This is a genomic window from Giesbergeria anulus (assembly GCF_900111115.1).
In the GTDB taxonomy this organism is placed as follows: domain Bacteria; phylum Pseudomonadota; class Gammaproteobacteria; order Burkholderiales; family Burkholderiaceae_C; genus Simplicispira; species Simplicispira anulus.
Map to the genome: position 1 here is coordinate 513,961 of NZ_FOGD01000002.1, position 56,784 is coordinate 570,744.

At 58.1% G+C, this 56,784-nt stretch carries 53 protein-coding genes (2 of these 53 cut by a window edge); 19 read left to right on the plus strand and 34 right to left on the minus strand.

What is annotated here, in order from left to right; translation table 11 throughout:
• From aroB to BMX55_RS06365, 8 genes are all read right to left on the minus strand, one after another.
• Positions 1-104: the 5' portion of a 3-dehydroquinate synthase gene (aroB, locus tag BMX55_RS06330; RefSeq protein ID WP_091454460.1), read on the minus strand. The gene continues 1,045 nt to the left of window position 1, outside the view; only the first 104 of its 1,149 coding nucleotides appear in the window; it begins with the start codon at positions 102-104; its stop codon lies off the left edge, out of view.
• 68 nt (positions 105-172) lie between these two features.
• Positions 173-745: a shikimate kinase gene (locus tag BMX55_RS06335; protein WP_091454462.1), complete on the minus strand. Its 573-nt coding sequence runs from the start codon at positions 743-745 to the stop codon at positions 173-175.
• A gap of 45 nt (positions 746-790) precedes the next feature.
• Complete coding sequence (locus BMX55_RS06340; RefSeq protein WP_143059583.1) at positions 791-3,739, minus strand: beta strand repeat-containing protein; 2,949 nt, start codon at positions 3,737-3,739, stop codon at positions 791-793.
• A 25-nt stretch (positions 3,740-3,764) separates the two neighbouring features.
• Positions 3,765-5,906: a type IV pilus secretin PilQ gene (locus BMX55_RS06345; protein ID WP_091454467.1), complete on the minus strand. Its 2,142-nt coding sequence runs from the start codon at positions 5,904-5,906 to the stop codon at positions 3,765-3,767.
• Positions 5,903-6,442: a pilus assembly protein PilP gene (locus BMX55_RS06350; RefSeq protein WP_091454471.1), complete on the minus strand. Its 540-nt coding sequence runs from the start codon at positions 6,440-6,442 to the stop codon at positions 5,903-5,905. The genes BMX55_RS06345 and BMX55_RS06350 overlap by 4 nt, the downstream gene beginning before the upstream one ends.
• Positions 6,439-7,113, minus strand: a complete 675-nt coding sequence (locus tag BMX55_RS06355; protein WP_091454474.1) for a type IV pilus inner membrane component PilO — start codon at positions 7,111-7,113, stop codon at positions 6,439-6,441. Before BMX55_RS06355 ends, BMX55_RS06350 begins: the two co-directional genes overlap by 4 nt.
• A 3-nt stretch (positions 7,114-7,116) precedes the next feature.
• Entirely contained in the window at positions 7,117-7,734 is a 618-nt protein-coding gene (locus tag BMX55_RS06360) for a PilN domain-containing protein (RefSeq protein ID WP_091454477.1), read from the minus strand.
• Positions 7,731-8,810, minus strand: coding sequence for a pilus assembly protein PilM (locus tag BMX55_RS06365; protein WP_091454479.1), 1,080 nt, complete (start codon positions 8,808-8,810; stop codon positions 7,731-7,733). Before BMX55_RS06365 ends, BMX55_RS06360 begins: the two co-directional genes overlap by 4 nt.
• A gap of 256 nt (positions 8,811-9,066) precedes the next feature.
• Here BMX55_RS06365 and BMX55_RS06370 point away from each other — a divergent pair, with 256 nt between their 5' ends.
• Positions 9,067-11,505: a penicillin-binding protein 1A gene (locus tag BMX55_RS06370; RefSeq protein ID WP_091454482.1), complete on the plus strand. Its 2,439-nt coding sequence runs from the start codon at positions 9,067-9,069 to the stop codon at positions 11,503-11,505.
• Here BMX55_RS06370 and cyaY read toward each other — a convergent pair.
• Positions 11,502-11,831 carry an iron donor protein CyaY gene (gene cyaY / locus BMX55_RS06375; RefSeq protein WP_091454485.1) on the minus strand — a complete coding sequence of 110 codons (330 nt, stop codon included), beginning with the start codon at positions 11,829-11,831 and terminating at the stop codon, positions 11,502-11,504. The two genes, BMX55_RS06370 and cyaY, sit on opposite strands and share 4 nt — an antisense overlap.
• An 11-nt stretch (positions 11,832-11,842) precedes the next feature.
• Between cyaY and lptM the strand changes: the two genes are divergently transcribed.
• The 3 genes from lptM (at position 11,843) to BMX55_RS06390 (ending at position 14,204) form a co-directional block, all read left to right on the plus strand.
• A complete protein-coding gene (lptM, locus tag BMX55_RS06380; protein WP_091454487.1) occupies positions 11,843-12,001 on the plus strand; it encodes an LPS translocon maturation chaperone LptM in 159 nt (52 codons plus the stop codon).
• The gene (lysA, locus tag BMX55_RS06385; protein WP_091454489.1) at positions 11,998-13,281 is read left to right on the plus strand and encodes a diaminopimelate decarboxylase; all 1,284 of its coding nucleotides are present in this window, start codon (positions 11,998-12,000) and stop codon (positions 13,279-13,281) included. The genes lptM and lysA overlap by 4 nt, the downstream gene beginning before the upstream one ends.
• Before the next feature lie 89 nt (positions 13,282-13,370).
• Positions 13,371-14,204, plus strand: a complete 834-nt coding sequence (locus tag BMX55_RS06390; RefSeq protein WP_091454492.1) for an oxygen-binding di-iron domain-containing protein — start codon at positions 13,371-13,373, stop codon at positions 14,202-14,204.
• Between the two features lie 72 nt (positions 14,205-14,276).
• Here BMX55_RS06390 and BMX55_RS06395 read toward each other — a convergent pair whose 3' ends face one another.
• The 4 genes from BMX55_RS06395 to BMX55_RS06410 all read right to left on the minus strand — a co-directional run bounded on the left by BMX55_RS06395 (position 14,277) and on the right by BMX55_RS06410 (position 18,949).
• A complete protein-coding gene (locus BMX55_RS06395; RefSeq protein WP_091454494.1) occupies positions 14,277-15,788 on the minus strand; it encodes a tripartite tricarboxylate transporter permease in 1,512 nt (503 codons plus the stop codon).
• 15 nt (positions 15,789-15,803) lie between these two features.
• Positions 15,804-16,292: a tripartite tricarboxylate transporter TctB family protein gene (locus tag BMX55_RS06400; RefSeq protein WP_091454497.1), complete on the minus strand. Its 489-nt coding sequence runs from the start codon at positions 16,290-16,292 to the stop codon at positions 15,804-15,806.
• A gap of 112 nt (positions 16,293-16,404) precedes the next feature.
• Positions 16,405-18,174 (minus strand): type IV pilus assembly ATPase TfpB, encoded by a 1,770-nt coding sequence (gene tfpB, locus BMX55_RS06405; protein ID WP_091454500.1) that lies wholly within the window; start codon positions 18,172-18,174, stop codon positions 16,405-16,407.
• A gap of 4 nt (positions 18,175-18,178) precedes the next feature.
• Positions 18,179-18,949: a class I SAM-dependent methyltransferase gene (locus BMX55_RS06410; protein ID WP_091454934.1), complete on the minus strand. Its 771-nt coding sequence runs from the start codon at positions 18,947-18,949 to the stop codon at positions 18,179-18,181.
• A 216-nt stretch (positions 18,950-19,165) separates the two neighbouring features.
• On the opposite strand from BMX55_RS06410, the gene BMX55_RS06415 reads away from it, so the two are divergent.
• On the plus strand, positions 19,166-19,675 hold the full coding sequence (locus BMX55_RS06415) for a GAF domain-containing protein (RefSeq protein ID WP_177172831.1): 510 nt from the start codon (positions 19,166-19,168) through the stop codon (positions 19,673-19,675).
• Here the strand turns inward: BMX55_RS06415 and BMX55_RS06420 are convergent.
• Genes BMX55_RS06420 through BMX55_RS06430 form a run of 3 tightly spaced genes read right to left on the minus strand, consistent with a single transcriptional unit; the run spans position 19,659 to position 22,460 of the window.
• Positions 19,659-20,498 carry a TatD family hydrolase gene (locus BMX55_RS06420; protein WP_091454507.1) on the minus strand — a complete coding sequence of 280 codons (840 nt, stop codon included), beginning with the start codon at positions 20,496-20,498 and terminating at the stop codon, positions 19,659-19,661. The two genes, BMX55_RS06415 and BMX55_RS06420, sit on opposite strands and share 17 nt — an antisense overlap.
• A 17-nt stretch (positions 20,499-20,515) precedes the next feature.
• The gene (gene lolD, locus BMX55_RS06425; protein ID WP_091454510.1) at positions 20,516-21,214 is read right to left on the minus strand and encodes a lipoprotein-releasing ABC transporter ATP-binding protein LolD; all 699 of its coding nucleotides are present in this window, start codon (positions 21,212-21,214) and stop codon (positions 20,516-20,518) included.
• Positions 21,207-22,460, minus strand: coding sequence for a lipoprotein-releasing ABC transporter permease subunit (locus tag BMX55_RS06430; protein WP_091454513.1), 1,254 nt, complete (start codon positions 22,458-22,460; stop codon positions 21,207-21,209). The genes lolD and BMX55_RS06430 overlap by 8 nt, the downstream gene beginning before the upstream one ends.
• A gap of 58 nt (positions 22,461-22,518) precedes the next feature.
• Here BMX55_RS06430 and BMX55_RS06435 point away from each other — a divergent pair, with 58 nt between their 5' ends.
• From BMX55_RS06435 to recJ, 3 genes are read left to right on the plus strand one after another with little or no spacing between them, the layout of a single operon-like run.
• On the plus strand, positions 22,519-24,204 hold the full coding sequence (locus tag BMX55_RS06435) for a SulP family inorganic anion transporter (protein WP_091454516.1): 1,686 nt from the start codon (positions 22,519-22,521) through the stop codon (positions 24,202-24,204).
• A 56-nt stretch (positions 24,205-24,260) separates the two neighbouring features.
• A complete protein-coding gene (locus tag BMX55_RS06440; protein WP_177172832.1) occupies positions 24,261-25,262 on the plus strand; it encodes a phosphoglycerate mutase in 1,002 nt (333 codons plus the stop codon).
• Positions 25,259-26,974 (plus strand): single-stranded-DNA-specific exonuclease RecJ, encoded by a 1,716-nt coding sequence (gene recJ / locus BMX55_RS06445; protein ID WP_091454521.1) that lies wholly within the window; start codon positions 25,259-25,261, stop codon positions 26,972-26,974. The genes BMX55_RS06440 and recJ overlap by 4 nt, the downstream gene beginning before the upstream one ends.
• A gap of 5 nt (positions 26,975-26,979) precedes the next feature.
• On the opposite strand, the gene BMX55_RS06450 is transcribed toward recJ, so the two are convergent.
• Together BMX55_RS06450 and BMX55_RS06455 are read right to left on the minus strand one after the other, a co-directional pair.
• Positions 26,980-27,585: a TIGR00645 family protein gene (locus tag BMX55_RS06450; protein ID WP_091454525.1), complete on the minus strand. Its 606-nt coding sequence runs from the start codon at positions 27,583-27,585 to the stop codon at positions 26,980-26,982.
• Positions 27,586-27,672: 87 nt separating this feature from the next.
• Positions 27,673-29,442: a methyl-accepting chemotaxis protein gene (locus BMX55_RS06455; RefSeq protein WP_091454528.1), complete on the minus strand. Its 1,770-nt coding sequence runs from the start codon at positions 29,440-29,442 to the stop codon at positions 27,673-27,675.
• A 144-nt stretch (positions 29,443-29,586) separates the two neighbouring features.
• Between BMX55_RS06455 and BMX55_RS06460 the strand changes: the two genes are divergently transcribed.
• Genes BMX55_RS06460 through BMX55_RS06475 form a run of 4 tightly spaced genes read left to right on the plus strand, consistent with a single transcriptional unit; the run spans position 29,587 to position 33,132 of the window.
• Complete coding sequence (locus tag BMX55_RS06460) at positions 29,587-30,450, plus strand: 3',5'-nucleoside bisphosphate phosphatase (protein WP_091454531.1); 864 nt, start codon at positions 29,587-29,589, stop codon at positions 30,448-30,450.
• A 12-nt stretch (positions 30,451-30,462) separates the two neighbouring features.
• Positions 30,463-31,098, plus strand: coding sequence for an L-threonylcarbamoyladenylate synthase (locus tag BMX55_RS06465; protein ID WP_091454536.1), 636 nt, complete (start codon positions 30,463-30,465; stop codon positions 31,096-31,098).
• A gap of 30 nt (positions 31,099-31,128) precedes the next feature.
• Positions 31,129-31,800 (plus strand): site-2 protease family protein, encoded by a 672-nt coding sequence (locus BMX55_RS06470; RefSeq protein WP_091454539.1) that lies wholly within the window; start codon positions 31,129-31,131, stop codon positions 31,798-31,800.
• A 36-nt stretch (positions 31,801-31,836) separates the two neighbouring features.
• Positions 31,837-33,132 carry a tryptophan--tRNA ligase gene (locus BMX55_RS06475; protein WP_091454543.1) on the plus strand — a complete coding sequence of 432 codons (1,296 nt, stop codon included), beginning with the start codon at positions 31,837-31,839 and terminating at the stop codon, positions 33,130-33,132.
• A gap of 25 nt (positions 33,133-33,157) precedes the next feature.
• Here BMX55_RS06475 and BMX55_RS06480 read toward each other — a convergent pair whose 3' ends face one another.
• The 4 genes from BMX55_RS06480 to BMX55_RS06495 all read right to left on the minus strand — a co-directional run bounded on the left by BMX55_RS06480 (position 33,158) and on the right by BMX55_RS06495 (position 39,263).
• Complete coding sequence (locus BMX55_RS06480) at positions 33,158-34,996, minus strand: sensor domain-containing diguanylate cyclase (protein WP_177172833.1); 1,839 nt, start codon at positions 34,994-34,996, stop codon at positions 33,158-33,160.
• A 17-nt stretch (positions 34,997-35,013) separates the two neighbouring features.
• Positions 35,014-36,357 carry a c-type cytochrome biogenesis protein CcsB gene (ccsB, locus tag BMX55_RS06485; RefSeq protein ID WP_091454552.1) on the minus strand — a complete coding sequence of 448 codons (1,344 nt, stop codon included), beginning with the start codon at positions 36,355-36,357 and terminating at the stop codon, positions 35,014-35,016.
• Entirely contained in the window at positions 36,354-38,504 is a 2,151-nt protein-coding gene (locus BMX55_RS06490; RefSeq protein WP_091454554.1) for a cytochrome c biogenesis protein ResB, read from the minus strand. Before BMX55_RS06490 ends, ccsB begins: the two co-directional genes overlap by 4 nt.
• Positions 38,505-38,645: 141 nt before the next feature.
• The gene (locus BMX55_RS06495; protein WP_091454557.1) at positions 38,646-39,263 is read right to left on the minus strand and encodes a c-type cytochrome; all 618 of its coding nucleotides are present in this window, start codon (positions 39,261-39,263) and stop codon (positions 38,646-38,648) included.
• A 77-nt stretch (positions 39,264-39,340) separates the two neighbouring features.
• On the opposite strand from BMX55_RS06495, the gene yihA reads away from it, so the two are divergent.
• Complete coding sequence (gene yihA, locus BMX55_RS06500; protein ID WP_091454559.1) at positions 39,341-40,084, plus strand: ribosome biogenesis GTP-binding protein YihA/YsxC; 744 nt, start codon at positions 39,341-39,343, stop codon at positions 40,082-40,084.
• Between the two features lie 5 nt (positions 40,085-40,089).
• On the opposite strand, the gene BMX55_RS06505 is transcribed toward yihA, so the two are convergent.
• The gene (locus BMX55_RS06505; protein WP_091454561.1) at positions 40,090-40,665 is read right to left on the minus strand and encodes a peroxidase-related enzyme; all 576 of its coding nucleotides are present in this window, start codon (positions 40,663-40,665) and stop codon (positions 40,090-40,092) included.
• 57 nt (positions 40,666-40,722) lie between these two features.
• Entirely contained in the window at positions 40,723-41,265 is a 543-nt protein-coding gene (locus BMX55_RS06510; protein WP_091454564.1) for a PAS and helix-turn-helix domain-containing protein, read from the minus strand.
• Positions 41,266-41,353: 88 nt separating this feature from the next.
• Here BMX55_RS06510 and BMX55_RS06515 point away from each other — a divergent pair, with 88 nt between their 5' ends.
• From BMX55_RS06515 to BMX55_RS06535, 5 genes are all read left to right on the plus strand, one after another.
• On the plus strand, positions 41,354-42,058 hold the full coding sequence (locus BMX55_RS06515; RefSeq protein WP_091454567.1) for a CoA transferase subunit A: 705 nt from the start codon (positions 41,354-41,356) through the stop codon (positions 42,056-42,058).
• A gap of 12 nt (positions 42,059-42,070) precedes the next feature.
• Complete coding sequence (locus BMX55_RS06520) at positions 42,071-42,712, plus strand: CoA transferase subunit B (protein WP_091454571.1); 642 nt, start codon at positions 42,071-42,073, stop codon at positions 42,710-42,712.
• Between the two features lie 108 nt (positions 42,713-42,820).
• On the plus strand, positions 42,821-44,161 hold the full coding sequence (locus tag BMX55_RS06525; RefSeq protein WP_245751301.1) for an HD-GYP domain-containing protein: 1,341 nt from the start codon (positions 42,821-42,823) through the stop codon (positions 44,159-44,161).
• A 5-nt stretch (positions 44,162-44,166) separates the two neighbouring features.
• Entirely contained in the window at positions 44,167-45,087 is a 921-nt protein-coding gene (locus BMX55_RS06530) for a pseudouridine synthase (protein WP_245751303.1), read from the plus strand.
• A gap of 153 nt (positions 45,088-45,240) precedes the next feature.
• Positions 45,241-48,612, plus strand: coding sequence for a PAS domain-containing protein (locus BMX55_RS06535; RefSeq protein WP_143059584.1), 3,372 nt, complete (start codon positions 45,241-45,243; stop codon positions 48,610-48,612).
• A 6-nt stretch (positions 48,613-48,618) separates the two neighbouring features.
• Here BMX55_RS06535 and BMX55_RS06540 read toward each other — a convergent pair whose 3' ends face one another.
• The 9 genes from BMX55_RS06540 to BMX55_RS06580 form a co-directional block, all read right to left on the minus strand.
• Positions 48,619-49,344, minus strand: coding sequence for an LrgB family protein (locus BMX55_RS06540; protein ID WP_091454578.1), 726 nt, complete (start codon positions 49,342-49,344; stop codon positions 48,619-48,621).
• Positions 49,341-49,712, minus strand: coding sequence for a CidA/LrgA family protein (locus tag BMX55_RS06545; protein ID WP_091454944.1), 372 nt, complete (start codon positions 49,710-49,712; stop codon positions 49,341-49,343). Before BMX55_RS06545 ends, BMX55_RS06540 begins: the two co-directional genes overlap by 4 nt.
• Positions 49,713-49,770: 58 nt before the next feature.
• Positions 49,771-51,147 carry an ATP-binding protein gene (locus tag BMX55_RS06550; RefSeq protein WP_091454581.1) on the minus strand — a complete coding sequence of 459 codons (1,377 nt, stop codon included), beginning with the start codon at positions 51,145-51,147 and terminating at the stop codon, positions 49,771-49,773.
• A complete protein-coding gene (locus BMX55_RS06555; RefSeq protein WP_091454583.1) occupies positions 51,144-51,809 on the minus strand; it encodes a response regulator in 666 nt (221 codons plus the stop codon). Before BMX55_RS06555 ends, BMX55_RS06550 begins: the two co-directional genes overlap by 4 nt.
• A 17-nt stretch (positions 51,810-51,826) precedes the next feature.
• Positions 51,827-52,579: a cytochrome b/b6 domain-containing protein gene (locus BMX55_RS06560; protein WP_091454586.1), complete on the minus strand. Its 753-nt coding sequence runs from the start codon at positions 52,577-52,579 to the stop codon at positions 51,827-51,829.
• A gap of 10 nt (positions 52,580-52,589) precedes the next feature.
• Positions 52,590-53,084 (minus strand): diheme cytochrome c, encoded by a 495-nt coding sequence (locus BMX55_RS06565; RefSeq protein WP_177172834.1) that lies wholly within the window; start codon positions 53,082-53,084, stop codon positions 52,590-52,592.
• A 19-nt stretch (positions 53,085-53,103) separates the two neighbouring features.
• Positions 53,104-53,517: a DUF1924 domain-containing protein gene (locus BMX55_RS06570; RefSeq protein ID WP_091454589.1), complete on the minus strand. Its 414-nt coding sequence runs from the start codon at positions 53,515-53,517 to the stop codon at positions 53,104-53,106.
• Positions 53,518-53,578: 61 nt separating this feature from the next.
• On the minus strand, positions 53,579-55,273 hold the full coding sequence (locus BMX55_RS06575; protein ID WP_245751304.1) for a hybrid sensor histidine kinase/response regulator: 1,695 nt from the start codon (positions 55,271-55,273) through the stop codon (positions 53,579-53,581).
• Positions 55,274-55,394: 121 nt separating this feature from the next.
• Positions 55,395-56,039, minus strand: a complete 645-nt coding sequence (locus BMX55_RS06580; RefSeq protein WP_091454593.1) for a response regulator — start codon at positions 56,037-56,039, stop codon at positions 55,395-55,397.
• Between the two features lie 150 nt (positions 56,040-56,189).
• Here BMX55_RS06580 and BMX55_RS06585 point away from each other — a divergent pair, with 150 nt between their 5' ends.
• Complete coding sequence (locus BMX55_RS06585; RefSeq protein ID WP_091454597.1) at positions 56,190-56,699, plus strand: hypothetical protein; 510 nt, start codon at positions 56,190-56,192, stop codon at positions 56,697-56,699.
• A gap of 14 nt (positions 56,700-56,713) precedes the next feature.
• On the opposite strand, the gene bfr is transcribed toward BMX55_RS06585, so the two are convergent.
• Positions 56,714-56,784, minus strand: partial view of a bacterioferritin gene (bfr, locus tag BMX55_RS06590; protein ID WP_091454601.1) — the final stretch only. It continues 406 nt past the right edge of the window; 71 of the gene's 477 nt are visible here — the last part of the coding sequence; its start codon lies off the right edge, out of view — the gene reads right to left on this strand; its stop codon occupies positions 56,714-56,716.

Genomic DNA, 56,784 nt, shown 5'->3' on the forward strand with positions numbered 1-56,784 from the left:
GCAATGGCGTAGCTGCGCTCGTCCAGTGCAATAGACACCTGCTGCACCGCAGCGCTGGCATGGGAAGAAGAAAAGGAGGGAGTGGGGTTGACGGCTTCTTGCATGGTCTGCAAGTGTAGGCCAGAGTGGCCTCAATGGCACCCCACCACCCCTGCCATATTGGCCTTGGGCCTCAGTCTGCCGTGGAAACGTGAGGGGCTTCTTCAAGCAGACAAGGAGCATCGGGCACCTGGTGGCCCGCCAACTCTAGCTGCATGGTAATCATGTTCACCAGCGTGGTAACAGAAGGCCGACCTGTTTCGACAACGTAATGCGCCGTCTCACGGTACAGCGGGTCACGCTGCACATAGAGGCTACGCAATTGTTCCAGCGGGTTAGCCACTTGCAACAAAGGCCGGGTTTTGTCGTAGCGGATACGGCGGAAGATCTCTTCAGGCGATGAGCGCAAATAGATCACCGTACCCCGCTGGTGCAGATGTTGCCGGTTGGCAGGGCGCAAGACAGCACCACCACCGGTAGAGAGCACTGCTGCCTCAGGTGCGGCAGACAGCTCATTGAGCACCGACTCCTCTAAGTCACGGAAACTTGCCTCGCCCTCGCGGTCAAAGAAAGCCCGAATCGAGCAGCCAATACGCTGCTCAATCACCTGATCGGAGTCGATGAATACCACCCCCAACCGCCGGGCGAGTTGTCGCCCAACGGTGGATTTGCCGGAGCCGGGCAAGCCGATCAAAGTGATCCGCATGACAAGCCTGAAGCCAGAGCTAGGAACATTCCAAGGCTCCAAGCATCACGGGGTAACCGTGACTGTAATGGTGTTGGTGGCACCTGCTGCATCACGCACTGTCACTGTGGCATTACCAGCCACTAAACCTGTGATGCTCAAGCCAGCCTGACTAGACAATACTGCTGTGGCAACCGCCGTATTGGACGATGTTACCGTGTAAGGCAACGCCCCCCCCCGGATGGAGAAAGTGCGTGAACTACCCACCAAAATGGAAGTGGCTGCACCAGCAGTAGTAGACAAATCTAAGCCTTGTGGGCAGGTTCCAGGCATACCCGAACCGTTATCACGGATGGTCATGGTACTGGTAGCAAACGCGCCGCCAGAATCTACGACCGTCAGGATAACATCAAAAGAGCCGCGAGGAATATATTTTGGAGGATCGCTATTGTCAACGGGGTTAATACAGCGATTACCTCGCGTTCCCAAACCCACAGTAAAGGTGTCAGCATTTACTGATACGCTAGAGAGCGTCAAATCACTGGTCAAAGCCCGATAAGGCCCTGTGCCACCAAATACTGTTAAGGTGATAGGGGCTAAAGAGTCCTCGCCCACCTCAAATGCACTGGGAGCAAAACGCAGTGAAGCCGATTGTGCCTGATTGGCGGTAACAACAATATTCAACGTTTGACCACGTGCATCCGTCACTACCAAAGTGGCCTGCCCGGCACCGCGCAATGCAGCTGCCACCGTATTAGCGTTCACTGTAGCTGTGGCAATACTGGGGTTAGAAACCACCACTGTATAAGGAGCTGTACCATTTTGCAACACAAAGAGCAAAGTTTCTTGCACTGATCCAGTCGCAGAGGCTGGTGATGCCGTCATTGGACTCACAGGGGCTGTTGCTGCAGTGACTGTGACGTTAATGCTAACTGTGCGACTTGCATCAGCTTGGTCACGCACCGTAATGGTCGTAGCGCCAGCGGTGGCGCCTGCAGTGATAGTCAACTTGTTGCCTGTGAGGGCAGCGGTTGCCACTGCCGAATTATTGGTGGCAAAGTCAAACCGGCCAGAGCCACCACTGAGCAATACATCGGACGAAGCGCCAGTCTGAATTGACAGGCTACTTGGTGATGCATCCAAGACCCCAACAGTTCCAGTTGACACAGTGATATTAATCGCAACAACACGAGTTGCATCGATCTTATCCCGCACAGTCACTGTTGCTGTACCTACGGTATTACCCCCTGTGACACGCAAAGTCCGACCCGTCAGAACAGCAGTGGCTACTTGGGTATTGCTGACAGCTAGCTCAAAATCTCCAGAGCCACCACTGATGAACACATCAGCTGCTGCACCCGATGGAACCGTCAATGCTGCTGGCGATGCACTTAACACAGATACACCACTAGCCGTTACGGTAACGGTCAAGTTGGTAGTGCGGGTTGGATCAGCCTGATCGCGAATCGTCACAGTAGCCGTACCCAAGGTGGTACCACCAGTAACACGTAAAGTTCGGCCACTCAAGACAGCTGTGACCATCTGGTTATTACTCACAGCCAGATCAAAATTACCAGAACCACCACTGATCAGCACATCAGCTGCTGCACCAGAGTTGAGGTTCAAAGTCTGGGGCGACGTAGTGATATTAGCAACAGCATCTGCCAGCACTTTTACAGGTAAGCTCAATACCTTAGAGATGTCTGATTGATCACGAATCGTAATAACTGCATTACCCGCAGTCGTACCACCGGTGACGATAACCACACCACCAGACGCAATAGCCGTGGCAACACGGGCGTTGTCAGAAGCCACAACATAATTGCCTGAACCACCGCTCAGAGTCAGTTGCTTGGTTTCACCAATACGCAGTTCAGTACTTGATGGCAACACAGAGAAATTGCTGCAACTGCCGTTATCTTGAATAGTTACAGTGGCGGTAGCAGTAGAGCGTTCTGCATCCACGACTGTTAACGTGACAGGTGTATTACCATTGACACAACGGCTACCACGGGTACCAGTATCTAGAGTGATGGTGCTGCGATTCATGCAGCCTGACGATGTGGGCTGCAAGAAAGTTGGGTCAGAGGTGAACACACAAGTGGCACCTTTAGCACCAAAGATGGTGAACTGAATTGGCTGATTGTCATTTTCTGACACTGTTACTATGCTAGGTGACAGGCGAATCGATGTGGTTACGGTGTTGATCGTTACTTTCACCTTGACAGTTTTTCCCGCAGCATCTATCACTGAAATATCTAGCTCAGAAGCCAGCGATCCTTGGATATGCAGTTCATCTCCTTGAATAGTGGCAGTAATAGCGGCTGGAATACCACCAGCAACCCGATAAGGGGGTTGACCACCAGATATTTTGGCAATAGCCTCCATGCCCACAGGCATAACCAAATCGGTAGGAGAAATTCGCAACTCGGGTGAACCCACAGTCAAGCTCACAGAAAGTTCTTGACCATCCGCATCACGAATTTTGACGGTGGTAGCGCCAATGGCCACACCAGTGACTTTCCACTGGGTAATGTCAAGCATTTGAACCAAAGCCACGTTGTTATCGCTACCTTCAATGACGTAAGGAGCCCTCCCACCACCAATCGTGAATATTCGGGCTGCGTTGGCACCGACACCGATAGTCAAACTTCCGGGGGCAGTGGTATACAAAGGAACGCTAGAGCCTACTTGGACACCCACTGTTACAGAAGCACCACTGTAATCCAAAACACTGATATTGGTGCTGCCAGCAACTACTGCACCGATGGTCAGCGTATTGCCATTGACTTGACCTATAGCAATCGCCTGATTACCATTGCTAACACGGTAGGGAGGCATACCTCCGCTAATTTGATAGTCGCGAGCCACACCAACTGGGAGAGTCAATGCGGTTCCCGCGGTGGTCACCAACCTAGCTTGGTTAGGATTGACGCCAGTGGCTTCGCCCCCGCCGCCACAAGCAGCTAATGCTGCAACCAGCATCAGCATCAAAATTCTGAATATATATTGCATTTTTTATCCTATCAATGATAAATTTTTAACGCTGCGCCGGACGCTCAGTGATAATTTTTGGTGTAATAAAAACCAGCATTTCCCGCTTTTCCGATGTTTTTGTTTTGTTTTTAAACAAATTTCCGACCACAGGCACATCACCCAAGAACGGAACTTTGTTTTCTTGGTTAGCCTCTTCCATTTCAAAGATGCCGCCAATCACAATTGTGCCGCCATTTTCAATTAATACTTGAGTTTTAATATGTTTGGTATCGATGGCTACGCCTTGAACGGTGGTTTCACCACGGGTATCTTTATTGACATCCAGATCCAGGATAATGTTGCCTTCGGGGGTTATTTGGGGTGTAACTTCTAGTTTGAGCACTGCCTTTTTGAAGGCAATAGTGGTAGCTCCATTAGGAGCCGTGACCGAGTAGGGGTATTCAGTACCTTGCTCAATCCATGCCTTCACCTGATCTGCAGTAATTAAGCGCGGACTAGAGATCACTTTACCTTGATTGTCTGCCTCCATGGCAGATATCTCCAAATCCAAAAACCGATTGGCAGCAGGATTAAAAATAGATAAGGCAAAACTCGCTACTGAACTCACATTCGACAGACTTGCTGGCAAGTTGATAAATGGTGTGTTGGTAACCCCACTGGCAGAACCATTGCTGCCGCTAAGATTAGCATAAGAAGATCCAAAAACAATCCGATTATCACCGCCAATACTGTAACCGCCCAAACCACCCCGGGTAGCACGCATATCTGAGCCACCTAACTTCACACCCAGTGAGCGACCAAAGCTATCACGAGCCTCCACAATACGGGCCTCAATCAACACTTGGCGCACCGCCACATCCAAGCTGGCAATCAGTTTGCGTACTTCTTCTAACTTACCTGAGGTGTCCGAGACAAAAATTTGGTTAGTGCGTGGCTCAGAAATTGCACTGCCGCGCTCAGACAAAAATCGCGTGGAATTGCCACCAGCACCACCTCCAGTGCCCGCTTTGGTCAACTGCTCAACGATAGCATCGGCTTTAGCATAGTTGAGCTGAAAGGCTTGGGTGCGCAGCGGCTCTAGTTTTTGAATTGCGAGAGCGGCCTCGTAATCTTTTTTCGTGCGGTCATCAATTTCATCTTTGGGAGCAATCCACAGCACATTGCCATTTTTACGCTGACCCAAGCCCTTGGCCTCCATAATGATTTGCAAGGCTTGATCCCAAGGCACATCCTTGAGCCGTAGAGTCATGGAACCATTGACCGTATCGGAGGTAACAATGTTGATATTAGTAAAATCGGCAAATACCCCTAGCAGGGCGCGCAGGTCGATATTCTGGAAATTGAGTGACAGTTTCTCGTTGCTGTAGCCCGGCCCTGGTGAGAGCTTACTCAAATCAATCTTTTTCTGCCGCACCTCTACGACAAATTGGTTGTCACTTTGGTAAGCACTGTGCTCCCACTCACCATTGGACTCAATGGTTATACGTACGCGGTCACCTTGCTGGGTAGCATTTATCAGTTGTACCGGTGTAGCAAAGTCAGCCACATCCAAGCGGCGACGCAAACCTTCGGGCAAGGATGAGTGCAAAAAATCGATACTCAGGCCCTTACCTTGCTGACGCAAATCAACGCCCACTTGGTTATTGGGCAAACTAACAATAATCCGCCCTGCACCATCGGGGCCGCGTCGAAAATCTACATCTTTGATCGGCAGAGTGCTAGTATTTTGATCCTCAGCAAAGGTGGTTTTTTGTATCGCCGGGGCCACACTAGCGGCATTAGCGGCAGGCTCCAGAATAAGCAACAACGATTTGCCTTGCAACTCTGTGCGGTAGGCAGTGGCTTGCTTAAGATTGAGCACCACCCGTGAACGCCCTTGCGCCTGCACCACATTAACCGATTTGAGGTTACCTTGGTTGATGTTGATCAGATTGTTGCCCAAGCCATTCATGGTTTCTGGAAAATCTAAGGCAATGCGTGCTGGCGACTGTGTGGCAAAACCATGAGGTAAGGCAGATAGCGGTTCGGTTAGGTCAATGCGCAGTACCTCGGTGCCCCCTTGGATAGAACCGGTGACTCCCTGAATAACTCCTTGTGCCAAAGCTACGGTCGAAACCAAGGCTGCAACAGCAACAGCCATGGTGCGGCGGAATGTCCCTATCATGGCCAGATTCTTCTGTTTCATTTTTTTGCTCCCTCTTGCAATTCCAGCGATGCAGCGCGCTCTACCCAGTCTCCAGTAGCATCCTGGACAATTTCTCGCAGTTGAATGGCCGTTTCAGTGATAGCGGTAATACGTCCGTAGTTTTGCCCTAAGTATTGGCCCACCTGCACTTGGTACAAGAGGTTGTCCACCCGCAGCAACGCAGTGGGTTTTCCCACCTTGTTGAGGCTGCCCACCATGGCCATAGTGTCTAACGGAAAAGCTTCTAGCGGCTCTTTGCGCCGTGCCAGTTCAGGGGCAATCAACCCAGCATTAGCTGTAACTTGCGCCGAATCGCGCCGCAGGGCCTGCACCAGTTTGAGCTTATCAAATGGCTCAATGCTAGCCTCAGCAGTGTAGGGCATGGGCTGGAACTGCTTAGGCTCGGACAGGGGGATGACTTTGGGTTTGGTTTGGGCGCGCTCTTGGGCCATCCAGTCACGCAGCTCTTGTTCCCCTGACGATTCACAACCAAGCAGCGGCAAGGCACAGCAGACCAACATCAGCACGCGCTTCATTTCTTCTTCCCTTCGGTGGCCTTGCGCTGTGCCTGCACTTCTTCAGGATCGAGGTAGCGGTAGGTGCGGGCTGTAGCATCCATGCTCAGGTTGGCACCATCTTTGGCATTGGGGGCAATGGCAATACTATCCATAGTGACGATACGCGAAAGGTGGGCCACATCAGCAGCAAAGGCACCCATATCGTGGTATTTACCCGTAACGCGCACGGCAATGGGCAGTTCGGCATAGTAGTCGCGTGCCACCACTTGGCCGGGGCGAAACAGCTCAAACTGCAAACTGCGACCTAGACCTGCTTGGTTGATGTCAGACAGCAGCGCGGCCATCTCAGCCTTGCTGGGCAATTGCTTTTCTAACTGAATCACGTATTGTTGAATTTGCTCGCGTTGCTTCTTTAGGGCATCTAAGCTCACAGCCTTGAGCAGCTTTTTTTGGTAATCTTGGCGCAGGGTTTCTTCTTGGTTGCGGGCCGTTTGCAACTCGGTTTCATAGTCCACCAGTACGGTCAACCACAAGGCGGCCGCCACACCCACAGCAATCAAGATACACAGCAAGATGCGCGGCAGCACCGGCCACAGCGACGGGTCTTTAGTATCGAGATTGGTAAACTGGCGCTGTACCTTTTGTTGCAACGCAACAAAGTCGATTTTAGGAATCTGCTTTTTGGGCATGTTCTACTTTCCGGCCTTGGCGGCATCTACGCCTTGGCTTGCGGCCGCTTTCTCGACTTCACTGGCACGCATCAACTGAAAGTTCATCTTAAAAGCAGCCACACGGCGCTGGTCACGGGCACTCATGGCCACATTGCCTGCCACAATTTCTACCAAATCGGGCTTGGTCAGCCAAGGGGTGTTGTTGCTGAGGTTGCGCAACATCTCCGAGATGCGCTCATTGGACTGCGCCATACCCTGCATAGTAACGGTGCGGTCTTGTTGCTTGAGGCTAGTAATATAGACACCATCGGGCAGTTGCTTGACCAGCTCACTGAGCAGATGCACAGGCAGATTGCGGTCGGCCTGCAAATCTTCTACAGCTTTTTGCCGAGCCGCCAAGGACGCAATTTCTTCTTCGATGGTGGCAATTTCTTTGATCTGGTTTTCTAATACCTTGATTTCGCCTTGCAGAAAGGTATTTTTGGCCTGTTGTTCACTGATTTGCATCTGGAACCACCAATAGACGCCAGCAGCAATCAACAGGCCGACCAAGAACGACGCAAACATCGTGGCTTGGAACATTTCACGCCGACGCTTGCGGGCAGCCTCCCGATGGGGAAGCAAATTGATCAAAATCACTGCAAGAACCTCCGCATCGCCAATCCACAAGAGGTGAGATAGGACGGTGCCTCACGCGCCATTTTTTTCATGCGAACACCACTGCCGATTTCCATGCCTTCAAACGGGTTGACCACGCTACACACGGCCCCGGCGTGTTGGGTGACGGCTTCGGTCAGGCCAGGTAGAGGGGCCGAGCCACCGGCCAACAGGATGTGATCGACGCGATTGTGCGGGGTACTGGTAAAAAAGAACTGTAGCGCCCGGCCAATCTCTTGGGCCAGTGTTTCAACAAAAGGTTTGAGCACGGCAGAGGCGTAATCGTCGGGCAAATCGCCGTTGCGCTTTTTGCTTTCAGCCTCTTCGGGCGAGAAGCCATACTGGCGCACGATGAGCTGAGTGAGTTGCGCGCCCCCAAAAGCTTGATCGCGGTCGTACAACACCTCTTCGTTGCGAATGACCTGCATACTGGTGGTCAGGGCACCGACCTCAAACAAGGCCACGACAGCATCAACACCCTTGTTGGGCAATGCCTCAATCAGGCGACTGGCAGCCAAACGGGCAGCATAAGACTCTATGTCAACAATCACGGCTTTGAGCCCGGCAGCTTCGGCCAAACCTTGGCGGTCTTGTACCTTTTCGCGGCGTGATGCGGCAATGAGCACATCCACATCGCCGGGGGAACTTTTGTTCGGGCCAACGACACAAAAATCCAAACTCACTTCGTCAAGCGAGAAGGGGATGTACTGATTGGCTTCGGACTCTACCTGCACCTCTAACTCTTGGTCGGTCATACCGGCAGGCAACGTGATCTTTTTGGTGATAACTGCCGACGGGGGCAGGGCCAGTGCCACGTTTTTGGTGCGAGTGCCACTCTTTTTGACTAAACGACGCAGGGCATCGGCCACTTCATCAAATTTTTCGATGTTGCCGTCGGTAATCCAGCCCCGCTCTAGCGGTTCAATGGCGCAGCGCTCCAACACCAGCCCGCCAGCCTTGTTGTGTGCAAGCTCTACCAGCTTGGCACTGGAGGAACTGATGTCAATGCCGACCAGCGGGGCGGGCTGTTGACTGAGCAAAGCTCCCACAGAAATCAAGATGGCTCCCCTTTGTGCTGAAAATATAGGCAATATATGCGCAATTGTCCATGGATGCTATCAGTAAGATAGTCCTGCAGCAAAAGCTTTTACGACCACGGTACTGGGTGTTCGTTGCCAAAAGCAGACGCATCGGCCCCAGCAGTGCTACTGTAGCAGCCGCTCTAGGGCCGTAAAACACAGCCGCAATGAGCGTCGGTTTTTCATGGGCATGGTCCCATTTTTATAATGTGCACTATTACCCATCCGGAGCGTTATGCCGCCCCCCGACTTTTCCCCTGAGCACACTCCCCTTTCACCTGAAGCCGAACCTGAGCAGGTACCCGCAGCGCCGCCGCCAGCGCCACCGCGCAAGCCCCATTGGCTATTGCGTCTGCTTTTTTGGAGCTTGGGGCTGTTGGTGGCTGGAGTTTTGGCTGCTGTGCTGGTAGCGGGTGTAGCGCTGGCCATGGCCTATCCCAATCTGCCAGATATCTCTGACTTGGCCGACTACCGGCCCAAGTTGCCACTGCGGGTTTATTCTGCCGAGGGAGCCTTGCTGGGCGAGTTTGGCGAAGAGCGTCGCAACCTGACGCCGATTCAGGACATTCCGCAGGTGATGAAAGATGCGGTGCTGGCGATTGAAGACACCCGCTTTTTTGAGCACAACGGGGTCGATTTCAAGGGGATTTTGCGCGCTGGACTGGCCAACCTTGGGCGCGTAAAAAGCCAAGGCGCATCTACCATCACTATGCAGGTAGCGCGCAATGTGTATTTGTCTTCCGAAAAAACCTTCACTCGGAAAATTTACGAAATTTTACTGACGTTCAAACTCGAACATTTGCTCAGTAAAGACCAGATTCTGGAAATCTACATGAACCAGATTTTTCTGGGCAACCGGGCCTACGGCTTTGCGGCAGCCGCAGAAATCTATTTTGGCAAGCCGCTCAAGCAAATATCGGTGGCAGAGGCGGCCATGCTGGCGGGCCTACCCAAAGCGCCATCAGCCTACAACCCGATCAGCAACCCTAAGCGGGCCAAAGTGCGCCAGTTGCACATCATTGACCGCATGGAAGAGAACAGCTTTATCACCGCAGAGCAGGCCATGCAGGCGCGTGAAGAAAAACTGCACATCCGCAGTGGCACTGACCAGACCCGCACCCATGCAGAATATGTGGCCGAGATGGCGCGCCAGCTAATCTTTGCCCAGTACGGTAATGAGGCCTACACGCGCGGGCTGAACGTGTACACCACCCTTAACGCTGGGGATCAAGAAGTAGCCTACCGAGCCCTGCGCCAAGGCATCATGGACTACGAACGCCGCCAGCCTTATCGGGGGCCAGAAAAGTTTGTCACCCTGCCCAGCAATCCACAAGCGCTGGACGAAGCGATTGACGATGCACTGGCCGATCACCCCGACAATGGGGATGTCCTCTCAGCCATTGTGCTAGAGGCCAGCGCACGCAAAGTAGTGGCGGTGCGTGGCAATGGTGATGTCTTGGAAATTACTGGTGAGGGCTTGCGCCCCGTGCAGTCGGGCTTGAGCGACAAGGCCCCTCCCAACACCAAACTGCGCCGGGGTGCCATCATTCGGGTGACCAAAACTGCCAAGAAAACCTGGGAGGCGACACAACTGCCTGAGGTTGAGGGAGCATTTGTCGCCTTGGAGCCACGCACGGGGGCCATCCGAGCGCTGGTGGGGGGCTTTGATTTTGACAAAAACAAGTTCAATCATGTGACCCAAGCTTGGCGTCAGCCCGGCTCTAGTTTCAAGCCGTTTATCTATTCGGCCTCGCTGGAAAAAGGCTTTACCCCGGCTACAGTCATTAGTGACAGCCCGCTGTTTTTTGATGCTGGTGTGACCGGCGGCCAACCTTGGGAGCCGAAGAATTACGACGGCAAATACGACGGCCCCATGACCATGCGTACCGGCTTGGCTAAATCAAAAAACATGATCTCCATCCGTATTTTGCAGGCCGTGGGTACCAAAAATGCGCAGCAGTGGGTCACGCGCTTTGGCTTTGATGCCGAAAAGCACCTGCCCTACCTGACGATGGCTTTGGGTGCAGGCTCGGTCACGCCGATGCAGTTGGCGGTGGGCTATGCGGTGTTTGCCAATGGTGGCTACCGGGTCAATCCTTGGCTGATTGCCAAGGTCACGGATCACAAAGGCAAGGTCATTTCAGAAACCCAGCCCCCAGTGCTGGACAAGCAAGAGCGTGCCATTGAGGCCCGCAATGCCTTCATCATGAATAGCCTGTTGCAAGAAGTAGCCCGTTCCGGCACAGCGGCACGCGCCCAAGCCACGCTCAAGCGCCCCGACTTGTATGGCAAGACCGGCACCACCAATGACGCCATGGATGCTTGGTTTGCGGGCTTTCAGCCCACACTGGCTGCCGTGACGTGGATTGGCTACGATACGCCACGCAACTTGGGTAGCCGTGAAACCGGCGGCGGCTTGAGCTTGCCAGTGTGGATTTCTTTCATGGCCCATGCGCTCAAAGATGTGCCCGTGATGGAGCCCACTGTGCCCCCCGGCGTGGTGCAAAGCGGCGGCGAATGGTATTACACCGAGTATGCGCGTGGCGGTGGTGTATCTAACTTGGGCGGCGAAGCGCGCCCTACAACCAGCAGCACCCGTAGCAGCACCGATGCGGCACCACAACCTCCGGCGGCTGAAGAGCGCAACCGCATCATGGATTTGTTCCGCAATTAAGAGCCAAAACGCAAGGCCAGCCCCGCTTGGGTGCTGGCATCTGCGTCTAAGCGGGCAAAAAATTCGCCGCTGCCTTTGGTGCATTGCCACTGGTGGCCGTCAAAACGGTAGTGGTAACCTCCAGAGCGCGTAGCCAGCCAGATTTCATGCAGCGGCTTTTGCTGGTTAATGACGATCTGGCTGCGGTTAGGAAAGGTGAGCGTGACCATGCCGCCGCTGCGCTGGCTGTCGATGTCGGCATCGGTGTTGTCGTTGATGCGGTCACAAGCCTGCTCCACGGCCAGTAACAATTTTTCAGCTTGAGCCAAGAATTCAAGGTCGGTCATACAATTTCACCATGTTAAAAGCGTTTCAAATTCTAGTCAGGCGCTTTGTCCTTGTTGCTAGCGTGGCAGCGGTATTGTCGGCCTGTGGTCAGCGCGGCCCTTTGTATCTGCCACCAGCGGCATCTGCTCCCGCCTCCCCAGCCCTTCCTGCCACTTCTATTGCTCCATGACCTCTACTGTATTGCCCGGCCATCCCCACATCGCCTATCGGGGCGCTGATCTGTTCATTGAAGACTTGCCTGTGGCCCAACTGGCACAAATGCACGGCACGCCGCTGTTTGTGTACTCTAGTGCGGCCATGCAAGAAGCTCTGGCGGCTTACCAGCGTGGCTTTGCTGGGCGCAAAGTGCAAATTTGCTATGCCATGAAGGCCAACCCCTCGCTGGCTATCGTGCAGTTTTTTGCGCGCCAAGGCTGCGGCTTTGACATTGTCTCGGGCGGCGAGTTGGAGCGCGTGTTGGCCGCTGGCGGTGATGCGGGCAAGGTGATTTTTTCTGGCGTTGGTAAAACCCGTGCCGAGATGCGCCAAGCCCTGCAAGCAGGTATTTTGTGCTTTAACGTTGAGAGCGAGGCCGAGCTAGAGGTTCTGAGCGAGGTGGCGGTGTCGATGGGCTTGCAAGCCCCGGTGAGCATCCGCGTCAACCCCAACGTCGATCCCAAGACGCACCCCTATATTTCTACCGGCCTCAAGGGCAACAAGTTTGGTGTCGCCCACGAGCGCACCTTGGCCACCTACCAACGCGCTGCCAGCTTGGCCGGTATCCGCGTCGTAGGCATTGACTGCCATATCGGCTCCCAAATCACCGAAGCGACGCCGTACTTGGATGCCGCTGACCGGGTGCTCGATTTGATCGAAGCCATTGAGGCCGCAGGCATCCCCATCCACCATATCGATTTTGGCGGCGGCTTGGGCATCAACTACAACGGCGATACCCCCCCTGCCGCCGATGACCTGTGGGCGCAATTGCTGGCCAAAATGGATGCGCGTGGTTTTGGTGATCGGCAGTTTTTGATTGAGCCGGGCCGCTCTTTGGTGGGCAATGCGGGCCTGTGCGTGACTGAGGTGCTCTACCTCAAGCCCGGCGAAGAAAAAAACTTCTGCATCGTCGATGCCGCGATGAACGATTTGCCGCGCCCGGCCATGTACCAAGCCTTTCATGGCATTGTGCCTTTGCAGCAGCACAGTGAGGTGCCTGCACAAGTTTATGACGTGGTGGGGCCGGTATGCGAGAGCGGCGACTGGCTGGGCCGCGAGCGCAGCTTGGCCGTGTGCCCCGGCGACCGTCTGGCCGTGCTCTCGGCAGGTGCGTATTGCATGTCAATGTCCAGCAACTACAACACCCGTGGCCGTGCCGCAGAGGTGCTGGTCAGTGGCTCGACCAGCACCGTGATCCGCCCACGCGAAACAGCGGCCGACAGCTTCCGCAACGAGCGTTTGCTAGCCCTCTGACAGCCGCTTGAGGAGGCGACTGGCCGCTGGGTATAGTCTCCTCAAGCATCCGACTTCACCCGATGCGCTCGTCTTGCGCTGCTCCTGATATGCCCATAGAACTTTACCGAGACAGAAACCATGCCTGTTATATGTTTACCGATTTGGTAGACGAAGACGGGCAGGCGGTGCAGGCCAATCAGTTTCTGATTGTGGATGACGACACTGGCGCTGTGATTGACCCTGGTGGCAATTTGGCCTACAACGAGGTGTATATGGGGATGCTCAAGCATTTTCCGCCGCAAAAGCTCTCGTATGTGTTGGCCTCCCATGCTGATCCAGACATCATTGCGGCGCTAGACCGCTGGCTCTCTAGCACCAAGGCCCTGCTGGTGATATCGCGTGTCTGGGAGCGCTTTGTGCCCCACTTTACCAAGGCGGGTAAGACGGAAAACCGCGTGATTAGCGTAGCCGATGCTGGTGGCCGTTTGCCGCTAGGTCGCCATGAAATCTGGCTGATTCCGGCACACTTTATGCACTCGGAAGGCAATTTTCAGTTTTACGACCCGGTAAGTCGTATTTTGTTCAGTGGGGACTTGGGGGTGTCTATGACCACCGGCGCGCAAGCGGCCCGCCCTGTGACTGACTTCAAGAGCCATCTGCCGCTGATGGAGGGCTTTCATCGGCGCTACATGGTGTCCAACAAAATTTTGCGCCTGTGGGTGAGCATGGTGCGCCGACTCGATATTGCGATGATCGTGCCGCAACATGGTGCACCGCTACTCGGTGCCAAGGTGATTAGCGAGTTTCTGGACTGGATTGAGAATTTGTCTTGCGGCATTGACCTGTTTGATGAGCGCGCTTACCAAGTGCCTACCGCCACCATTGACCCAGTGGTGCGCCCGTCTCTGCCCATGTTGCAGACGCTACGCAAGCCCAACTAAAAAATGCCCCCCGGTGCCTTAAAAGCACCGGGGGGCATCGCTATCGAGGTGCCAGGTGGCGGCAGTTACCGCTCAATCTTCGACAAAGGCCTCTTCGCGTTTGTTTTTCACAGCAGGCAGCAGCACAATAACCAGCAACAACAGGGCAGCCGCCAACAGGCCAGCCGACAAGGGTCGGGTAACAAACACGCCCCAGTCGCCACGCGACAACAGCAAGGTACGGCGCAGGTTTTCTTCCATCATCGGACCCAGAATAAAGCCCAGCAGCAGCGGTGCTGGCTCTGAACCCAATTTGTGGAACAGGTAACCAATCAGGCCAAAGGCACCCACCATCCAGATGTCAAAGGTGTTGTTGTTGGTGGAGTAGACCCCAATGGCACAAAACAGCACGATGGACGGAAACAGCCAGCGGTAAGGCACAGTCAGCAGCTTGATCCACATGCCAATCAAGGGCAGGTTCAAAATCAGCAGCATGGCATTGCCAATCCACATCGAGGCAATCAGACCCCAAAACAACTCAGGGTTGCTGGTCATGACCTGTGGACCGGGTTGGATGTTGTGGATGGTCATGGCCCCCACCATCAGTGCCATCACGGCATTAGGGGGAATACCCAGCGTTAGCAGCGGAATGAAGGAGGCTTGGGCTCCGGCATTGTTAGCGGCCTCAGGCGCAGCCACACCACGGATATTGCCTTGACCAAAGGGAACTTCACCTGGATGCAGTTTAGTTTTCTTCTCTAGCGTATAGGCAGCAAAAGAGGCTAACAGGGCACCGCCACCGGGCAGAATACCTAGCGCCGACCCCAAGGCCGTACCACGCAGCACCGCAGGGGTCATGCGCTTGAAGTCTTCTTTGGTCGGCAACAGGCCCTGCACCTTGGCGGTAAACACCTCGCGCTCACTGTCGGGCTGCGCCAGGTTAGCAATAATTTCACCGTAGCCAAACACGCCCATCGCAATGGCGACAAAGCCAATGCCGTCAGTCAGCTCTGGAATATCAAACGAGAACCGAGCCACCCCCGAATTCACGTCGGTACCCACCAACCCCAGCAGCAGGCCTAGCACAATCATCGCCACCGCCTTGAGCAGCGAGCCAGAGGCCAGCACCACAGCACCAATCAGACCCAAGATCATCAGGGCAAAGTATTCTGCTGGGCCAAACTTGAAGGCCACCTCAGTCAGTGCCGGAGCAAAAGCAGCCAGAATCAGCGTACCCACCGAACCAGCAAAAAACGAACCCAAGCCTGCAGCAGCCAGCGCCGGGCCAGCACGGCCCTTGCGCGCCATCTGATAGCCGTCAATCACCGTGACCACCGAAGCCGATTCGCCCGGCAGATTAACCAAAATGGCCGTGGTAGAACCGCCGTACTGTGCGCCGTAGTAAATACCCGCCAGCATAATCAGCGCTGCCACTGGTGGCAGGGCATAGGTAGCAGGCAGCAGCATGGCGATGGTAGCCACTGGGCCAATGCCAGGCAGCACACCAATCAAGGTGCCCAACACGCAGCCAATCAAACAGTAGATGAGGTTTTGAAACGTGAAGGCGACGCCAAAGCCCATCGCTAGATTGTCAAGAAGTTCCATGGGTGATGCTCCTGATTAGCCGACGATAAAGCTAGGCCACACTGGGAACTGCAACTTGAGCGCCCAGACAAAAGCCAGATAACTGGCCACCGCCAAAATGGTGGCCAGCACAAAAACGCCCTTGGCATTGAACTCGGTGCCCGCCAAGCTAGAAATGAAGGTCAATGCATAAATGGCGACGATCAGCCCCATGGCTGGAATGCCCAAGCTAGGCAGTCCCGCCAGCAAAATGCCAAACACCAGGTTGGCCGCCAAAATAAAACACAGTGGACGCCAAGCCCATGCACCGATTTTGTCGCCATCCAAAGTTTGTACCACTAGCGCCTTGAACGCAATGGCGGTGCCAATCAAGGCTAACAAAGCCCCCAGCACCATCGGAAAATAACCCGGCCCCATGCGGGCCCCGGAACCCATACTGTATTCAGTAGAGCCCCAGGCAAAGGCAATGCCGACCCCCATAAACATAAGACCGGAAAAAAAGTCTTTTTGACTCTTGATTTTCATGAGTTTGTCTCCCATACGGAATAACCAGCGGGCGATTGTGCGGTCGATTGTCCCGGCTACTGATGTGGATTCCACCTACGCATGCCCCGGTATTTACCCTTGTATGCGCCGCTTAGGGCTGTGGTGTGGTGGCTACCACTTCCTCTAGAGTCGTTAGGCCCTGCGCTACCCGCAGGGCACCGGCCATGCGCAGCGGGCGCATACCATCTTGCACGGCTTGGCGGCGCAATGCATCCATAGATGGCTCAGCATTGATACCCGTTTTGAGCGCCTCGCTGACGGTGAGCAGTTCATACAATCCCATACGCCCGCGAAACCCGGTCATCCGGCAATCAATACAACCCACCGGCTTGTAGGGCTGGTAGCCACCGGAGAGCTTCCAAGGCTTGACGGCCTCGGCCAGCAGATCTAACGGCGCATCAGGATCGGGCTGCTTGCACTGTACGCATAAGGTGCGCACCAGCCGCTGCGCCAAAACACCCAGCAGCGTAGCATTGAGCAAGTAAGCCGGAATGCCCAGCTCTAGCAGTCGGGTGACGGCGCTGGGCGCATCGTTGGTGTGCAAGGTGCTAAACACCAAATGGCCGGTCAGGGCAGCTTGCACGGCCATCTCTGCCGTTTCAAGGTCGCGGATTTCGCCCACCATGATGATGTCGGGGTCTTGGCGCATCAATGCGCGCACGCCTTCGGCAAAACTAAAGTCCAGTTGTGGCTGCACTTGGGTTTGGTTGAAGCTCGGTTCGATCATCTCAATCGGGTCTTCGACCGTGCTGACGTTCACCTCCTCAGTAGCCACGCGCTTGAGCGTGGAGTACAGGGTGCTGGTTTTGCCCGACCCAGTGGGGCCAGTGACCAAAATGATGCCATGCGGGCGCTGGATCAGCCCCTCCCAGCGCTGCGCGTCGTGCGGCAAAAAGCCCAGTGCATCCAAGTTTTTGACAGCGGTGTCAGGGTCAAAAATCCGCATCACCATTTTCTCGCCAAAGGCGGTGGGCAGGGTGGAGAGGCGCATTTCCACCTCGTCACCACGCTGGTTGCGCGTTTTGATGCGGCCATCTTGCGGGCGGCGTTTTTCTACCACGTCCATGCGCCCCAGCAGTTTGATGCGCGCCACCATGGCACTCATCACGCCGGGGGGCATTTGGTACACCGGGTGTAGCACACCATCAATACGAAAGCGGATCACACCTTGTTCGCGCCGAGGTTCTAGGTGGATATCACTGGCGCGCTGGTCAAAAGCGTATTGCCAGAGCCAATCGACGACCTTGACCACGCCTTGGTCGTTGGCATCAAGTTGCTTATTGCTACGCCCCAGCTCAACCAACTGCTCAAAGCTGCTGGCGCTGGCGCTGCCACCGGCTTTTTGTGCTGCCCGTACCGATTTGGCCAAGGCAAAAAATTCAGCGGTGTAGCGCTGGATTTCTTGCGGGTTAGCCAGCACGCGGCGCACACTGCGCCGCGCTTGGCGTTCGACTTCGGCCACCCAGTCCGTAATAAAGGGTTCTGCCGTAGCCACCACCACTTCCGTGGAGGTCACTTGTACCGGCAGTACCTTGTGGCGCTCGGCATAGCTGGCGCTCATGGTGTCGGCCACCTTGCCCACATCGACCCGCAGCGGGTCAATCCGCAGGTAAGGGATGCCCACATGCCGGGCTAAAAATTCAGTGAGCGTTTCTACATCCAACGCCTTGCCATCGCTGGCATGGGTCATGGCCACATTGGCCAAGCGCACCAGTGGATGTTGGCTGCTCTCCGCTTGAGAGCAACGGGCGATGGTGCGCTGGGCTTCTTCGGGCGTAATCACGCCATCGGAACGCAGCCATTGCACTATTTGACGCCACTCCAACGGGCCGTATTGGGGTTCGGTATCAGGCAGGGACATTGCGTCAGGCCGTGATGGGTTTGAAGCTGCGCACCCATTTGCGCGTCGGGATGTCCCAGCGCGCTTGCACGGCATCGCAGCGGGCCAACAACTCACCACGTTTAAAGCGGCTGGGGGTGCGTTGGGCCAGTACTACGGCGTTGCCCTCACGGGTAGGCTTGAAGGCCCAGACGGCATCTTCACCAAAGGCTGTAGCAATTTTTTCTAGGCTTTGGTCAAAGCTGGCACTACGGCCAAACAGGTTGACGGTCATGCAGCCGTCTTCGGTGAGCAGGGCGCGGCAATCGGCATAAAACTCGGTGCTGTCGAGCACGGGGGCGGCGGCGTTGTCGTCGTATAAATCGACGGCCAAAGCATCGACGGTGCCTGTCCACTCGTCGCGGCGGATTTCTTCGCCAGCGTCGGCCAGCACCACGCGCAGCATGGAGCTGTCTTGGGGCAGTTTGAACCAAGCCCGGCACACGGCCAGCACCTGCGGGTTCAGTTCTACGGCGGTAGTACACATGCGCAGCTTTTTGTGACAGAACTTGGTAATAGCCCCAGCGCCCAACCCCAATTGCATGGCATGGCGTCCGGCCACGGTCGCCGGATCGACAAACAACAGCCAAGCCATCATGCGCTGGACGTATTCCAGTTCCAGCTCAAAGGGTTCTTTGATGCGCATCGAGCCTTGAATCCAAGGCGTGCCTAGGTGCAGGTGGCGCACATCGCCATCGTCAGAGACACTGACATCGGGTAGGGTGGTAGCAGTGGTTTTAGTTTTGGGTCGGGCCATCAAAGAGGTTCCAGTAATCCATAAGCAGCCAAAGCCTGCACCCAAGCTACACGTTTGCGCGCAAATCTCCACAAAATATGGGCTAGGCTGATGTGGTAACAGTGTTTGTGCAGGCTGGTGGCGATCCAGTTTGGCGTCAGACAATCGACGTATTCTGACGCTTGATCGTCCCACACAATACACCTTCGATTTCACACTACGATGCAGGAGACAGCTATGGACATCAGCTACAAACAAAAAGTGATTTCTCTGGCCTCAGACTTTATGAAAGGCACAATGGCACCCGATGCTTTCTATCGGGGCCTAACTGAGGCCTTGGTGGGTACCGTGGGGTGCAGTCGTGCCAGCCTGTGGCGTTATACCAACGGCCTGTATGACAAGCTTGAATGCCTAGATCTGTACGACAGCGGAGAAAGCCAGCACCATGCCGGTTTCACGCTGCTAGAGACCGATTTTGGCGCCTACTTTGAAGCCATGCAGCGCGACAACATGATAGTAGCCCACCATGCACGCCAGCACCCCGCCACCGATTGTTTTAACGAGTCGTACTTTGAACCCCACGGCATTTACAGCCTGCTGGATGTGGGAATCAGTGTCAACGGTTCGCGTTGGGGTCTGTTCTGTTGTGAGCAGGTGACTTTTGTCAAAGAGTGGAGCCAAGCAGACACCGAAATTTTGCGCTCCATCAGTACCCTGTGCGGCATGGCCTTTAAAAAACTGCCCTGAACGCCAACGCCGCCGCCAACCGTGGCAGCGCGGCACCGGTATTGGCACAGTGGGCCTGTGCCAGCGTATCCAATGGCAACTGGCGCAGCCCAGCCAGTACAGCAGCAATGCGAGGCAACTGTGCTGGAGCATTGCGGCCTTGTGGCTGCCCTTGGGCACGCTCTTGTGCTGTGCGGTACAACCAGTGCGGCGGCATATCCGGGGCATCGGTTTCTAGCACCAAGGCCTCCAAGGGCAGTTCTAGCGCTAAACGGCGCAATTGCAAAGCGCGCTCATAGGTCAGGGCACCGCCAAAGCCTAATTTAAAGCCCAGCGCGATAAACGCTTGGGCCTGTTGCAAGCTGCCATTGAAGGCATGGGCAATACCGCCTTGCACGGGTATCTCGCGCAACCCCTTGAGCAGCCGGTCAGCGCTGCGGCGCACATGCAAAATCACTGGCAAATCAAAGCGCCGGGCCAATTGCAACTGCGCACGGTAAAACTGCTCCTGGCGAGCAGCGTCCAGCCCCGGCACGAAGTAATCGAGGCCGATTTCGCCCACGGCTACCAAGTGCGGGTCACTGCGGTACTGCTCTAGCAAACGCCCCAGCGCCGCCACATCGCCATCGCCTGCTTGTGGGGTGTAGAGGGGATGAATGCCCAGCGCATAGCTATCACCATACCGGTGGGCCAGTTGGCGCACCGCCTCGGCATGGGCCAGTTCCACCGCCGGAATCACTAAGTGATGTACCCCTTGGGCGCGGGCCTGTGCCCGTACGGCGTCCCGGTCGGGGGCAAACTCTAGGGCATCGAGATGGCAGTGGGTATCGATCCAAATGGGCATGGGGCAGCGGGCTAGGCTCAGGTCAGTACGCCCGATACCAAGCGCAACACCCGATCACAACGAGCGGCCAAAGTCTCGTCGTGCGTCACCATAATAAAGGCGGTGCCCTGCTCGCGTGCCAGCGCCAGCATGTGCTGGAACACGCCTTCGGCGGTGCTGCGGTCAAGGTTGCCGGTGGGCTCATCGGCCAGCACACAGGCCGGGCGCGTGACCAGCGCGCGGGCAATGGCCACGCGCTGGCGCTCACCGCCTGAGAGTTCTGCCGGGCGGTGTTCAGCCCGCTGCGCCAGCCCGACGCTAGCCAACATCTGCGCGGCTTGGCGGTCACATTCGGCCAGTGGCAGGCGGCGAATGCGCAGCGGCATGGCAACGTTTTCTAGCGCACTGAATTCGGGCAACAGGTGGTGAAACTGGTACACAAAGCCCAAGTGTTGGTTACGCAATTGGCCTTGCTGCGCCGCTGAACATTCTGCCAAGTTCTGCCCTAGCAAATGCACGCTGCCAGCGGTGGGGCTGTCCAATGCCCCCAGCAGATGCAGCAAAGTGCTCTTACCCGACCCTGAAGCGCCGACAATCGCCAGCGTTTGGCCCGCATGCACCTCCAGATCCACGCCTTGCAGCACCGTCACGTCTAAACGGCCTTCGCTAAAGCGTTTGCTCAGGCCCTTGGCCTGCAACACCGGGGCGAGGGAATGGGAAAAGGGTGGGTTACTCATAGCGCAGGGCCTCGGCGGGGTTGACGCGGCTGGCGTGCCAACTGGGGTACAGCGTAGCGACAAAAGACAGCAGCAGTGAGATCAGGCCAATCGGCACAATGTCGCCTGCCTGCGGGTTGCTGGGCATTTTGCTGATGAGGTAGATGTCTTTGGGCAAAAAGCTGGCATTGAGCAACCGCTCAATGGCGGGCACGATCACATCGATGTTGAAGGCAATACCTAGCCCCAGCAGCAAGCCGACCAGCGTGCCAATCACCCCGACCATCGCACCTTGCACCACAAAAATCCCCATGATGCTGCGTGGGCTGCTGCCCAGCGTGCGCAAGATGGCAATGTCGGCGCGCTTGTCTTGTACTGACATCACCAGTGTGCTCACCAAATTGAACGCCGCCACAGCCACGATCAGCGTCAGGATGATGAACATCATGCGCTTTTCCATCTGCACGGCGGCAAACCAAGTGCGGTTTTGCTGTGTCCAGTCGCGTATCCACAGCTCACCACTGATGGTAGCGGCCAGAGCCTGCGCCACGCTGCGGGCTTGATGCAAATCGTGGAGCTTGAGCCGGATACCAGTGGGGCCTTCCAAACGGAAGATGCGCTGTGCATCCTCGTGGTGCAACATCACCAGTGCCGAGTCGTATTCATAGTGGCCCGAATCAAAGGTGCCCGCCACCGTCATTTGCTTGAGGCGCGGCACGACCCCAGCCGGGGTCACCTGCCCTGCCGGGGCAATCAGCGTTACCGCATCACCCACCTGCACGCCTAGGCTGCGTGCCAGTTCCACCCCCAGCACGACACGAAACTCGCCCGGCACCAATTGCGCCAGCGTTTGCGCACTGGCTGCGGCCAGATCGGTCACTTCCCCTTCATGGGCGGGGTCAATGCCACGCACGAGGGCACCTTTCATATCTTCGCCACGCGCCAGCAGCGCTTGCGCCGCCACAAACGGGGCCACACCGGCCACCTGTGGGTTTTGGCGGGCCTCGGCCATTGTGCGCGCCACGTTGGGCAAAGCAGCGCCACCGGGGGCAAAGATCTCAATGTGCGAGACCACGCTCAACATGCGGTCGCGCACCTCTTTTTGAAAGCCGTTCATCACCGACAACACGATGATGAGCGCCGCTACCCCCAAAGCGATGCCCAGCATGGACACCCCTGAGATAAACGAGATAAAACCATTGCGCCGGGTGGCACGACCGGCGCGGGTATAGCGCCAGCCTAGGGCGAGTTCGTAAGGAATTTGCATGGAGCGGTGATTGTGGCACTGCCGAGCCACAAGCAAGCAGCCACGGTAGCATCACCCCATGCACCGATTGCACCGTTTTCTCCCATTCCTCCAATGGCCCCGACCCGATAGGACTTTGCTGCGCAGCGAGGCACTGGCGGGATTGACCGTCGGGCTGATGGTGATTCCCCAAGGCGTAGCCTATGCCGCATTGGCCGGAATGCCTTTGGTCACGGGCATTTATGCTTCCATGTTGCCTGCCTTGGTGGCGGTGTTGTTCAGTGCGTCTACGCGGCTGTCAGTCGGGCCTACGGCCTTGAGCTGCCTGTTGGTGGGCACCTCGCTGGCAGGGCTGGCAGAGCCGGGCAGTGCGCAATGGGTACAACTGGCGGTTTGGCTGGCGCTGCTCAGTGGTTTGTTACAGGCGATGCTGGGGGGGCTGCGCTTTGGCTGGCTGCTTAATCTGGTCAGTGCCCCGGTGCTAATGGCGTTTACCCAAGCGGCGGCAGTGCTCATCATGGGGTCGCAATTACCATCTTTGCTAGGCTGGCAGGGGGCTTGGCCGGGCTGGGGGCAAGCATTACCAGTGCATTGGCCCTCACTGGCATTTGGTGTGGTCAGTGTGGCCTTGCTGGTAGGGGTGCGGCGCTGGAAACCGGCTTTTCCGTCGGTGTTAGTGATTGTGCTCGGCAGTGCGGGCCTATCGCAGTGGTTGGGCTTTGCCGATGCCGGGGGTGCTGTGGTGGGGCCATTGCCCCAAGGGCTGCCAGCGCTGTATTGGCCCACCCTACCGCAGGCCGATGTACTAAGCCAGTTGATTCTCCCAACCCTCGTTATCACGCTGGTGAGTTTTTTAGAAACTGCTTCCAGCGCCAAGGTAGATAGCGAGCGCGCTGGTAAGCGCTGGAACCAAGACCAAGACCTGATCGGCCAAGGGCTGGGCAAGATTGCCTCTGGGCTGTGCGGCTCCTTTGCCACCAGTTCGTCGTTTTCTCGCTCGGCGCTCAACTTGTATGCCGGGGCGCGTACTGGCTGGGCCACCGTGGCCTCGGTGCTGGTGGTGATGGTGGCACTGCTGTGGTTGACGCCCGTGCTGCGCCATGTGCCCCAGCCGGTGCTGGCGGCCATTGTGTTGGTGGCCGTGGTGGGTCTGATCAAGCCGCGCGAATTTATCCGCCTGTGGCGCATCTCGCGCACCGAGGCCGCCATTGCCGCCGCGACCTTTGCCGTGACGCTGCTGGCCGCCCCGCGCCTGTATTGGGGCGTGTTGGTGGGGGTGCTGATGGCGTTAAGCCAGTTTTTGTACCAGCGCCTGCACCCGCGCATCATTGAGGTGGGGCAACACCCCGATGGCAGCCTGCGCGACCGCCATCTGTGGCAACTGCCACCTTTGGCACCCCACCTGTACGCGCTGCGCATGGATGCCGCACTGGACTTTGCGACCGCCAGCGCTTGGGAACGTGCCGTGGTCGAGCACTTGAGCCTGCATCCGGACACCCGCCATGTCTGTCTGTTTGCCCAACCCATCAACCGCATTGACGCCACAGGCGTCGAAGTATTTATGAAGGTGGCAGCGCAATTGCAACGCCAGCGCATCACCCTACATGTGAGTGGCATGAAGCTGCCGGTAGAAACCGCCCTGCGCCAAGCAGACGCCTTGCCGTCTGGCTCTGGGCTGGTGCTGTACCGCACCGATGCGGAGGCGCTCAATGCCATGAGCTTGCTGCGCGAATGGCCCGACGATATTGCAGGCAGCGCCATTTAAGCGCTATTTGACCCGGTGGCCCTAGGGGCCAGAGGCCATCCCGGAAAATACCGCCCATGCCCCATCCCGTAGAACTGATTGTTCCTTATGCCGCCTGCCAAACCCCTGCTTGCCAAGAAACCCTGCAAGCGCTGGCACTGCCCCACCTGAACCGCTTACTCGCCCGCCTGTCCCCAGCACCCCAACCACTGGCAGCCATCGACGAGATGGACACCAGTCTGTCCCTACCCCATGAACGGGCTTGGGCGCAAGCGCTGGGCCTGCCCGATGCCAACGGCCATATCCCTTGGGCAGCAGGGTATGCCTACCAGCAAGAGCTGGCGGGCATTGGGCCAGATACAGCTTGGGCTTTTATCACGCCCTGCTACTGGCAAGTAGGCACCGACCACATCACCCTGCACGACCCAGCGCAACTGCAACTGACGCCGCAAGATGCCCAAACCCTGCTAGAACTGGTCTCTCCTTGGCTGGCCGAAGATGGCTTGCAATTGCACCTAGACACCCCCGGCCGCTGGCTGGCCCACGGGCCACTGCTGGCCGAGTTGCCCATGCCCTCCCTAGAGCGGGTGCAAGGCCAAGATGTGCGCCACTGGATGCAGCATCAAGGGCAAAACCCGCACATCAGCGCCACCCAGCGCCGGGCCACGCAAGTCTGGCAGCGCCTGCACAGCGAGCTACAAATGCTGCTCTACACCCATCCCTTTAATGATGCGCGCCAAGACCGTGGCTTGGTGCCGGTCAATGCCTTCTGGGTGCATGGGGCCGGTTGCTTGGCAACGCCCCCCGCCGCCATCACGCTACCGCCGCAGCGGCTCGATAGCCTGCAAACGGCGGCCCAAAGCGGTGATTGGCCAGCTTGGGCCAGCGCGTGGCAAGCACTGGATGCCGGGCCACTGGCGCAACTGCTGCAACACATTGACGCTGGCGGTGCGGCACGGCTCACACTGTGCGGTGAACGCGCTGCCCTGACTTGGCACACCGCTCCGCGCAGCTTGGGGGAGCGCCTGTCCCGGTTTTTCCGGCCCCGTTCCTTTAGCGAAATCTCCAAGGCCCTATGAAAATCACCGTTCGAGAGACCCCACCCCGCAGCACTTGGGCATTGGAGCAGGCGGGCATTCACCCGCTGCTGGCACGCCTCTATGCAGCCCGTGGCGTGAGCAGCCCGCAAGAACTAGATGCCAGCTTGGCCCAATTGTTGCCACCGCAAGGACTGCAAGGGATACAAACTGCCGCCACCTTGCTAGCCGATGCCATAGCGCAAAACCTGCGCCTGTGCATCGTGGCCGATTACGACTGCGATGGTGCCACCGCCTGTGCAGTCGCCATTCGGGGATTGCGGCTGCTGGGGGCGCAGCAAGTGGACTTCCTTGTGCCCGATCGGGTGGTGGATGGCTATGGCCTCACGGCGGCTATCGCCCGGCGCGTCAAAGAGCGCGGTGCCGATGTGCTAATTACCGTAGACAACGGCATTGGCAGCCCCGAAGGCGTGGACGAGGCCCATGCCCTGGGCATGCAGGTACTTATCACTGACCACCATTTACCCTCGAACCAAGTGCCAGCGGCTGATGCAGTAGTCAACCCCAATCAGCCCGGTTGCACCTTTGCCAGCAAGCATCTCTCTGGAGTGGGAGTCATGTTTTATGTGCTGCTGGCATTGCGCGCAGAGCTGCGCCAACGCGGCCAGTTTGATGCCACTAGCCAGCCCCGGCTCGATGCCTTGCTGCCCTTGGTGGCCTTGGGCACGGTGGCCGATGTGGTGCGGCTCGATGCCAACAACCGCCGTTTGGTGGCGCAAGGGCTGCAACGGGTGCGCGCTGGGCAGATGCCGCCCGGTGTAGCGGCACTGTTTCGGGCCGCTGGGCGCGATGCCCGCCAAGCCAGCAGCCAAGACTTTGGTTTTGCGCTGGGGCCGCGCATCAATGCCGCAGGCCGCTTAGCAGATATGGCCTTGGGCATTGAATGCCTGCTCACCGACGATGCCAGCCGCGCCGACGAACTGGCCAAATTGCTCGACAGCATCAACCGCGAGCGCCGCGAGATTGAAGGCGGTATGCGCGACCAAGCGCTGGCGCTGGCCGAAAACCTCTTTGCGGCAGAAGACACCCCGCCCCCAGCCATCACTGTGTTTGACGAGGCCTTTCACGAAGGCGTAGTCGGCATTGTGGCCTCGCGCCTCAAAGACAAACTGCACCGGCCCAGCTTCGTGTTTGCCGTCAGTGGCGCACCGGGCAAGGAGCAAGAACTCAAAGGCTCTGGGCGCTCCATTGTCGGCTTTCATTTGCGCGATGCGCTGGATTTACTGGTCAAACGCCACCCGGGCGTGCTGCTGCGTTTTGGCGGTCATGCGATGGCCGCAGGCTGCACGATTGACCGGGCGCAGTTGGACACATTTACCCAAGGGCTGGCCCAAATCGCGCAAGAGCAACTCGATGCTGCGACGCTCACACGCCAATTAGAAACTGATGGCCCGTTGGCACCGCAATACCGCCGCGCCGATCTGGTCGATACGCTGCAACGCGAAGTCTGGGGCCAAGGCTTTGCCCCGCCTACCTTCAGTGAGGAAGTGGAGGTACTGAGCCAACGCTTGGTGGGCCAAGACGGCAAGCACCTATCGCTCAAGCTCAAGCACCAAGGCGAGCCGGTGGATGGAATTTGGTTTGGCCATACTGAGCAGTTACCCTCGCCGGTGCTGCTGGCCTTCCGTCTCGATGTCAACGAGTGGCAAGGCCAGCGCAAGGTGCAGTTTTTGGTCGAGGGCGCGCAGCTTTAACCGGATCAGTGGTCAGCAGGAGCAGCACTGTGGCTCATCAGCTTATCGGTTAGGGCAATAGCCAACGCACTGAGCAAGAAAGTGATGTGGATGATGGTTTGCCACATCAACACCTTCTCATCGTAGTTGGCAGCATTGATAAAGGTTTTGAGCAGGTGAATAGAGCTGATGCCGATGATGGCGGTACTGAGCTTGACCTTGAGCACCGAGGCATTGACGTGGTTAAGCCATTCGGGTTGGTCAGGGTGGCTCTCTAGGTTCATGCGGCTGACAAAGGTCTCGTAGCCGCCCACAATCACCATGATGAGCAGATTCGAGATCATCACCACGTCAATCAGCCCCAACACCACCAACATGATGATGGTTTCGTTGATCTTGGTGATCTGCACATCGGTTTTGTAGCCAATGCCACTGATCAGCGCCTGCAATGCCTCGCTGTTACCAAACACGGCTTCGAGCAAATGCACCAGCTCCACCCAGAAATGGAACACATACACCCCTTGGGCCACAATCAGGCCCAAATACAAGGGCAACTGTAGCCATCGGCTGGCAAAAATCAGCGAGGGCAGCGGGCGCAGGGGCGAAGGGGAGCCAGAACGGGGAGAAGACATGCAGCAGCCTGTGAATAAAGAAGGGGCGCCGATTTTACGCAGCGCCCCCTGAAACGGGTATGACGGGCACAAAACCCGTCTGCTCTATCAGAAGCTTTCCCAGTCGTCCTCGTGGCCCGGGGCCTTGGGGGCGGGTGCCGCAGCCAAACGCGGAGCAGGTGCCGCGACACGGGGGACGCTGCGCCCAGACGACACCGCAGGCCGGGGTTTGGCCGCAGGCGCTGCCACCGCAGGCGCTGGCGGGCGCGCACGGGTTGGCATAGCGGCGGCACGCGGGGCCGGTGCAGGTCGTGACCCCGTAGCAGCAGCCCCAGCCCCGACATTGAACACCGATACCACTTCAGCCAAATGCTGGGCTTGGTCACGCATGGCGCTGGCCGCTGCGGCCGACTCCTCTACCAATGCTGCGTTTTGCTGCGTCATTTGGTCAAGTTTGGTAATAGCAACGTTGACTTGGGCGATGCCATCGCGCTGCTCAGTGGACGAGGCGGTGATCTCGCCGATCAAGTCCGTCACACGGCGCACGCCCTCAACAATCTCGGTCATGCTTTGGCCCGCTTGCGCTACCTGCTGCGATCCGGACTCCACATTGGCCACCGAGGCATCAATCAAGCCCTTAATCTCTTTGGCAGCCCCGGCGCTGCGCCCAGCCAAACTGCGCACCTCAGAGGCCACCACGGCAAAGCCTCGGCCTTGCTCCCCGGCGCGGGCCGCTTCTACGGCAGCATTGAGCGCCAAAATATTGGTTTGAAAGGCGATGCCATCAATCACGCCGATGATGTCAGCAATTTTGCGCGAGCTGTCGGTGATCTGCTGCATACTGCTGACCACCTGCCCCACTACAACGCCACCACGCTCTGCCGCTTGGGCGGCAGTAGCCGCCAATTGGTTGGCTTGGCGTGCGGTATCTGCCGACTGCGTTACAGTAGCGGTGAGCTGCTCCATGCTGGCGGCAGTTTGTTCCAAATTGGCAGCCGTCTGCTCTGTACGTGCCGACAAGTCGTGGTTGCCAGTGGCAATCTGGCCAGAGGCCGCTGAGACGGACTCTACGCCACCGCGCACCTCACTGACCAAGCCGCGCAACCGCTCCGACATTTTCTGAAAGCTTTGCAGCAGGTCGCCAAATTCATCTTGGCGGCTGCTGTGCAGATTTTGCGTTAAATCGCCTTGGCTGATGGCATTGGCAGCCTGCACGGCTTGGTGCAAAGGTTGCGTGATCGAGCGCACCAGTGCTGCGGTCAGTAACACACCAATCAGCACCGCCAGCACAGCAATGCCAGAGGCCACCAAGGCGGCCTTTTCGCGGGCACTGTGGGCGGCGGCAATCGCCTTGTCGCGCTCGGCCTCTTCTACTTTGATGTAGTCTTGTACGGTTTTGGCTAGGTTCGTGGCTACAGGGATAAACTCTTGCTGGGTGAAAGCAAAGGTAGCTGCATAGTCCCCGGCTTGTTTGAGTTCAGGTACTTTCTTCAGCAGCTCCTTGGCTGGGGCTCGCGCCTGAGCCACTCGCTCCAGTGCCTGCTTTTCCACTTCACTGCGGGCGCGCTCATTGGCGCGTTTTTGGATTTCATTGATTTTGACCGAATCGGCCACACTTTTTTGGTGCAGGAAGTCATAGGCTGCGACAGATGGCACATTAATAGCCGCCACCGTGCGCTCCATCACCACCTCCGTCAGACCCAGCCAGCGCGTAGCATCGGTGATGGAGGTCTCGTAATGGGAAATCTCCTCAAACGCATGCACCATCGCGCTGGTCGAGCGCTGCTGCACAAAAAAGGCTGCTGCCAGCACCAACAGCAGCAAACCTAAAACAGTGCCCCACAATTTGTGGGCTACACGCATATTGTCTAAATTCATCGCTTATTTATCCTCTGGCAAATAGATGGGTGGTGCGTGTGCTAGGCACACATTGACCGATGAGGCCTTGTCTGAGGGATTCTACGAAGCCCTGATGATGAGTGCGCCACAATCAATCCACAAGCAAAGCCCTAAAATCGTTTGGTGACCTCCTACCTCAATGCCGATCTGCACTGCCATTCCACCGTCTCGGATGGCACCCTCAGCCCCCACGCCTTGGCGGTGCGCGCACGCCAGCAGGGCGTCGATCTTTGGGCCTTGACCGATCACGATGAAACGGGTGGCCTGCCCCAAGCCCAAGCCACAGCACAGTCTCAAGGCATGGCCTTTCTCAGTGGCGTAGAGATCTCTGTCAGCTTTGCCCACGAAACCATCCATATCGTGGGCCTAGGCTTTGATATACACGATAGCACGTTGACACAAGGGCTGGCCCACACCCGAGGGGGCCGCGATCAGCGCGCCCAAGACATGGCGCAGCAACTGGCCCAAGTGGGCATCGCAGGCGCTTACGAAGGTGCATTGCGCTATGTGGGCAACCCAGCGCTGGTCTCGCGCACCCACTTTGCCCGTTTTTTGGTCGATAGCGGGGTATGCCACGACACCAGCGAGGTGTTTCGCCGCTACCTGACCGAAGGCAAACCCGGTTTTGTGCCGCACCGCTGGGCGGGGCTGGGCGAGGCCGTGCGTTGGATCACCCAAGCCGGTGGTGTAGCGGTGATTGCCCACCCGGCCCGTTACCGCCTCACGCCCAACGAGGAGTTTGCCCTGTTCTCCGAATTCAAGGCGCATGGCGGCCAAGCGGTAGAAGTAGTCACCGGCAGCCATGCCGTACACGAATACGCGACCTACGCCGACATGGCGCGCGAGTTTGGTCTGGCCGCCTCACGCGGCAGCGATTTTCATGCCCCAGACGAGTCCAGCACCGATCTGGGCACCCTCCCCCCTTTGCCTGCCGACTTGGTGCCCGTATGGGATTTGCTGCGCCACCGTGTCCAAGCCCCTGTCTGAAAGTGTGACGTTATGGCCCAGTTCTTTGAAATCCACCCCGAAAACCCCCAGCCACGCCTGCTCAAACAGGCCGCTGCCCTGCTGCAAAAGGGTGCCATTTTGGCCGTGCCTACCGATTCGAGCTATGCACTGGTGTGCCACTTGGATGACAAACAGGCGGTAGACCGCCTGCGCCGCATTCGCCAAGTCGATGACAAGCACCACCTGACGCTGCTGTGCAGTGACCTCTCAGCGCTGTCTAACTATGCATTGGTGGACAACAAACAATACCGCCTGCTCAAGCTGGCTACCCCCGGCCCCTACACCTTCATTTTGGAGGCCACCAAAGAGGTACCCCGGCGCGTCAGCCACCCTTCGCGCAAAACCATTGGCTTGCGCGTGCCCGACCGCAAGGGCCTGCAAATGCTGATCGACCTGCACGGTGCCCCATTGCTGGCCACAACGCTGATTGCACCGGGCGAGACCGAGCCACTCAACGATGCCCACGACATCCGCACCCGCTACGAGCACCAGATTGACGCCGTGATTGATGCTGGAGGCTGCCCGTTTGAACCAACCACGGTGATTGATCTCACACCCATGTCCAGCGGTGATGACCCCGTAGTGCTGCGCCAAGGGCGCGGCAGCCTGTCGGCCATTGGCCTCTAAACCTGTTCAAACCCCGGAGAAGCTGCCCCCGTGGACGATTTTTCTCAACTGATCCAGACCGTTCTGATCTACGCCCTGCCGGTGCTGTTTGCCATCACCGTGCATGAGGCCGCCCACGGTTATGCCGCCCGCCACTTTGGCGACCCTACTGCCGCCATGCTGGGGCGCATCACGCTCAATCCGCTCAAGCACATCGACCCGATGGGCACCATCTTGATGCCGCTGCTGCTGTACTTTGCCACCTCTGGGGCATTTTTGTTTGGCTATGCCAAGCCGGTGCCGGTGCAGTTTGGCCGCCTGCGCAACCCCAAGCGCGACATGATCTGGGTAGCCTTGGCCGGGCCAGCCTCTAACTTTGTCCAAGCCATCCTCTGGGCGGCATTGCTGCTGGTGTTGATCGGCTTGGGTGTAGAAGAGCGCTTTTTTCGCGAAATGGCGCGGGCTGGCATTTTGACCAATTTAGTGATGTGGGCGTTTAACCTGTTTCCGCTGCCTCCGCTGGATGGGGGCCGTATTTTGGTCGGCCTGCTGCCTTGGAAGCAAGCGCAGTGGCTGTCTCGCGTAGAGCCCTGGGGCTTCTTTATTGTGATGGGGCTGGTGCTGGCGGGCATTGTGGGGGCCGTGTGGCTGCGCCCACTGATGGCCCTAGGTTACAGCCTGATCCAACTGCTGCTCACACCGCTGGCCTTGCTGCTGCGCTGAGTTTTCTCTTTTTCTGTTTTTATCGATCACTATTTCATGAGCACCACGCGCTTTCTCACTGGTATCACCACCACCGGCACCCCACATCTGGGTAATTTTGTTGGCTCTATCCGCCCAGCAGTGGCAGCCAGCCACACCCCCGGTGTCGAGAGCTTTTATTTTCTGGCCGATTACCACGCCCTCATCAAGTGTGAAGACCCACTGCGCATCCAGCGCTCCACTTTAGAGATCGCTGCCAGTTGGCTGGCAGCGGGCCTAAACCCTGAGCAGGTAACGTTTTACCGCCAGTCCGACATCCCCGAAATCCCTGAACTCAACTGGCTGCTCAGTTGCGTGACTGGCAAGGGACTGCTGAATCGTGCCCATGCCTACAAAGCCTCACAAGACAAAAACTTGGCTGCAGGCCGCGATGGCGATGAGGGCGTGACAGCGGGGCTGTTTATGTACCCGGTGCTGATGGGTGCCGACATTTTGATGTTCAAGGCGCACAAGGTGCCGGTGGGCCGCGACCAAATCCAACACATCGAAATGGCCCGCGACATCGCCAGCAGCTTTAACCACCTCTATGGCGAGCATTTTGTGCTGCCCGAGGCTGTGGTGGACGACAACGTAGCCACCCTGCCCGGCTTGGATGGCCGCAAGATGAGCAAGAGCTACGACAACACCATTCCGCTGTTCTCGTCGCGGGCGCAGTTACAAAAGCTGATTGGGGGCCTGCTCACCGATTCGCGCTTGCCCGGCGAGGCTAAAGAAGTCGAAGGCTCGGCACTGTTCCAAATTTACCAAGCCTTTGCCACCGAGCATGAGACCGCCGCGCTGCGCCAAGCCTATGCCGATGGCATTGCTTGGGGCGAGGCCAAACAGTTGCTGCTAGAGCGTGTCGATCAAGTCATTGCCCCCATGCGCGCCGAGTACGAAGCCCTGATTGCCGACCCCGCGCGCATTGAACGCACCTTGCTGGCTGGGGCAGAGCGCGCCCGCGCGCTGGCCACGCCGTTCATCCGTGAACTGCGCCATGCCGTGGGTTTGCGCAGCTTGGTACAAGTAGCCAGCGCTGCGCCCGCGAAGGCAGCCAAAGTGGCTAAACCAGCTTTCAAACAATACCGCGAAGCCGACGGGCAGTTTTATTTCAAACTGTTGGCTGCCGATGGCCGCTTGCTGTTGCAAAGTACCGGCTTTACGGCACCTAAAGAAGCAGGCCAAGCCATTGCCCGTTTGCAACAACAAGGCGAAGTAGCTCTGGCCGATCTAGCTGGGCAATTGGCCCCCGTGGCAGGCGTCACAGCGCCAGATGTGGCAGCGGCTTTGCAAGCCTTACGCGCAGAAGACTAAAGCGCACACAGCCCCACCGGGTGCGTCACGCAAACCCGTGGGCGCATTGCACGCGGTTGCGCCCCGACTGCTTGGCCCGGTACAGTTCTGCGTCTGCGATGCGGATCAAAGCATCAGGGCCATCACCAAGTGCGGTGGGCACCAAGGATGCCACGCCCAAGCTGATGGTCACCACACCCGGCGAAGCGCAGGCGTGGGGTATTGCCAAGCCCTCAATGCCACTGCGCAATCGTTCGGCCAAGGCACAAACCTCGGTGGCTCCTCGGCCCATGATGATGACGGCAAACTCCTCGCCCCCGTACCGGGCCACCAGTTCTTCGGGTAGCTCGACGTATTGAGCCAAGACCTGCCCCACCTGCCGCAGGCACTGGTCGCCTGCCACATGCCCGTAATGGTCGTTGTACTGTTTGAAATGGTCTACATCCAGCATGATGAGGGCGATAGGCTGGCCGCTGCTGCTGGCATGCGCCCATGCGTTAGCTAAGACCTGATCGAAGCGACGACGGTTAGCCAAGCCGGTCAGGCTATCGGTGGTGCCCAATACCTGCAACTGGGCATTGGCCCGTTCCAACTCAGCGGTGCGCTCACGCACGGCGCGCTCTAGTTTTTCTTCGGAGTGGCGCAAAACCTCTAGCATTTGCTGCTGGGCTTGCAGCGCCTGTTGCTGCGATTGCTCACGGCTGCGGCGCTCGGCGTGGATGATGTCAGCCAGTGCCAAAGACAGCAGCAGCATCTCAAAAGCCGAGGCAATCTGCAAGGCATAAGAGGTGAGCACATTGCTGGGCAGCCAGCCAAAAGCACGCAACCCCGCCACTACCACCCCAAACCACAACACCCCCCAAGCGAGTAAGAAAAAGCGGATATGGTGCGCACCAGTGCGCTGCACCCGCCAACCCGCCACAGCAATGGCCGCACCCATGCCCAAGGCATTGAACAGCATCCATTGGTTGAGCCATAGGATGGGTACCGCCCAATACAGCGAGGCTCCAAAACCACAAGCCAGCAGCAAGAACGCCACAGCATGGCCCTGCAACCACCGATCTAAATGGGGCGCACGCTGGCCGGTTTGCAAAAACAAGCGTGTGAAATGTGCGCCAAACAACGCCGCTAGGCAAAAAATACTGCTCTGCGAAATGGCATCAAAGGCAGGCGCTTCTGTCCAGAGGTACAAACGGCCATAGCCATTGCCCGCCAGCATCCCCAAGCCCAGAAATGCGGCGTAGAGGCTATAAAACAAGAACCGCTTATCACCCAAAGAACAATACAACAAGAAGTTGTACAGCAGTAGCGATAACAAAGCGCCGTAATAAAGAAACTGCCAAATTAACTCGCCCTGCTCGTGGCGCAAAAATCCTTTGATGTTCCACAACACCAGTGGCAAAGTCAGGGAATAGCTAGAAGTAGCACGGAGATAAAAAACCTGCTCAGTGGTGTCTAGCTCCACGGGAAACACAAAATGCCGGTGAAACACCGGGCGGCTGGACAAAGGCAAATCGTTGCCAGTGCTCAGTACCTCTCCTTGGGGTGGGTACCATTGCAGCGTGTTGATCTGGCCATAGGGCACCTCTAGCAGCCAGCGCGATGCTGCTTCTGGTTGACGCTGCAACCGAATGCGCAACCAATAAGCCGATGCCGTAAAGCCAAAATTGAGATCACCATCTGCATTGCTGACCGGGGTAAATCGCCCGGCTTGCGCCAATTGGCGCACTGCCTCGATGGTGAGCTGTCCAGTGCGGTCTTCCAGCGCCTCAATGTCCGATACCAGCGGTGTTTTACCAGCATAAGCCCGAATCTCTACCGCCAGCGCCCATTTTTGACAGCAACCCAGCAAGAGCAGGATCAGCAGCAGGCAGCGCCGGGTCACTAGCGTCGTCCGTCGTCTTACAGCGTACCGTAGCTGTGCAGCCCCGACAGGAACATGTTCACGCCCAAAAATGCAAAGGTGGTCACGGCCAAGCCCACCAGCGCCCACCAAGCCGACACGGTGCCACGCAAGCCCTTCATGAGGCGCATGTGCAGCCAAGCGGCATAGTTAAGCCAAACAATCAATGCCCAAGTTTCTTTGGGGTCCCAACTCCAGTAGCCGCCCCAAGCCTCAGCCGCCCACAGGGCACCCAGCACGGTGGCGATGGTAAAAAAGGCAAAGCCCACAGCAATGGCCTTGTACATCACATCATCAAGCAATTCGAGCGCTGGCAGCTTGGCAGCAATGCGTTCACGGCCAAACAAAATAGCTGCCACGATCAGCGCTGAAATTCCAAAATACACCGTCCAGTAACTGCTGCCATTTTGGCCTGCTGTGGGGCGAAACACCACCGGCTCAAAGCACAACACCACCCCCAGCAGCCACAGTGGGGCCAGCTTGTACCAGCGCGTTTCACCAGCAGATTGTTTAATCAGGTAGGCAAAGGCCACCATCGCTGACAGGGCAAAGGTGCCATAGCCAATAAAGTTGGCCGGTACATGCAGCTTCATCCACCAGCTTTTGAGGGCGGGCACCAAGGGTTGGATTTGGTGGGCCTCACGCACCACGGCATACCAAAGCAAAAAGCCCACGGCGGCACTGACCACCAGCATGACAAAAGCGCCCAAGGCCCGCGTGCGGTACTGCTCTTCGTAATAGAGATAAAAAGTGGCCGTCATCCAGCAAAACATTACGAACACTTCGTAGAGGTTGCTGACCGGAATGTGCCCGACATCGGCCCCGACCAAATAGCTCTCATACCAGCGCACCAAGGTGCCAATCAGCGCCATTGCCACCGCTACCCAGACCAAGCGCGAGCCAATCAAGGACATAGTGCCGCCTTCGCCCTTGGCAAACATGCCAAGCCAGTAAAACAGCGTGCTCATAAAGAACAACATGCTCATCCACAGGATGGCCGACTGGCTGGACAAAAAGTATTTGAGCCAAAACACGGTATCGGCCCGCGCCAAATTACCTGCATCACCGTCTTGGTACAGGCTGATGGCCAGCAGCGCGCAGCCCGCCGCCACCAGCATCAGCACCCGCAGGGGCCGCCAAAACCAGCCCAGCCAAATGGTGGCAGGGATGGTGCCCAACAAAATGCCTTTTTCGTAGCCATCCATGTAGGCGGCATAGCGTTGCAAAGCAAACAGGCCGCCGCACAGCACCAAGGCGGCAAAAATCCAATCTAAAGCGTTGCGGCGCGAGGCAAAGCTCGCATTCAGGGTAACGGTGGTGTTGGTGGCTGTCGCAGTATTCATTGCGTGGCTCCTGCGGGGGGTACCCCAATGAGTTTTTCTGTCAGTTGGGCAAATTCGCGGTCGGTGTCCATCGTCTTGCGGTTGCTGGACAGCGCCATCGTGGCGTGGCTGCCGCCTTCACGCGGGGCCAACCAGACCCAGATGCGGCGTTCACGCACATAGAGCATGGCAAACACCCCCAAAATCAGCAGGGCGCAGCCTAAATAAACGATATTTTTGCCCGGTGCCCGTGCCACTTGGAACACGCTGGCCTGCACCTGCTTAAAGTCTTTGAGTTGGAACAGCAGGGGCGCAGGGTAAATCTGCACATCGCTCAAAGCCAGTACCGACTGTGTCATAAAGCCTTGGGTTTGATCGTTGGCTGGCAAAGGAGGCAACTTGGCGCGCTCCTGTGCCAACTGGGCCAGTTCAAACAGGCTGCCGTTCAAAATACGGATCAGCACCTCACCGGCTTTGCTGCGCTCGGCTTCGGGCACATTGGTCTCAATAAATTGCGACAGCGCGGGCAAGCCTCCCACCGGCTCGCCCGGCTTGCCGGTACTCTCGGCCCCGGCAAACAGGCCCAGCGCCCGTGCCGCCGACTGGCGCAACTGCTCCACCACATCAGCGCGCGAGGCATCTACCGCTTGGACGGCGTAGCGGCGCACCGCTTGCTCGCGCAGAGCGGGATCATTGAGGGCAGCACGCAAGCGGATAAAACCATCCATGCTGCCTTGCTCATCGGCAGGCAAGCGCAGGTAGCGCAAGGGGGCGGAGGGGGTTTCACGCACCCCCAGCAGAAACATGGGCGTGCCCCCGGCTTCCATCTGCACAGGCAGCATGTAGTTGTGGAACTCACGCGCCTGCCCCGAAGCGTCACGCAACTTGTAGCCAATGCTGGGGCCGACATTGCGCAACACTTTTTGCGTCACTGTCTTGTTGGCAGCCCCTAGGCGGGCATCAATGGATTCGCGCAAATCTACCTTGCGCACATCCGCGCCAGATTTGAGACCATCGTCACCAAAGTTCTCGATGTTGAAAACGCGCAGCGAAGTGAACTCCAGCGTTAACCGCTCACCACCGCTGGTTTTGACCAATTGTGAGCTGCCACCAATCGTACCCTGCACCTCAAACGAGGGCGCTCCTAGCGTGAGCGGCAGGGCCTGCAAGGTTACGGCAGAGCCGCCATCCTCAAAGCCAGATTGATAAATCTCAATACCCTTGTAGCTGGCCGGGTGGTTCACCTCCACCCGCGCCGGGGTTTGTGCACCGGTAGCCTTGTCGTGGATGATGATTTCACTGGCAAACAGCTTAGGCATGCCAGTGGAATAGTGCTCAATGATGAACTTTTTCAGTTCAATGGCAAAAGGCAACTCTTGCAGCAAGATGCCATCAGATTGGCTCAGGATGGCGGTGTCAGACTGCGTGCCCTCGGCCACCAACAAATTGCCCCGAAAAGTGGGGTTACGCTCAGTCAGGCGGTGCTGCTGCGGCACCGCCGCAATCAAGCCACCGCCGGTATAGGGCTGTTTGCCCCCCCACCACATCTGCGCCCGCACCACCAAATCACCATCGAGCAGGCCACCAATACACACCAGCACGATGGCACTGTGCGCAGCAATATAGCCAAACTTGTTGGCTGCCCCCGCTTTAGCGGCCACCATCCAGCCGGTGCCGGGGCCAGCAGCGGTGTCGCGCTGCTGCAATTTGACCTTCCAGCCTCCCCCCACCAGCATCTGACCAATGCGTTGTGCCTCGCTGGCGCTATCGCCGCTCAATGTAGCCTGCGCCTTGTGGTGAAAAGCAGCCAGATTTTTCTCGCGGATGTTTTCTTTGTAGGTTTTGAGATCAGCCAAAATTTTGGGCGTACTGCGCGCAATACACAGCGAGGTACTCAACACCAAAAACGCCAAAATCAGCAAAAACCACCAAGCGCTGTACACCGCATTGAGCTTGATAGCCAAAAACAACTCAGCCCAAAAGGGCCCAAACTGGTTGACGTAATTTCCTACAGGCTCATGCTGCTTGAGCACGGTGCCAATCACCGAGGCGATGCAAATGACCGTTAACAGGGCAATGGCAAAGCGCATGGAGGCCAGCAGCTCCATACTGGTGCGCAAGGCTTGTGCGCCAGCACGGGAGCGAACGCCGGGGGAAGAATCAGACATGGGCGGAATTATGCGGGGCAAAAGTAAAACGGGCGGGCCATCTGGAGGATGGGCCCGCCCGTCTTGGGGTCTGTGGGTGGCGCTTGGTTCCGTATCAGGCGCAGCTAAAGTGCCACGATTGCACGGCCCCAGCTTTGGGACTTAGCGCAGGCCAGCAATGTAGTCGGACACAGCCTTGATTTCGCGGTCGTTGAGCTTGGCAGCAACGCCTGTCATTTGGATGCTGTTGTTGCGCACGCCGTCGCGGAACTGCACCAGCTGGGCGGCGGTGTAATCAGCATGTTGCCCAGCCAAGCGGGGGTATACAGAGGGGATACCAGCACCGTTGGGGCTGTGGCAGCCAGCACAAGCAGCAATGTTGCGCTCGGCAATACCGCCACGGTAGATGCGTTCACCCAGCGTGACCATCGCCTTATCTTTAGCAAAGCCAGCGGCTGCGGGCTTGGTGGCTACCCAAGCGGCAATGTTGCGCATATCGTCGTCGGTCAGGGCTGCCGCCATGCCAGACATAATGGCATTGGCGCGCTTGCCTGACTTGAATTCTTGCAACTGTTTAACCAAGTATTCGGGGTGCTGCTGTGCCAGCTTGGGGTTAGCGGCAATGGTGGAGTTGCCATCGGCAGCGTGGCAGGCAGCGCAGACAGCAGCAAAGCTGGCCTCGCCTTTGGCCAGATCAGGCTTGGCCGGGCCGGCAGAAAAAGCCGAAAACGCAGTAGCTGCCAGCGCGGCAGCCGTGAGCAAGGAGGCGAGCAACTTCATAATATCGAGGGTCTTGTTGGTGGTGGCGCAAAACCAGCCGATTCTACAATGCCGCTCTTACCGCCGGATTTGATTTAATGACCCCCTCTGTTTCTGCGCCAGTTGTTGGCACCCCTTCGCCTGCACCCGATGGCCGTACCGCCTTGGGCTGGATGCACACAGCACGCTTTTTGACCACTGCTGCGCAACTCAACCAGTTGCCAGAGGTGGATGTACCAGAAATCGCTTTTGTGGGCCGCTCCAACGCCGGTAAATCTACCTGCATCAACACCCTAACGCAGCAAAAGCAACTGGCTTTTGCCTCCAAAAAGCCAGGCCGCACCCAGCATATCAACCTGTTTAGCCTAGGCCGCCAAGGCATCACCGATGCCGTGCTGGCCGACTTGCCCGGCTATGGCTACGCTGCCGTGTCGCGCTCAGACAAAATGCGCTGGCAGCAAGTGATGGTCAACTACTTGATTGAGCGCCCCAGCCTGACCGGCATTGTGCTGCTGTGCGACCCACGTTTGGGTTTAACGGAACTGGACGAAGCCCTGCTAGAAGTGGTGCGTCCACGCGTGCAAGACGGGCTGAAGTTTTTGGTGATCCTGACCAAGGCCGACAAGCTCACCCGCGCCGAGCAGGCCAAGGCGCTGTCGATTGCGCGCTTGCAAACCGGCGGCGGCGAGGTGCAGATGTTCTCGGCGCTGAAAAAACAGGGGGTCGAAGAAGCAGCGCTGCGCCTGTGGCACTGGGCGCACCCAGCAGCCAAAGATGCAGCAGCCCCCAGCACCAATGCGCCAAGCGAGCTGCCCGAAGACGAACCGCCCGCACTGGACTAAAGCGCTCACTTCTGCCGTGGCACCCGCCCCATCAGATAAAACTCAGGGTTGGGCTGCATTCCGGCAAAGCTGGCCATACGGTTGCTCAGGCCAAAAAAGGCCGTGATGGCGGCAATGTCCCAGATGTCTTCGTCGTCCAAGCCGTGGGCGTGCAAAGCGGCAAAATCGGCGTCTTCAATGTCTTGCGAGCGCTGGCAGACCTTCATGGCAAAGTCCAAAATAGCCCGCTGGCGCGGCGTGATGTCGGCTTTGCGGTAGTTCACAGCCACTTGGTCAGCCAGCAGCGGCTGCTTTTCGTAAATACGCAAAATAGCGCCGTGGGCCACCACACAGTACAGGCATTGGTTCACGGCACTGGTGGCCGTCACAATCATTTCGCGCTCGCCTTTGCTCAGGCTGCCGTCCTCTTTCAGCATCAGGGCATCATGGTAGGCAAAAAAGGCGCGCCATTCTGCGGGGCGACGGGCCAGTGCCAAGAATACATTGGGCACGAAGCCTGCTTTTTCTTGTACCTCTAAGACTTTGGCGCGGATGTCGTCAGGCAAGGTATTCAGGTCAGGAAAAGGGTAGCGTGGTGGCATGGGTTTGTCTCCGATGTTGTGGTGTAAGCCACGATGTTAGCCAAGCCCCGGCATGGTTTAGCCCGCCACCAGCTTATGGACTAAATCGGCAGCGGTGGATGCGCCGTATTTGCGCATCAGCCGGGCGCGGTAAATTTCTACCGTGCGGTGGCTGATGCCCAAGGCTTTGCCGATTTCTTTCGAGGTCAGGCCCTCTAGCAAGCGGGCGGCCACTTCGCGCTCACGACCTGTCAGGTCGGCCTTGACCGGGCGCTGTGCGCTCATGTCCTCAAAGCTCCAAATGCCCGATTCGTGTGGTGCCTGCCGGTTTACCGCCCGGCCCGACACATGGCACCAAAACATCTCACCACTCAAGCGGCGCATGATGCGGCTATCGGAGTAATAGCCCTTGGCATTGAGGATGGGCACCAGCCGCTCACCAATACGCTCGTACTCATCGGCGCTGGGGTAGAGCAGCCGGAACGACTGCCCCATCAGCACCTCACGCGAGGCACCAAACATCTCGCAAAAGTGGCGATTGCAATCGACCATGATGCGGTGGCGCGACAGCACCAGACCCACTGGAGCCATATCAAAGGCAAGACGGTAATCAACATCCATAAGGGGTAGCAAGGCAGGGGAAGTCTTTAGGGGATACTACGTAATAGATTACGTAGTATCTTCCAGCATCTATCTCAAGGAGACTGTTGTGAACAAAGTGTTTCCCTCCGCCGCTGCCGCCCTCGAAGGCGTGGTGGCCGATGGCCAACTGATTGCCGTGGGTGGTTTTGGCCTGTGTGGTATTCCAGAAGCGTTGATTGATGCGCTGCGCGATTCAGGCGTCAAAGACCTGACTGTGATTTCTAACAATGCGGGTGTCGATGGCTTTGGCTTGGGCAAACTGCTAGAAACGCGCCAGATCAAAAAGATGATCTCCTCCTATGTGGGTGAGAACAAAGAGTTTGAACGCCAATACTTGGCGGGCGAGCTGGAGCTGGAATTTACCCCCCAAGGCACGCTGGCCGAAAAGCTGCGCGCCGGTGGTGCCGGTATCCCCGCCTTCTTTACCAAAACCGGCGTGGGCACGCTGGTGGCCGAAGGCAAAGAGCTGCGTGAGTTTGACGGTGAGACCTACGTCATGGAGCGCTCCTTGCTGCCCGAAGTGGCCCTAATTAAGGCCGACGTGGCCGATATGTCGGGCAACCTGCGCTTTAACCTCACAGCGCGCAACTTCAACCCGGCAGCAGCCACGGCAGGCAAGATTTGCATTGTGGAGGTAGAACGCATTGTGGCCACCGGCGAGATCGCCCCCGACGATGTGCATCTGCCCGGCATTTACGTGCATCGCATTGTTCACAACCCGACGCCCGAAAAGCGCATCGAAAAGCGCACCCTGCGCGACCGCAAAGTTTGAGGAGACACCACTATGGCCTGGACCCAAGACCAAATGGCTGCGCGTGCTGCGCAGGAACTGCAAGACGGCTTTTACGTCAATCTGGGCATCGGCATCCCGACGCTGGTGGCCAACCATGTGCCCGACCACATTGAGGTTTGGCTGCAAAGCGAAAACGGCATGCTGGGCATTGGCCCCTTCCCCTACGATGATGAGGTTGATGCCGACCTGATTAACGCGGGCAAGCAGACCGTGACCACCATCAAAGGCTCGTCCATTTTTGGCTCGGATCAATCGTTTGCCATGATTCGCGGCGGTAAAATTAATCTGTCTATCTTGGGGGCTATGCAAGTGACCGACCAAGGCGATTTGGCCAACTGGATGATTCCGGGCAAAATGGTCAAGGGCATGGGCGGAGCAATGGACTTGGTGGCTGGCGTCAAGCGGGTTATCGTGCTCATGGAGCACGTCGCGAAAAAGAAAGACGGCACCGAAGATATGAAGATATTGCCCCAATGCACTCTGCCACTCACTGGCAAGGGCGTGGTCAACCGTATCATTACCGACCTGGCCGTGATGGACGTAACACCCCAAGGCCTGAAGGTGGTGGAACTGGCCCCCGATGTGACTTTTGAAGCCTTGCAGGCCAAAACCGGCGTGCCACTTTTACAGTGACCCTGGTATTCATCGCCTGAAGTTGCCGAGGCCCGTATTTAGCGGGCCTTTTTGTTGTGCGAGGGGGCTGCGGTTTAATACGCAGCGTTCCTTTTTTTCTTGCCCTGCATGAGCGATTTCTCCGCGATGGCCGATATGAGTCCATCGGCCCTTCCCACCCAGTTGCCGCAAAGCACGCATTACCTGCGCGCTGTGACGGACTTGGCACATCGCCGCACCGTAGTGGCGCACGAGGCCATTTATGCAGAAAGCGGCATCAAGCTGGTAGAAAAAGGGATGCGCATTGATGGCCGCATCTATGACCGACTGGTGCAACACACCCTACGCGAGCCAGTCGATAGCCATTTGGTGGCCGAAGATGCAGTCGATCACACGGTATTGACTGCCGTGGCCCGCGAGCTGATACCCAACCATGCACTGCTGAAATTGCTAGTGCAGGACATGGGGGCCCAGTTTGACCAATTTTGGCCTACGCTGGCGCAAATACCGCTACCGGGGCCGATCATGTTCAAGCTCACGCTGATGCGCGACGAATGCCCCCAGTTGTTTACACACAGTGTGCAAATGGCCTTAGTGGCTTGGTTTCTGGGGGTGCGCAATGGGCTAGATGATGCAGACAATGTGGCGCTAGTAGCCGCCGCCTTGTTGCACGATGTGGGCGTGCTGCACCTAGACCCGGCTTGGCGTGACCGCCAACAGCAGATCGTTGGCGCACAGCGCAAACACTTGGTGGCACATCCAATCATTGGCATGCTGATGGTGCGAAGCACCGAGGCTTATCCGGCGGCAGTAGCCACTGCGGTGTTGGAGCACCACGAGCGTATGGATGGCAGCGGCTATCCACGCGCCATTGCAGCAGCAGAGATTTCACCCATGGGGCAAATTTTGCTGCTGGCCGAGGTGGTAACTGCGTTTTTCGATAAATATACCCATGACTCACCGGGGCTGCATCTGGCGACGGTGCTACGTCTCAACCACCGCAAGTTTCCCCCAGATTTGTGTCGCCATATGATCGCCTTGGTGCGCCAGGCCTTGCCTCCAGAGGGAGCGCTGGCCCTGCTAGGGGCTAAAGCATCGCATTATGTGCAGGCTATTTCGGTAGCGTTTGCACGCTGGGAGCAGTTGAGCAATGCGCTAGAGATCGTACCGGGCAGCGCGCTTGCTTTTATCCAAGAACGTTTGCAAGGCTTAAGCAAAAACCTGAGCGAGGCAGGTATCCACCCAGAATGCGCATCCCAGCTACTGGAGCTGGTTGAAGATGATGCACAGGCCAAAGCAGAATTGTCTTTTTTGGGGAGAGAAGCACTGTGGCAGTTGCAAACCATTGTGCATTGCTGTTTGCGCCGCTGGCCCGAAGTCACCCAGCGCCAGCAACCGGCTGATCGCTTTTTGGCCGATTGGTGCGATTGGCTACTGGCGCAACAGCAGCACCGACGGAAGGAGCGATGATTGCCATGAGTCCAGCCTCTAGCCCGATGGTTGCGCCCGTGTTACCCCTGCGCAAAGGTGTCAGCCCCAGTTGTATCGTATTGCCCGGCGTTGGGGCAGGCACGATGCTCGATTTTTTGGCGGCCCGCTTGTCCACCATTGGGCGCAGCCAATGGCAGCAGCGTATGCAGGCAGGCGACGTAGTGGATGCGCGCGGCGTGGTGGTAACGCCCCAGCGCCCGTTTGAACCCCATGTGCGGCTCTACTATTACCGCGATGTTGCAAACGAGCCAGAAATTCCTTTTGCCGAGCAGGTGCTGTACCAAGATGAACATTTGCTCGTGGCCGACAAGCCCCATTTTCTGCCGGTCATGCCCGCCGGGCGCTATCTGCAACAAACCTTGTTGGTACGCCTCAAGCAGCGCTTGGGCCTGCCAGAGCTGTCGCCGCTGCACCGCATTGACCGTGACACGGCAGGCTTGGTGCTGTTTTCGGTGCAGCGGTCTACACGCGGGCTGTACCAAGGTTTGTTCCGTGATCGTGCCATGCACAAAGAATATGAAGCCGTGGCACCGTGGCGGCCTGAGCTGGAGTTTCCGCGTGAGCACCACAGCCGACTGCAAGAGAATGGGCAATTCTTTCTGATGCACGAGGTGCCCGGCCCCGCCAACAGCCACACCCAGATGGAACTGCTGGAGCAAGCTGGTGCTTGGGCGCGCTACCGCCTGTGCCCCATTACGGGCAAACGCCACCAGTTGCGCGTCCATATGGCTGCCTTGGGGCTACCTTTGCGTTACGACCCGTTTTACCCTGAAGTCAACGATCCGCCAGAGGGCGATTTTTCGCAGCCCTTGCAATTGCTGGCGCGGGCACTGACCTTTACCGACCCAGTAACAGGCCAGCGACAACACTTTACGAGTCAACGCCAGCTCCTGCCTTTGGCTTGAATGCCCCGTGCAAGCACGATTTGGTAACTGCACGTTACACTGAAAAACTTAGCTTTTTTGCTTTCTTTTTTCCGATTTTTCCCTTTGTTCGCCCTTCTTGACCGCTATTTGGCGCCTGCCGTGCGCCCCCTTGCACACAAAGCACGCGCCCTGATGTTACGACCACTGGCTGGGTGGGCGGTCTTGCTGTTGGCGCTGTTGGTGTATTGGGCACAACTGTACCAATCGCACCAAGCCCAGTTGCAGCAGGTGCAGACGCAAGCCCGGCAGGGGGCTGCCCAAACCGTTCATGCATTAGCCTTGCAAACCGAGGCCATGATCCGCAAGATTGACTATGTGGCGGTGCATCTGGGCGAGCACTGGATGACGCAAAAACGCCAGGATTTTCTGGAAGGGTTGCGCGTGACGCAACAAACCTTTAGCGCGGACACCTTGGCCGAAGTCAGCGTGGCTGACGCGCAAGGCCACATGGTGTTTTCTAGCCTATTGTCGGATGAATCACCCCAAAGTGCGGATGGTGAACCCATCTCCATTGCCAAACAAGAGTATTTCACGGCCCATCTAGAAAATGTTGATGAGCCGCCGCACCTTTTTATCAGCCACCCCATGCTGGGCTGGGCATCACAGCAGTGGATCGTGCAGTTCTCCCGGCCTTTGTACGATGCACAGAGCCAGTTTGCGGGCATAGTGGTGGTGTCGATTTCAGCACGGCATTTGTCGCGGGCTTTGCAAGAGGTTTTTCCTGACCCAGTGGATATAGCCCTGCTCTTGCGGGCCGATGGCGCATACATCGCACGTTCTCAAGGCATGGAACGGGTGCTGGGCCGGTCGGTGCCAAGCACACGCCAGTTTTTAACCGATCCCTCGGCCATGCACGGCATTTACGAAGCAGCGGCCAACCCCGATGGTATCGAGCGCTACTATGCTTGGCACCGGGCCGTAAGCTACCCCGTGGTAGTCAGCTTGGGCATTGGCAAGGAGCGGGCACTGGCCTCGGTGCAGCAGGCCTTGCACTACAGTTATTTGCAAAATATCGTCGGCACCACTTTACTGCTGTTGGGGGCCGCATGGATCACCCGCCTGTGGTTGCAACGCAGTCAACAGGCACAGATGCTGGCTATCACCAGCGAGCGCTTAGGATTGGCGTTGCGCGGTGCTAATCTGGGCACTTGGGACTGGAACTGGCAAACCAAAGAAAACCACTTTAACGAACTGTGGGCGGCCAAACTGGGCTACGAGCGAGCCGCCTTGGCCCCACATTTTTCGACTTGGCAAGAGCGCGTCCACCCCGATGACTGGCCCGCCGTGAACGCCGCCTGCAATGCCCACCGGCAGGGGCACAGTGCGTACTACGAGGCCGAATACCGTATGCGCCACCGCGATGGTCATTGGGTCTGGGTGCTAGACCGGGGACAGGTGGTAGAACGTGCTAGTGATGGCAGTGCCTTGCGCATGGCGGGCACGGTGCTTGACGTTAGTGACCGCAAAATGGCCCAGGCGGCAGCGCAAGACTGGCGTGAGCGCCTGAGCAAGTTAATCCACCAAGTGCCAGGCGCGGTATACCAGTACCTACAACGGGCCGACGGCACAGCCTGCTTTCCGTACGCCAGCCCCGGCATCGAAAGTATTTATGGGGTGACGCCAGAAGAAGCAGCGCGCTCGGCAAACAAGGTCTTTGCACACATCCACCCCACAGATCGCCCCCGCGTGGTCGAGTCTATTCGGGCATCGGCCGAGCAACTGATAACTTGGCGCTGTGAACACCGGGTGCTACTGCCCAATGGCGCACTGCGCTGGGTGCTAGGGCAGGCTAACCCTGAGCGCAGCCCAGAGGGCGATACCCTCTGGCATGGCTATGTTCATGACATTACGGCAGAACATGCGGCTGCCGAAACCTTGCGCCTCAATGCCGAATACTGGCGCTTGGCTTTACAGGCCGTGCGCGATGGCCTGTGGTCTTGGGACATGGCCTGTGGCACCGTAGAGTGGGATGATCGCATCGGTGAAATGCTGGGTGAAGAAAACTTGCCCGCCACTTTAAGGTACCAAGACTGGATGGATCGACTCCACCCCAGCGACCATGAACGCATCCAAACAGAATGGAACCAGCAAATCCAGCAGCACCCAGAGCAAGTCATTATTGCCGAGTACCGCATGCGCACAGCGCAAGGGCAATGGCTGTGGGTAGAGGTGCGTGGCCGTATTGTGGCTTGGGGCGATGATGGTTTGCCCGCGCGCATGGTGGGCACCTGCACCGACATTAGCTCGCGGGTGATGCAGGGACAACTGCGCCGGGTGCTAATCGACCAAAGCCGGGCAGCGATCATGCTGGTCGATCAGCAGCGCCACATTCTTTATGCCAATGCGCGTCTGCTAGAAATTTTTGCCACACCGGGCGAAGACATCACCCAGCGCCCCATGTCGAGTCTGCACATCGACCAAGCACATTTTGAAGGAATGCGGGCCTATTACGAAGAGCTAAGCGATTGTGGCAAGGTGCGCTTTGAGTACCCGATGCGCGATGTGCAAGGCAACCTGCGCTGGTTTGACATGCACGCCGTGCTGCGCGACCCGGACGAACCCGATAGCGATGTAGTTTGGACGCTAGTGGATATCACAGAAAAGCACCAATCTGCTGCTGCACTGGTGATGGAGCGTCTGCGCCTGACCACCCTGCTAGAGCGTTTTCCGGGGGCTGTGCTGATGGAAGATGCGCAAGAGGTGGTGACGATGGCGAACCAAAATCTGTGCGATTGGCTAGAACTGCCGGGCACGCCAGACAGTTTGCAGGGTCTGAGCCATGAAGCTCTGTGCAAGCAGCTTGGGCCAGTGCGCACTGCTTGGCTGTCGGTACCGAGCAGCCACAGCGACGGAGAAAAACGCCGCAACATCGAAGTCCCCTCCTCTGGTGGCCGCACCTTAGAGATTAATTGGGTGCCCATCGTGCGCAATGGCGAGCAGTTAGGACGATTCTGGCTGTTCCAAGACATCTCTGAGCGCAAACAACGCGAAGTAGCACTGACTACGCTGGCGGCCACTGACGCTCTGACCAGTCTGCCCAATCGGCGCAGTTTTATGACCAGTTTGGAGGATGCCTTGCTCGAAAGCTGCCGCCATCCTGCCCGCAGCGATGTGCTGCTGATGCTGGACATCGACCACTTCAAGCGCGTCAATGACAACTACGGCCACCCGGTAGGCGACGTGGTGCTCCAGCATGTAGCCCAGCTGATTCGGCACAACTTGCGCCAAAACGACACAGCAGGGCGCTTGGGTGGCGAAGAGTTTGCCATTTTGTTGCAAAACATTGAGCAGTCCGATGCGATGGCCTTAGCCAACCGGCTGCGCCAATCGGTGGCGCAGACACCGGCCATAACCGCCGCAGGCAAAATCACGGTCACGGTGAGCATAGGCTTGGCCGTGCTGCTATGCGCTGAGGATGCTGTGCGCAACATCAGCCACGCCGACGAGGCCCTTTACGCGGCCAAAAATAGTGGGCGTAACCGCATCTGCATCTGGGAGCCTTAAACAGTTTTAGCGCCACCCCGACAGCAGTGCGGGCAACAGCAGTGCGGTGATAGCACCGTTGAGCCCCATCGCCAAGGCGGCAAAGGCCCCAGCCTGCTCGCTGATTTGAAAGGCACGGGCCGTGCCTATGCCATGCGCGGCCACACCCAAAGCAAAGCCTTGGATGGCATCCTCTTGTACGCGCAGCAACCGAAACAGTGTGGGGGCCAGCACGGCACCCACAATGCCGGTCACGATCACCAGCACCGCTGTGAGTGAGGCGATGCCACCAATGCGCTCGGCCACACCCATAGCTATCGGGGTGGTGACGGATTTGGGCGCTAAAGACAATTGCGTGGGCAAACTGGCCCCCAACAGCCAAGCGGTGCCCACCGCAGAGACCACCGCCGTCAGGCTGCCTATGGTCAGCCCCAGCAGCACCGGCCAGCGCATGGCCCGCACCCGGCCCAATTGGGCATAAAGCGGAATGGCCAGCGCCACCGTGGCAGGCCCCAGCAGAAAATGGACAAATTGGGCACCGGCAAAATAGCTGGTGTACGGCGTATCCGTCAGTAGTAACAGCGTCACCAGCAAAGCCACGGCCAGCAGCACCGGGTTAGTCAGCGGGTGCAAGCGGCAGCGCCAATGCACTGCCAGCGCCAGCAAATAAGCCAACAGGGTGATGGTCAGGCCCAGCAGCGGCGAGGTGGCGAGATACACCCAAATATCGTGGATAGGCGCAGGCAAAGTCATGGCCGCTCCTCTGCGCTGGAAGTGGTGGGGCTGCTGCGGCCTCGGCAGGCGCGCATCACCAGCACCGTCACCGCCAGTGCCAGCACGGTGCTGAACACCAGTGCCACCACCAACGCCAACCATTCGTCGGCAATGCGGTGGCCATGCACCATGATGCCCACGCCAGCGGGCACAAACAGCAGTGAGAGGTGGCCCAGCAAGCCCTGACTGGTGTTGCGCAGGTTATCGCTGGGGCCACCGCGCCAAATCAGCACCAGCAAGAGCAGCAACATCCCCAGCACCGGCCCCGGCACAGGCAGCTGCAAACCGCGCACCATCACCTCTCCGGCCAGTTGAAACACCAGTAGCCAAGCAAACCCTGACACCATCATGCACCCCCGTCAATACAAGCCAAAGCTGCAATGTAGCGGCTTAGGCAGCAGTGCATCAGGGTTGGGGTGCCCTAGGCCAAAGAATACGCACGCGCAAACCACCCCACTGGGGGCTGCGGCTCAGTTGTACCTGTAAGCCGTGCAGCCGGGCAATGCGCTGCACAATCGACCAGCCTAGGCCACTGCCACTTTGGCCGGTGCCCAGCACCCGGAAAAAGCGCTCGCCCAACCGGGCCATCTCGGCCTCGGTCATGCCTGGGCCGCTGTCTTCTACACACAACTGCATGGGCTCTTGTGCATTGGCCGGGGTGATGCGTATCTGCACTTGGGCACCGTCAGGGCTGTAGCGCAGGGCGTTGTCTAGCAGGTTGCGCAGCAACACAGCGGCCAGCGGTTCAGCCAGCGGTGCCAGCACGGGCAGGGCGGCATCAAGCAGCACCGTTTGCTGGCGCTGCTGGGCGTGGCCTTGTAGATCAGAGACTACATGCCGCGCCACTTCGGTCAAATGACAGGGTGCGATGGCAGAAGTGGCCGATTCGGCATCGAGCCGCGCCAATTGCAGCAGCTGCTCGACCAGCCGGGTAGCACGGTCACAACCCTGCACGGTGGCAGCCAGCGCTTGGGCGCGTTCCGCCTCTTGCGTGGCACCCTGAGCCACTTGGGCCTGCATACGGATACCAGCAATCGGAGTGCGCAGCTCGTGGGCGGCATTGGCGGTAAATTGCTGCTCGGCGGCCAGCAAATCGCTGGTGCGCGTAAACAGCCCGTTGAGCGCTGCGACCAAAGGCAGTACCTCAGGGGGCACGCCAGCAGTGGGCAGTGGCTCTAGGGATTGCGGCTGGCGGGCCGCCACATCTTGGCCCAATTGGCGCAAGGGACGCACCGAGCCATGCACTGTCCACCAAATACCCAACACCAACAGGGGCAACACCAGCACCGTAGGCCAGACCATGCTGTACAGGCTCACCATCACAACATCGTTGCGTGTCGATTGCAATTCTCCTACCTGCAACAGCAGGTCGGCATCGTGACTAGGTGTGACAAAGACGTGCCATGACTCACCATCGGCTTGGCTGTCTGCAAACCCCCGTGTCTTGCGCTCGGTCAGGGGTTCGCGGGGGGCATTGGCAGAATGTGCCAGCAACTTGCCTTTGTGCCACACCTGGAACACCACACGCTGCTGGTATTTGTGCAAATCAGGGGCTAAGTTCAGGTCTTCGTCTTCTAACTCGTCCAGTGGCTGCATCAATAGCAGGGCTGCGGTTTGTACCAAGTGGGCATCGAGCAGTTCACTGACTTCGTGGCGGGCGTCATACCAAGTCATGGCAGCAGCCAGCCCCCAAGCCGCAGCCACCAGCGCCAGCACCGTGGATAGCAGGCGTCTTTGCAGGGAGCGCGGTGCGGATGGTGCCGCCGCGTGCTGAGTGCTCATGCCAAATCGCGGGCAATGCAGTAACCCACGCCGCGCACCGTTTCGATCAGGGCAGCCCCCAGTTTGCGGCGCAGGTGGTAAATATGCACTTCTACCGCATTGCTGTTGATCTCGTTGCCCCACTGGTACAAGCGCTGCTCTAACTGCTCACGGCTGAGCACGCGCCCAGCATTGAGCAGCAGGGCGTGTAGCAGATCGTATTCGCGCTGCGACAGTTCGACCAACGCCCCGGCACGCCAAACTCGGTGTGCTGCCGGGTCTAACTCTACCCCTCCGGCGCACAACCGGGTCACGCTCTGGCCGTGGGCACGGCGTACCAAGGCGCGCAAGCGCGCCGCCAGTTCATGCAAATCAACCGGCTTGACAAGGTAGTCGTCAGCCCCAGCATCCAAGCCAGCAATGCGAGCGCTGACGGCATCGCGGGCCGTGAGGATCAACACCGGCGTGGCCGTGCGGCGGGCGCGCAGCTGCTGTAACACCTCCATGCCATCTTGCCGGGGCAGGCCCAAATCGAGCACACAGGCTTGATAAGCCCCAGTCCCCAATTCGCGCTCGGCGGCAACGCCATCGCGCACCCAATCGACCTGAAAGCCGTTTTGGGTTAACCCAGCACGGATGCCTGAGCCTAGCAGCTCATCGTCTTCAGCCAGCAAAATTCGCATGGGGGTCGTTCTTTCGCTCAGTCGTCGTGGTCATGGTGCTTAGAGGCACGATTTTCTCCCGACAGCACTGTGGCTACCGTGGCGCTTGGCTGGGGTGCAGCTTGCCATTGCCAGCCCCAAAAGGCCAGTACGGCAGCCAAAATGAGCAAGGCCAGCAGGCCGTGGTTTCTCTTTGCCACATCTGGCCCGCGCCCCGGTACCCGTCCTGTAATCATAGGCAATGCCTGATTTTTGCGTTGCAACACGCTCACTAGTGCAATCAGACCAATATGCAGCAGCACCACCCATAGCATAGCGTTGCCTACCCACTCATGCACTTCTTCTAGCCACTCACCGCCCCATTCATCCCACACAGCATAGCCGCTCAAGCTCAACGGCAGCACCAGCGCCAGCATGAGTACCATCGCCAGCCCCATGAGCAGGTTACGCCCTGGGCGCACCAAATCCTGTAAAGCCGCCACAGACTGCACGCCTGCCAACGAGCGCAACCATGCTGGCAGCCCGCGTACGCGGCCCCACAGACCGGCCAGCCGCACCGAGCGCGGCCCCACCAGCCCCCACACCAAGCGGGCCAGCACAATGCCCGCCAGCGTATAACCCAGCGTGACGTGTGCCAAGCGCCAGCGCTCGCTTTCAGCCGTCAGGTAGGCACCGGTAAAGGACAGCGCCATCATCCAATGCAACATGCGTGTGGTGGCATCCACCACGCGGCGTGTAGGCACAGGGGCCGTGGCGGCGGCAGAAGGTGCATGGAGGGTATGCGAGGTCATGGCTGGCTCCTTATTTCGGGATGCGGACGTTGTCGTCCTCAAAATCGCCTCGGTCGGCGCGGGTGTGGCAGGCCATGCAGTTGGCCCGGCTACCCACGGCGGCGCGCTTCCAGACGACGGGAGCTACCTCGCGGTGCTTGCGCTCAAACCAAGCCGATTGCGTGAGGCGATCTTGTGGTGGCTCTTCGCGCACACGCTTGTAGGTGCCCGCGTTGCTTTGCAGCCAAGTGCTGATTTGGCGCACGGTAGCGGCGTCCAGCGCAGCATCCGTGCCGTAATGCCGGTCTAGCCCTTGCATGACACGCGCCCAAGAGGCTGCTGGCAACAAGCCGGGCGGATAGGCCATGTGGCAGGCTACGCATTCTTGCTGGTAGGCGGGCAACATGGCGCTGGCAGCCATCATAGGGCGGTCAGCAAAGCTGGGCAGCGCAACACAGCAGCCCAGCAGCAGCCCGAATGGGCGCAGCGTGCGGCCAACAGCCAGAAAATGAGAAAAAACAGACATGGCGCGCCTTTCTGATGGCTTATTTAAGCTGTACCAGCCAAGCGAGCACGTCGGCTTTTTCGGCGGCGGTGCATTCGCGGCTCAAAACATCTTTGCAGTTGCGCCGAAACCATTTATCGGCCTTGGCGGTATCGGTAAAGCGCTCAGGGTTGAAGGCTGGAGCCAGCGGGGCAATGGTTTTGCCCGTGCTGGCATGGCGTGCGGGCGTGGTGGGCGGGTTGCCGTGGCAAGAGGCACAAGACCACTCACCACCTTGGCGGCTGGTAAAAAACATGCGGCCACGCTCGGCATTGGGCGCGGCACCGGCCTCAGCCGTCCAGCGCTGCAATTGCGCTGACGCACTGGTGTCACCAGCATGGGCAGCCAAGGGCACACTGCAAGTCAGCGCCAGCAGCGCTGCCCACAACCAACGGGGGGAATAAAAATTACGCATACCCAGATGGTGCGCGGCAGGGCTGAAGGTAGTCTTAACACAGGCCCAAGCGGGCGTAGTATCAGCCCTTGGGCACGGGCAGCAGTTGCACCATCGCAGCAATGAGCTGATCGCTAGAGACCGGTTTGTGCAGCAGCAGCGCAGCAGTAGATTGGGCATCACGCAGCCGCTGTGGTGAGGTGTCGCCCGTCATGATGATGGCCGATACTGGCTGGCCCCAATGCGCGCGCAGTTGCTCTAGCACCTCTTTGCCGGTTTCACCTTCGCGCAAACGGTAGTCGGTAATGATGAGGTCAGGCGGGCGGTGCTGTGCAGCCGGGCTATCGAGTACAGCACGGGCAGAAGGGGCCGTGGTACACACACAGCCCCAGCTTTGCAACAGCGATTGCATGCCTAGGCAAACGGCCTCATCGTCATCAATGGCCAGCACACGCAACCCAGCCAGCCGCCGGGTTTGGTCGCCGTTGTCGGCGTGCTCGTCCATCAGCAGGGGGCCATTCCAAGCATCGAGCCAGAGCCGAAACATCGACCCTTGGCCCACACGAGAGAACACCTCCACCTGCGTGCCCATCTCAGCCACCAAGCGCTTAACGATAGCCAACCCCAAGCCCAGCCCTTTGCGTCGGTCACGCTCAGGGTTGCCAAGCTGGTGAAACTCACGAAAAATTTCTGTGATGTGCTCATTGGGGATACCCATCCCGGTGTCCCATACCTCTAGGGCCAACCGCATCCGGCGCTGGCGGCAGGCAATGAGCACCCCACCGCGTTGGGTATAGCGCAAAGCGTTAGAAATCAAATTGCGCATCACTAAATCGACCAAAGCCCGGTCGGCCAGCGCGGCAGCAGAGGTCTCGCGGGTGCGGTACACCAGCGCTGCCGCATCGGCCTGTACGCCAAACTCCTGCTCTAAGCCCGACAGCAACGCTTGCACCGAAAACGGTGCCCGGTGTGCCTTGACGACGCCCGCCTCTAGACGCGAGTAATCGAGCAGCGTGGTCAGCATCTCGGCGGCGGCGCGGGAGGCAGTGCTGGCATGGCCCAGCACCAGTGCTTGGCGTTCATTGAGCGGGCTGCGGCGCAGGGTTTCCAGAAATAAGCCCATCGCGTGCAACGGCTGGCGCAAGTCGTGGCTGGCCGCAGCCAAAAAGCGCGATTTGTCTTGGTTGGCCTGTTCGGCAGCTTCTTGGGCTTGCAGCGCACGCTGCGTTTGGGCGCGCAGTTGCCCCACTAAACGCTCGTTTTCAAACTTAATCTCGATGCTGTTCAGGGCGGCTTTGGACAGATTGCGAGCGTGCAAGCAGGTCAGGCCGTAATACACCGCCACCATCGCCATCGCAGGCAAAGTGACAGCGCCTTCGGTGAGCAGCAAGGCCACCAAGGCCCCACTGACCGCACAGCTAAGATAAACCACATAGGCGCGGTACATGGGTGCGCCCAGCCCCAAGGCGCCCGAAGAGACGGTACTCAAAATGCCCACGTAATAAATCACGGCATCGGTAGTGTCATGACTGAACCGCCAAATAATCAGCCCCAAACTGCCCCAAAGGAGCCCCATCGCGGCCATGCACTGCATCAGCCGCCAGGCATCTTGGCGCGGTGTTTTGTGTGCACGCGGCAAGGGGCACAAGCCTACATAAACGCACGTTACGACCAGCAAATGCACCGCAAACCACCACAGAACGGCGTACAGCGGTATCACCAGCCCCATCACCCAAACGGTGCCCAAAGACGTCAGCAGCGAAGCAGTCAACGTCATGGGAAAGCTGTGCCGCAGCAGCCTCACCTGCTCTGCGAGCATTTCATCGCGGTCTTGACCAATCACCAGGTTACGCCAGCGCGTCCATAGCGGCTGAGGCGCTGGCGAGGAGGGGGGCTCTTCAGTAGCCGCTGTCATGCGCAGGCATACTTACTAGCCCCAAGCGCTGCGCTTGCAGCAGCGCGGTGCTGCGGCTATTAACGCCCAATTGGCTAAAAATGGCCGCCACATGTACGCGCACCGTGTTTTCGCTCAGGCCCAGATCGCGGGCAATCACCTTGTTGGGTTTACCACTACACAACAACCGCAACACATCCAATTGCCGCGCCGTCAGGGTGGGGGTTGCGGTGCTCAAACATGCCGGGGTTGGGGCAGGGCAGTTTTCCGGCGGAAAACACGGTTGTCCAGCCAAGGCCAAGGTGATGGCATGCAAGATGTCTTCAGCACTGGCCGATTTGGGCAAAAAACCATCGGCCCCGCGCAGCCGCGCCTGGCGCACCGCATCAGGGGCCATGCTGGCCGACACCAACACGATGCGCGCTGCTGGGTAACTTTGGCGCAACAGGTGCAGTCCATCTAAGCCACTCATGCCGGGCAATTGAATATCGAGCAGCACCAACTCTAAGGTAGGCAGCCCCAAGCCACAGGCTTGGGAAATAGAACCCGCCTCAGCAATAGCGCCCACGCTGGGGTGATCTTGCACGATCAGGCGCAGGCCGGTACGAAAGAGGGTGTGGTCATCGACAAGCAACAGGGTGGCGGGCATGGGGGCAGAGTATTGCGCATAAAAACACTCCTGCATCTAGTCCTTTTGTGTGATGGACGAGCACCGGGACTGTTTTTAGACTGCAGCTTGTTGATTGAATTTTGCTATCACTGTCTTAGACATGATGGCCTCCTTCTGAAGGATACTGCCATGAGCCCTGCTATCGACATCCGCACTTTTCGCACCCGCGCCGCCACGGCACAACAACCCAGTGCCTTAGGTGGCAACAGTGTGCAAGATATTGTGGATATGGACTGCACTGAAACCCCAGTGCTGGCTGGCGTGGTGATTGAGCGCCTCGACGCACAAATCGGGGTCTGGCAGTATTCGCTGGATGACGGCCAAACTTGGCAGGCGGTGCGCACTGATTTGCTGCACCGCGACGGCCCTATGGGCTTGGCGCTGGCCCTAGATGCCCGTTTGCGGGTTTTGCCCTTTGGCGGCCAGCGTGGCACCGTGCGGCTAGTGTTCCACCCCGTGCCATTTGTCGGGGGCGGCAATGGCATCTACCGGCCTTACCCACCCACTGATGAGCGCCCTGAGGCCCCCACCGTGACGCTGGTGTTGGGGCTGGCGGCCATCAATGGTGCCCCCCAATCGGTGTACGTGCCCCGGTTGCGCAACAAGCGGGCGCTGGCAGCGGCCCGTGCTGCTGGATAAAAGGCGCGGCAGTTTTATTCTAGTGTGCCCATTTGCGATTGCAGGTAGTTTTGCAGACCGACTTTGTCGATGAGTTCGAGCTGAG

What these genes read in the sequence shown, in the direction of transcription:
- BMX55_RS06335 (WP_091454462.1), bottom strand. Translation starts at nt 745, where the DNA reads ATGCGGATCACTTTGATCGGCTTGCCCGGCTCCGGCAAATCCACCGTT.
- BMX55_RS06340 (WP_143059583.1), bottom strand. Translation starts at nt 3,739, where the DNA reads ATGCAATATATATTCAGAATTTTGATGCTGATGCTGGTTGCAGCATTA.
- BMX55_RS06345 (WP_091454467.1), bottom strand. Translation starts at nt 5,906, where the DNA reads ATGAAACAGAAGAATCTGGCCATGATAGGGACATTCCGCCGCACCATG.
- BMX55_RS06350 (WP_091454471.1), bottom strand. Translation starts at nt 6,442, where the DNA reads ATGAAGCGCGTGCTGATGTTGGTCTGCTGTGCCTTGCCGCTGCTTGGT.
- BMX55_RS06355 (WP_091454474.1), bottom strand. Translation starts at nt 7,113, where the DNA reads ATGCCCAAAAAGCAGATTCCTAAAATCGACTTTGTTGCGTTGCAACAA.
- BMX55_RS06370 (WP_091454482.1), top strand. Translation starts at nt 9,067, where the DNA reads ATGCCGCCCCCCGACTTTTCCCCTGAGCACACTCCCCTTTCACCTGAA.
- cyaY (WP_091454485.1), bottom strand. Translation starts at nt 11,831, where the DNA reads ATGACCGACCTTGAATTCTTGGCTCAAGCTGAAAAATTGTTACTGGCC.
- lptM (WP_091454487.1), top strand. Translation starts at nt 11,843, where the DNA reads ATGTTAAAAGCGTTTCAAATTCTAGTCAGGCGCTTTGTCCTTGTTGCT.
- lysA (WP_091454489.1), top strand. Translation starts at nt 11,998, where the DNA reads ATGACCTCTACTGTATTGCCCGGCCATCCCCACATCGCCTATCGGGGC.
- BMX55_RS06390 (WP_091454492.1), top strand. Translation starts at nt 13,371, where the DNA reads ATGCCCATAGAACTTTACCGAGACAGAAACCATGCCTGTTATATGTTT.
- BMX55_RS06395 (WP_091454494.1), bottom strand. Translation starts at nt 15,788, where the DNA reads ATGGAACTTCTTGACAATCTAGCGATGGGCTTTGGCGTCGCCTTCACG.
- BMX55_RS06400 (WP_091454497.1), bottom strand. Translation starts at nt 16,292, where the DNA reads ATGAAAATCAAGAGTCAAAAAGACTTTTTTTCCGGTCTTATGTTTATG.
- tfpB (WP_091454500.1), bottom strand. Translation starts at nt 18,174, where the DNA reads ATGTCCCTGCCTGATACCGAACCCCAATACGGCCCGTTGGAGTGGCGT.
- BMX55_RS06410 (WP_091454934.1), bottom strand. Translation starts at nt 18,949, where the DNA reads ATGGCCCGACCCAAAACTAAAACCACTGCTACCACCCTACCCGATGTC.
- BMX55_RS06415 (WP_177172831.1), top strand. Translation starts at nt 19,166, where the DNA reads ATGGACATCAGCTACAAACAAAAAGTGATTTCTCTGGCCTCAGACTTT.
- BMX55_RS06420 (WP_091454507.1), bottom strand. Translation starts at nt 20,498, where the DNA reads ATGCCCATTTGGATCGATACCCACTGCCATCTCGATGCCCTAGAGTTT.
- lolD (WP_091454510.1), bottom strand. Translation starts at nt 21,214, where the DNA reads ATGAGTAACCCACCCTTTTCCCATTCCCTCGCCCCGGTGTTGCAGGCC.
- BMX55_RS06430 (WP_091454513.1), bottom strand. Translation starts at nt 22,460, where the DNA reads ATGCAAATTCCTTACGAACTCGCCCTAGGCTGGCGCTATACCCGCGCC.
- BMX55_RS06435 (WP_091454516.1), top strand. Translation starts at nt 22,519, where the DNA reads ATGCACCGATTGCACCGTTTTCTCCCATTCCTCCAATGGCCCCGACCC.
- BMX55_RS06440 (WP_177172832.1), top strand. Translation starts at nt 24,261, where the DNA reads ATGCCCCATCCCGTAGAACTGATTGTTCCTTATGCCGCCTGCCAAACC.
- recJ (WP_091454521.1), top strand. Translation starts at nt 25,259, where the DNA reads ATGAAAATCACCGTTCGAGAGACCCCACCCCGCAGCACTTGGGCATTG.
- BMX55_RS06450 (WP_091454525.1), bottom strand. Translation starts at nt 27,585, where the DNA reads ATGTCTTCTCCCCGTTCTGGCTCCCCTTCGCCCCTGCGCCCGCTGCCC.
- BMX55_RS06455 (WP_091454528.1), bottom strand. Translation starts at nt 29,442, where the DNA reads ATGAATTTAGACAATATGCGTGTAGCCCACAAATTGTGGGGCACTGTT.
- BMX55_RS06465 (WP_091454536.1), top strand. Translation starts at nt 30,463, where the DNA reads ATGGCCCAGTTCTTTGAAATCCACCCCGAAAACCCCCAGCCACGCCTG.
- BMX55_RS06475 (WP_091454543.1), top strand. Translation starts at nt 31,837, where the DNA reads ATGAGCACCACGCGCTTTCTCACTGGTATCACCACCACCGGCACCCCA.
- ccsB (WP_091454552.1), bottom strand. Translation starts at nt 36,357, where the DNA reads ATGAATACTGCGACAGCCACCAACACCACCGTTACCCTGAATGCGAGC.
- BMX55_RS06490 (WP_091454554.1), bottom strand. Translation starts at nt 38,504, where the DNA reads ATGTCTGATTCTTCCCCCGGCGTTCGCTCCCGTGCTGGCGCACAAGCC.
- BMX55_RS06495 (WP_091454557.1), bottom strand. Translation starts at nt 39,263, where the DNA reads ATGAAGTTGCTCGCCTCCTTGCTCACGGCTGCCGCGCTGGCAGCTACT.
- yihA (WP_091454559.1), top strand. Translation starts at nt 39,341, where the DNA reads ATGACCCCCTCTGTTTCTGCGCCAGTTGTTGGCACCCCTTCGCCTGCA.
- BMX55_RS06505 (WP_091454561.1), bottom strand. Translation starts at nt 40,665, where the DNA reads ATGCCACCACGCTACCCTTTTCCTGACCTGAATACCTTGCCTGACGAC.
- BMX55_RS06510 (WP_091454564.1), bottom strand. Translation starts at nt 41,265, where the DNA reads ATGGATGTTGATTACCGTCTTGCCTTTGATATGGCTCCAGTGGGTCTG.
- BMX55_RS06520 (WP_091454571.1), top strand. Translation starts at nt 42,071, where the DNA reads ATGGCCTGGACCCAAGACCAAATGGCTGCGCGTGCTGCGCAGGAACTG.
- BMX55_RS06525 (WP_245751301.1), top strand. Translation starts at nt 42,821, where the DNA reads ATGAGCGATTTCTCCGCGATGGCCGATATGAGTCCATCGGCCCTTCCC.
- BMX55_RS06530 (WP_245751303.1), top strand. Translation starts at nt 44,167, where the DNA reads ATGAGTCCAGCCTCTAGCCCGATGGTTGCGCCCGTGTTACCCCTGCGC.
- BMX55_RS06535 (WP_143059584.1), top strand. Translation starts at nt 45,241, where the DNA reads ATGTTACGACCACTGGCTGGGTGGGCGGTCTTGCTGTTGGCGCTGTTG.
- BMX55_RS06540 (WP_091454578.1), bottom strand. Translation starts at nt 49,344, where the DNA reads ATGACTTTGCCTGCGCCTATCCACGATATTTGGGTGTATCTCGCCACC.
- BMX55_RS06545 (WP_091454944.1), bottom strand. Translation starts at nt 49,712, where the DNA reads ATGGTGTCAGGGTTTGCTTGGCTACTGGTGTTTCAACTGGCCGGAGAG.
- BMX55_RS06550 (WP_091454581.1), bottom strand. Translation starts at nt 51,147, where the DNA reads ATGAGCACTCAGCACGCGGCGGCACCATCCGCACCGCGCTCCCTGCAA.
- BMX55_RS06555 (WP_091454583.1), bottom strand. Translation starts at nt 51,809, where the DNA reads ATGCGAATTTTGCTGGCTGAAGACGATGAGCTGCTAGGCTCAGGCATC.
- BMX55_RS06560 (WP_091454586.1), bottom strand. Translation starts at nt 52,579, where the DNA reads ATGACCTCGCATACCCTCCATGCACCTTCTGCCGCCGCCACGGCCCCT.
- BMX55_RS06565 (WP_177172834.1), bottom strand. Translation starts at nt 53,084, where the DNA reads ATGTCTGTTTTTTCTCATTTTCTGGCTGTTGGCCGCACGCTGCGCCCA.
- BMX55_RS06570 (WP_091454589.1), bottom strand. Translation starts at nt 53,517, where the DNA reads ATGCGTAATTTTTATTCCCCCCGTTGGTTGTGGGCAGCGCTGCTGGCG.
- BMX55_RS06575 (WP_245751304.1), bottom strand. Translation starts at nt 55,273, where the DNA reads ATGACGTTGACTGCTTCGCTGCTGACGTCTTTGGGCACCGTTTGGGTG.
- BMX55_RS06580 (WP_091454593.1), bottom strand. Translation starts at nt 56,039, where the DNA reads ATGCCCGCCACCCTGTTGCTTGTCGATGACCACACCCTCTTTCGTACC.
- BMX55_RS06585 (WP_091454597.1), top strand. Translation starts at nt 56,190, where the DNA reads ATGAGCCCTGCTATCGACATCCGCACTTTTCGCACCCGCGCCGCCACG.